Origin of the sequence: Kordiimonas aestuarii, from assembly GCF_025574465.1 — a bacterium.
Lineage (GTDB): Bacteria > Pseudomonadota > Alphaproteobacteria > Sphingomonadales > Kordiimonadaceae > Kordiimonas > Kordiimonas aestuarii.
Genome location: NZ_JAOBPP010000016.1, coordinates 115,343 through 165,871 on the forward strand (window position 1 = coordinate 115,343; position 50,529 = coordinate 165,871).

42 protein-coding genes (1 of these 42 running past the window's edge) are annotated in these 50,529 nt (G+C 57.4%); 25 read left to right on the top strand and 17 right to left on the bottom strand.

What is annotated here, in order from left to right; translation table 11 throughout:
- Together fdhF and fdhD are read left to right on the top strand one after the other, a co-directional pair.
- Positions 1-1,271 carry the 3' portion of a formate dehydrogenase subunit alpha gene (fdhF, locus tag OEU85_RS05200; RefSeq protein WP_262690390.1) on the top strand. 1,570 nt of this gene lie to the left of the window's left edge, so only the last 1,271 of its 2,841 coding nucleotides appear in the window; its start codon lies beyond the left edge, outside the window; it ends in the stop codon at positions 1,269-1,271.
- A gap of 102 nt (positions 1,272-1,373) precedes the next feature.
- Positions 1,374-2,174, top strand: coding sequence for a formate dehydrogenase accessory sulfurtransferase FdhD (gene fdhD, locus OEU85_RS05205; protein WP_262690391.1), 801 nt, complete (start codon positions 1,374-1,376; stop codon positions 2,172-2,174).
- On the opposite strand, the gene OEU85_RS05210 is transcribed toward fdhD, so the two are convergent.
- The 3 genes from OEU85_RS05210 to OEU85_RS05220 form a co-directional block, all read right to left on the bottom strand.
- The gene (locus OEU85_RS05210) at positions 2,171-2,920 is read right to left on the bottom strand and encodes a nitroreductase (protein WP_262690392.1); all 750 of its coding nucleotides are present in this window, start codon (positions 2,918-2,920) and stop codon (positions 2,171-2,173) included. The genes fdhD and OEU85_RS05210 overlap by 4 nt on opposite strands.
- Before the next feature lie 116 nt (positions 2,921-3,036).
- Positions 3,037-3,207, bottom strand: a complete 171-nt coding sequence (locus tag OEU85_RS05215) for a hypothetical protein (RefSeq protein ID WP_262690393.1) — start codon at positions 3,205-3,207, stop codon at positions 3,037-3,039.
- Positions 3,204-4,220, bottom strand: a complete 1,017-nt coding sequence (locus OEU85_RS05220) for a sulfotransferase (RefSeq protein WP_262690394.1) — start codon at positions 4,218-4,220, stop codon at positions 3,204-3,206. Before OEU85_RS05220 ends, OEU85_RS05215 begins: the two co-directional genes overlap by 4 nt.
- 362 nt (positions 4,221-4,582) lie before the next feature.
- Between OEU85_RS05220 and OEU85_RS05225 the strand changes: the two genes are divergently transcribed.
- Both OEU85_RS05225 and OEU85_RS05230 read left to right on the top strand, forming a co-directional pair.
- Positions 4,583-5,026 (top strand): nuclear transport factor 2 family protein, encoded by a 444-nt coding sequence (locus OEU85_RS05225; RefSeq protein ID WP_262690395.1) that lies wholly within the window; start codon positions 4,583-4,585, stop codon positions 5,024-5,026.
- Positions 5,010-5,432, top strand: a complete 423-nt coding sequence (locus tag OEU85_RS05230; RefSeq protein WP_262690396.1) for a MerR family transcriptional regulator — start codon at positions 5,010-5,012, stop codon at positions 5,430-5,432. Before OEU85_RS05225 ends, OEU85_RS05230 begins: the two co-directional genes overlap by 17 nt.
- Here the strand turns inward: OEU85_RS05230 and OEU85_RS05235 are convergent, their stop codons facing one another.
- Both OEU85_RS05235 and OEU85_RS05240 read right to left on the bottom strand, forming a co-directional pair.
- The gene (locus OEU85_RS05235; protein ID WP_262690397.1) at positions 5,433-5,999 is read right to left on the bottom strand and encodes a hypothetical protein; all 567 of its coding nucleotides are present in this window, start codon (positions 5,997-5,999) and stop codon (positions 5,433-5,435) included. It abuts the gene before it with no gap.
- Between the two features lie 58 nt (positions 6,000-6,057).
- Positions 6,058-7,104 carry a LysR family transcriptional regulator gene (locus OEU85_RS05240; RefSeq protein WP_262690399.1) on the bottom strand — a complete coding sequence of 349 codons (1,047 nt, stop codon included), beginning with the start codon at positions 7,102-7,104 and terminating at the stop codon, positions 6,058-6,060.
- A gap of 206 nt (positions 7,105-7,310) precedes the next feature.
- Between OEU85_RS05240 and OEU85_RS05245 the strand changes: the two genes are divergently transcribed.
- From OEU85_RS05245 to OEU85_RS05275, 7 genes are all read left to right on the top strand, one after another.
- Complete coding sequence (locus tag OEU85_RS05245; protein WP_262690400.1) at positions 7,311-9,692, top strand: efflux RND transporter permease subunit; 2,382 nt, start codon at positions 7,311-7,313, stop codon at positions 9,690-9,692.
- Positions 9,664-10,485 carry an outer membrane lipoprotein-sorting protein gene (locus OEU85_RS05250; RefSeq protein WP_262690401.1) on the top strand — a complete coding sequence of 274 codons (822 nt, stop codon included), beginning with the start codon at positions 9,664-9,666 and terminating at the stop codon, positions 10,483-10,485. Before OEU85_RS05245 ends, OEU85_RS05250 begins: the two co-directional genes overlap by 29 nt.
- A gap of 11 nt (positions 10,486-10,496) precedes the next feature.
- Positions 10,497-11,723, top strand: a complete 1,227-nt coding sequence (locus tag OEU85_RS05255; protein WP_262690402.1) for a hypothetical protein — start codon at positions 10,497-10,499, stop codon at positions 11,721-11,723.
- A 194-nt stretch (positions 11,724-11,917) separates the two neighbouring features.
- Complete coding sequence (locus tag OEU85_RS05260) at positions 11,918-12,517, top strand: RNA polymerase sigma factor (RefSeq protein WP_262690403.1); 600 nt, start codon at positions 11,918-11,920, stop codon at positions 12,515-12,517.
- A gap of 11 nt (positions 12,518-12,528) precedes the next feature.
- A complete protein-coding gene (locus OEU85_RS05265; protein WP_262690404.1) occupies positions 12,529-13,623 on the top strand; it encodes a FecR family protein in 1,095 nt (364 codons plus the stop codon).
- Between the two features lie 97 nt (positions 13,624-13,720).
- Positions 13,721-16,540, top strand: a complete 2,820-nt coding sequence (locus OEU85_RS05270; RefSeq protein ID WP_262690405.1) for a TonB-dependent receptor — start codon at positions 13,721-13,723, stop codon at positions 16,538-16,540.
- A gap of 130 nt (positions 16,541-16,670) precedes the next feature.
- Positions 16,671-17,060 (top strand): STN domain-containing protein, encoded by a 390-nt coding sequence (locus OEU85_RS05275; RefSeq protein ID WP_262690406.1) that lies wholly within the window; start codon positions 16,671-16,673, stop codon positions 17,058-17,060.
- Positions 17,061-17,429: 369 nt separating this feature from the next.
- On the opposite strand, the gene OEU85_RS05280 is transcribed toward OEU85_RS05275, so the two are convergent.
- Positions 17,430-17,822 carry a nuclear transport factor 2 family protein gene (locus OEU85_RS05280; RefSeq protein ID WP_262690407.1) on the bottom strand — a complete coding sequence of 131 codons (393 nt, stop codon included), beginning with the start codon at positions 17,820-17,822 and terminating at the stop codon, positions 17,430-17,432.
- Positions 17,823-17,895: 73 nt separating this feature from the next.
- A complete protein-coding gene (locus tag OEU85_RS05285) occupies positions 17,896-18,342 on the bottom strand; it encodes a thioesterase domain-containing protein (protein WP_262690408.1) in 447 nt (148 codons plus the stop codon).
- Between the two features lie 95 nt (positions 18,343-18,437).
- On the opposite strand from OEU85_RS05285, the gene OEU85_RS05290 reads away from it, so the two are divergent.
- The 4 genes from OEU85_RS05290 to OEU85_RS05305 are packed head-to-tail and all read left to right on the top strand — an operon-like array spanning position 18,438 to position 21,732.
- A complete protein-coding gene (locus tag OEU85_RS05290) occupies positions 18,438-18,725 on the top strand; it encodes a DUF4212 domain-containing protein (protein ID WP_262690409.1) in 288 nt (95 codons plus the stop codon).
- An 11-nt stretch (positions 18,726-18,736) separates the two neighbouring features.
- Positions 18,737-20,512 (top strand): sodium:solute symporter family protein, encoded by a 1,776-nt coding sequence (locus OEU85_RS05295; protein ID WP_262690410.1) that lies wholly within the window; start codon positions 18,737-18,739, stop codon positions 20,510-20,512.
- A gap of 16 nt (positions 20,513-20,528) precedes the next feature.
- Complete coding sequence (locus OEU85_RS05300; protein ID WP_262690411.1) at positions 20,529-20,954, top strand: DUF3224 domain-containing protein; 426 nt, start codon at positions 20,529-20,531, stop codon at positions 20,952-20,954.
- 25 nt (positions 20,955-20,979) lie between these two features.
- Entirely contained in the window at positions 20,980-21,732 is a 753-nt protein-coding gene (locus OEU85_RS05305) for a glutaredoxin (protein WP_262690412.1), read from the top strand.
- A 48-nt stretch (positions 21,733-21,780) separates the two neighbouring features.
- Here OEU85_RS05305 and OEU85_RS05310 read toward each other — a convergent pair whose 3' ends face one another.
- The 5 genes from OEU85_RS05310 to OEU85_RS05330 form a co-directional block, all read right to left on the bottom strand.
- Positions 21,781-22,968 carry an ABC transporter permease gene (locus tag OEU85_RS05310; RefSeq protein WP_262690413.1) on the bottom strand — a complete coding sequence of 396 codons (1,188 nt, stop codon included), beginning with the start codon at positions 22,966-22,968 and terminating at the stop codon, positions 21,781-21,783.
- A 2-nt stretch (positions 22,969-22,970) separates the two neighbouring features.
- Positions 22,971-24,128 carry an ABC transporter permease gene (locus OEU85_RS05315; protein WP_262690414.1) on the bottom strand — a complete coding sequence of 386 codons (1,158 nt, stop codon included), beginning with the start codon at positions 24,126-24,128 and terminating at the stop codon, positions 22,971-22,973.
- Positions 24,125-24,820, bottom strand: coding sequence for an ABC transporter ATP-binding protein (locus OEU85_RS05320; RefSeq protein ID WP_262690415.1), 696 nt, complete (start codon positions 24,818-24,820; stop codon positions 24,125-24,127). Before OEU85_RS05320 ends, OEU85_RS05315 begins: the two co-directional genes overlap by 4 nt.
- Positions 24,821-24,866: 46 nt before the next feature.
- Positions 24,867-25,901, bottom strand: coding sequence for an efflux RND transporter periplasmic adaptor subunit (locus tag OEU85_RS05325; protein WP_262690416.1), 1,035 nt, complete (start codon positions 25,899-25,901; stop codon positions 24,867-24,869).
- Between the two features lie 297 nt (positions 25,902-26,198).
- On the bottom strand, positions 26,199-28,043 hold the full coding sequence (locus OEU85_RS05330; protein WP_262690417.1) for an alkaline phosphatase D family protein: 1,845 nt from the start codon (positions 28,041-28,043) through the stop codon (positions 26,199-26,201).
- Positions 28,044-28,534: 491 nt separating this feature from the next.
- On the opposite strand from OEU85_RS05330, the gene OEU85_RS05335 reads away from it, so the two are divergent.
- Entirely contained in the window at positions 28,535-30,058 is a 1,524-nt protein-coding gene (locus OEU85_RS05335) for an EAL domain-containing protein (RefSeq protein ID WP_262690418.1), read from the top strand.
- Positions 30,059-30,060: 2 nt separating this feature from the next.
- Here the strand turns inward: OEU85_RS05335 and OEU85_RS05340 are convergent, their stop codons facing one another.
- Complete coding sequence (locus OEU85_RS05340; RefSeq protein WP_262690419.1) at positions 30,061-30,708, bottom strand: TetR/AcrR family transcriptional regulator; 648 nt, start codon at positions 30,706-30,708, stop codon at positions 30,061-30,063.
- 105 nt (positions 30,709-30,813) lie between these two features.
- Positions 30,814-32,592 carry an alkyl sulfatase dimerization domain-containing protein gene (locus tag OEU85_RS05345; protein WP_262690420.1) on the bottom strand — a complete coding sequence of 593 codons (1,779 nt, stop codon included), beginning with the start codon at positions 32,590-32,592 and terminating at the stop codon, positions 30,814-30,816.
- A gap of 137 nt (positions 32,593-32,729) precedes the next feature.
- Between OEU85_RS05345 and OEU85_RS05350 the strand changes: the two genes are divergently transcribed.
- From OEU85_RS05350 to OEU85_RS05365, 4 genes are all read left to right on the top strand, one after another.
- On the top strand, positions 32,730-33,647 hold the full coding sequence (locus OEU85_RS05350) for an alpha/beta hydrolase (protein WP_262690421.1): 918 nt from the start codon (positions 32,730-32,732) through the stop codon (positions 33,645-33,647).
- Positions 33,648-33,662: 15 nt separating this feature from the next.
- Positions 33,663-34,493, top strand: coding sequence for an SDR family NAD(P)-dependent oxidoreductase (locus tag OEU85_RS05355; protein ID WP_262690422.1), 831 nt, complete (start codon positions 33,663-33,665; stop codon positions 34,491-34,493).
- A 113-nt stretch (positions 34,494-34,606) separates the two neighbouring features.
- The gene (locus OEU85_RS05360) at positions 34,607-36,727 is read left to right on the top strand and encodes a catalase (RefSeq protein ID WP_317277414.1); all 2,121 of its coding nucleotides are present in this window, start codon (positions 34,607-34,609) and stop codon (positions 36,725-36,727) included.
- A gap of 175 nt (positions 36,728-36,902) precedes the next feature.
- Complete coding sequence (locus OEU85_RS05365; protein ID WP_262690423.1) at positions 36,903-38,342, top strand: aldehyde dehydrogenase family protein; 1,440 nt, start codon at positions 36,903-36,905, stop codon at positions 38,340-38,342.
- A 71-nt stretch (positions 38,343-38,413) separates the two neighbouring features.
- Here the strand turns inward: OEU85_RS05365 and OEU85_RS05370 are convergent, their stop codons facing one another.
- Positions 38,414-41,299 (bottom strand): TonB-dependent receptor domain-containing protein, encoded by a 2,886-nt coding sequence (locus OEU85_RS05370; RefSeq protein WP_262690424.1) that lies wholly within the window; start codon positions 41,297-41,299, stop codon positions 38,414-38,416.
- 381 nt (positions 41,300-41,680) lie between these two features.
- On the opposite strand from OEU85_RS05370, the gene OEU85_RS05375 reads away from it, so the two are divergent.
- A complete protein-coding gene (locus tag OEU85_RS05375; protein ID WP_262690425.1) occupies positions 41,681-42,406 on the top strand; it encodes a PepSY domain-containing protein in 726 nt (241 codons plus the stop codon).
- Here the strand turns inward: OEU85_RS05375 and OEU85_RS05380 are convergent.
- On the bottom strand, positions 42,403-43,011 hold the full coding sequence (locus OEU85_RS05380; protein WP_262690426.1) for a thymidine kinase: 609 nt from the start codon (positions 43,009-43,011) through the stop codon (positions 42,403-42,405). The two genes, OEU85_RS05375 and OEU85_RS05380, sit on opposite strands and share 4 nt — an antisense overlap.
- A 99-nt stretch (positions 43,012-43,110) precedes the next feature.
- Here OEU85_RS05380 and OEU85_RS05385 point away from each other — a divergent pair, with 99 nt between their 5' ends.
- The 4 genes from OEU85_RS05385 (at position 43,111) to OEU85_RS05400 (ending at position 49,809) form a co-directional block, all read left to right on the top strand.
- Entirely contained in the window at positions 43,111-44,661 is a 1,551-nt protein-coding gene (locus tag OEU85_RS05385) for an amidohydrolase family protein (RefSeq protein WP_262690427.1), read from the top strand.
- Positions 44,662-44,742: 81 nt separating this feature from the next.
- On the top strand, positions 44,743-46,362 hold the full coding sequence (locus tag OEU85_RS05390; protein WP_262690428.1) for a SulP family inorganic anion transporter: 1,620 nt from the start codon (positions 44,743-44,745) through the stop codon (positions 46,360-46,362).
- 55 nt (positions 46,363-46,417) lie between these two features.
- Positions 46,418-47,389: a deoxyribose-phosphate aldolase gene (deoC, locus tag OEU85_RS05395; protein ID WP_262690429.1), complete on the top strand. Its 972-nt coding sequence runs from the start codon at positions 46,418-46,420 to the stop codon at positions 47,387-47,389.
- A gap of 11 nt (positions 47,390-47,400) precedes the next feature.
- On the top strand, positions 47,401-49,809 hold the full coding sequence (locus OEU85_RS05400; RefSeq protein ID WP_262690430.1) for an aldehyde dehydrogenase family protein: 2,409 nt from the start codon (positions 47,401-47,403) through the stop codon (positions 49,807-49,809).
- 69 nt (positions 49,810-49,878) lie between these two features.
- Here the strand turns inward: OEU85_RS05400 and OEU85_RS05405 are convergent.
- Positions 49,879-50,529, bottom strand: a 651-nt coding sequence (locus OEU85_RS05405) for a calcium-binding protein (protein ID WP_317277415.1), incomplete at its 5' end; no start/stop codon positions are given.

A 50,529-nucleotide genomic window follows, 5' to 3' on the forward strand; every position in this document is an offset into this window, starting at 1 on the left:
ACGCGACCGGTGGCAACGGTGCCATCTACTATGGCTTGGGCGTGACCGAGCACAGTCAGGGGTCGACCATGGTCATGGGTATGGCCAACCTTGTGATGGCCACCGGCAACATCGGTCGCCGCGGTGTGGGACTTAACCCGCTCAGGGGCCAGAACAATGTTCAGGGCTCGTGCGATATGGGCTCTTTCCCGCATGAATTCTCAGGCTACCGGCCGGTTTCGGATGATGCGGTGCGCGCGGAATTTGAAGCCGCGTGGGGCATGAGCCTTGACGGTGAGCCCGGGTTCCGCATCCCGAACATGTTTGATGAAGCGGTCGCCGGCACGTTCAAGGCCATCTATGTACAGGGGGAGGATATCGCGCAAAGCGACCCCAATACCCTGCATGTGGAAGCGGCGCTCAGGTCGATGGAATGTGTGATCGTGCAGGACCTTTTCCTCAATGAAACCGCGCGTTTCGCGCACGTGTTTTTGCCCGGCACCAGCTTTCTGGAGAAAGACGGAACCTTCATTAATGCGGAGCGCCGTTTGGGGCGGGTGCGGCCGGTGATGAAGTCCAAAACCGGACTGGATGAATGGCAGGTGACAGCGAAGCTCTCGGAAGCGATGGGCACCGCGATGGTGTACCGAAACGCCAGCGACATCATGGACGAAATCGCGGCGCTGACTCCCACTTTCAAGGGTGTTTCCTTCAATCGGCTTGACCGGGAGGGCAGCGTGCAGTGGCCGTGTAATGACGCAGCGCCCGCGGGTACGCCCATCATGCATGTTGACGGCTTTGTGCGCGGTAAGGGCTTGTTTATCCTCACGGAATATGTGCCGACAACGGAGAAGACCAACCGCAAATTCCCACTGATTTTGACCACAGGCCGTATCCTCAGCCAGTATAATGTGGGCGCGCAAACCCGCCGCACGGACAACAACCGCTGGATGGAAGAAGACGTGCTGGAAATTCACGAAAGTGACGCTGAGGTGCGCGGCATTCATGACGGTGACTGGGTGGCCGTGCGCTCCCGCAAGGGGGAGACGACGTTGCGCGCCAATATCTCCGGCCGCATGGCGCCGGGCGTGGTCTATACCACCTTCCACCACCCGGAAACCGGCGCGAATGTCATCACCACCGAGAACTCTGACTGGGCGACGAATTGCCCGGAATACAAGGTGACAGCGGTGGAAGTGACGCCCGCAAACCACCGGTCAGACTGGCAGGAAAGCTATGCCCGCGAGGCCCCCAAAATGCGGCGGGTGAAAGCCCCCGCGGCGGCGGAATAGGGTGCGCGGAACTGTGCGGAATCCGTGCGAAAATTGTGCGGGGTTTGTGCGAAACCTGTGCGGGGTATGCGCGGAAAATGCGCATGATGTGAGCATGCTCGCATGAGTGCGCCGGATGGGCCAAAAAACGCCGCCCTCTGGCAGGCTGACCTCACCGTCACCGGCTATCAGGACGGGGCCACCGTTCAGTGGCACGTGCCCGAGGAAGCGCCGGTTGCGCTCATCTACAATGGCCTCACCTTCGCGGTGATGCTGGCGAGTCCCGCAGACCTGACGGATTTTATCACGGGCTTCTCGCTGACGGAAGGCATTGTTGATGCGCCGGGCGATATTTCAAAAATTGAAATTGGCGAACGGCGGCAGGGCATCGATATATATATCACCATCACCCCACGCTGTTTTGAACGGCTGAGCCTGAGGCAGAACCGGCGGTCGATGGAGGGGCGCACCAGTTGTGGCCTCTGTGGCATCGACAGTGCCGAACGCCTGTTCGAAAGCCTGCCCAGGGTGGCGGCGCACAAAAAGGCGCTTGATAGCAGGGTGGTGGCCAAGGCGGCGACCGCGCTGACGGGCATGCAACCCCTGAAGCAGATCAACAAGTCCGTGCACGGCGCGGCCTATGTGTCGGACGAGGGCGTGGTGATACTGGTGCGTGAGGATGTCGGGCGGCATAACGCGCTGGATAAACTTATCGGCGCCATGGCGCGGGAAGGCGTCAGCGTGGCGGATGGTTTTGTCCTGATGACCAGCCGCGCCTCGTTTGAGATTGTCGAGAAAGCCGCGCGGTCCGGCGCACGGGCACTGGTGGCGCTGTCGGCCCCCACGGGTTTTGCCATCAGGCGCGCGGCGGAAGCCAACATGACCCTCGCCAACTTCAGCCGGGACGGCCTGACAGTTTTCTAGGTTCTGGACGGCAGTTTCACACCTTCGGCCGTCCGGCGCGTTGGCGCATAAGCGTTCACGGGCGCATCTGAAGCATAGCCAAGCGCCATGCCACAGATAAGCTTGTAACCCGGTGGCACGTTAAAACGCGCGCGCACAGGGCTGGCCCAGGTGGCAAGGGCGGCCTGCGCACAACTGCCGAGGCCACGGGCGTGGGCGGCGAGCGCGAGCGACTGGATGAAGGCGCCAGCGTCCAGTGGGCCATAAGCGCCCAGCTCATCACTTGCAAAGATAAAGAGCGCGGTGGGCGCGCCGAAAAACGTGAAATTACGACCCATCTGGCGCACGCGCGCGGCCTTGTCTTCGCGGCCGATGCCCAGCACCCCGTAAAGCCCCTTGCCGGTCTCCCTGTAGCGTTCGTTCAGCTCATCCGGGTAGGTCATGATGGTGTTATGGTCACCGTCCGGCCCGCGAAAACCCGCGAGCCACTGCCTGAGCTTGCCAAGGGGTGAGGCCGCGCGGAAGCGCATGCCGCCCTCATAGCGGCTGAGGTAGTCAGCGGATATCGCGCGCGCCACATCGCCACTTGCCACCGCAACCCTATAGGGCTGCACATTGCCCCATGAGGGGGCATGCAGAGCATCCGTGAGGATATCATCAACAAGCGCTTCTGGCAGCGCATCCGAGCGGTAATCCCGCACGCTGCGCCGCGACGCCAGCGCCGTTCGCACGTCCATGCCTGCCTGATGGTTGATATCGTCTGCCATAAATCCCCCGTGTGATACCCGATGCAGCCTACCATAGGCCACCCCCGCCCCCGGGCAAAGCGAACACGCCATGCGTGGTTGAATAGGGCGGCGCCAGTGATGCATAGGTTATGTCATCAAACCCGCTTCACAGCCTGTTTATAGATAAAATTGCTTTCGCGTTTGCCAAGAGCGACGACAACGACCACCACTTCGCCGCCCCGCACTTGGTAGACGAGGCTGTAATCCGCGCGGCACGGTTTGATTTTGTAACAATCTGCCATGCCGCCCAGACGGTCGGCTGTCACGCTTGGCGCATGCTGTAGCTGTCGAGCACGCCGCACAGGTCACCGGTTTCGCGCGCCAGCATGGGAATGAACGTGTCGCGGATAAAGTCCTGCATGTCGTCTGGCAGCGGGCCGAAGTCGGGCGCGGGCACCAGCCGGTTGACCGAGCGGGCCAGGAGGCTGTGTTCAGCGTCCTGAAGTTCGGTGCGTGCTGCCCTCAATGCCACTGGCGCGGCTTTCCGCAGGATATCGCGGCTGGCTTGGTCCAGCGTTTCACTGGTCATGAACAAGGCCATCAATTTATTGGTTTGGCGCAGAAACTCGCCTTCGCGGGGGCTGAGCGAAACATTCAGGTGCGCCGCCATGTCGGCAGCGGCAGCCGGTGGTTTTGGCACACCGATCCGGCTGTGAAGCTCATCAAAAAAGCGGGCGGGCGCATCGCGGAACAATTCGAACGGCAGGATATGCACCCGGTGGCTGCCATAGCGGTTGCCCCATATTGCCTTCAGACGGTCCACTGACAGCATGGCCCGTAGGTCCACGCCGTGCACGAGCAGGAAGCGACGATATGTGAGGGTTCCCCCGGTCTTCACATATTGCATATACACGGATTTTATCCAGGCGTGCGGCTCACGCACCACAATCAGCACATGGGCGTTGGGGCATAGCCGGGTGAACACGTCAAGCTGCCGGTCGAAATAGCGCTTCGCGACATCGGCGGGCGGCGTTTTCAACCATTTGAACACCGAATAGGCCTCACTGGAAAAAATCCGCCACCTGTGCGGGTCATCGCCGGTGCTCGGGAACATCGGCTCATCCTTAAGCGGCGTGAGGTCAAGCGCGGTGTCACGGTTGAAGGTGCCATGCAATACATCAAGCAAACGCATTATAAAAGTTGGCGACGCCACGGTGACGTCCGCCATTTGCTGCCAGGTATGCTGCAGGCTTGTCGAGGCGGTTTTGTGCAGCCCGAGGTGGATCAGGGTAGGGGCCTCGCGGGTATCGCCCGGTTTGTTTGGTGCAGGCGGTTTCATCCCGGCATCCTCCTCTTCAACTTGTCCTACAGATATAGGGTATGGAGGCTTCTGTCAGAGTTTTTTTGCAAGAATTGCTGCCTGTCACCGGGAAATTCTTAGAAAGACGTTCCTCAAATAGCTCGCTTTGGAACGGAAACCTTTTTTATGGCCGACTATCCGGTCGCCTTTCATATGCCGCAAACGCTCCGACAAGGCTGGCTGGTTTCCCACCGTTTTGTACTGGAATTCGTGGGGGAAGGGGAACTGGGCGCTGATAAACCTTAATTTTTCATGCGGTTATGCCGGTTGAATTTTCTTCTTGATCTAGAGTTTACTCAAGGATGGATACTGGTTTTCCGAGCAATAAGGAGACCCGGATCATGACAGCGGTACACACCCCAACACACACAGCAGAGCAGAACAAGGCGCTTATCACCGGTATTATGGACGAGCTTTCGCGCGGCAACGGCAAACCCTTTGTGGATGCGATGGCCGATGAATTCGCGTGGACCCTGCCGGGCCGGAACGCATGGTCCGGCACTTATGAGGGCAAAAAGGAAGTGCGGGAGAAGCTGCTGGCGCCACTGTTTGCCCAGTTTGCCACGCAGTACTGCAACACCGCACGCCGCATTCTGGCGGACGGGGATTTTGTGGTGGTGGAATGCCAGGGCGCGGTGACGACCAAGACCGGCAAGGCCTATGATAACAGCTATTGTTATGTGATCCGGCTTGCGGAGGGTAAGATGAAACACCTCAATGAATATATGGATACAAGCCTTGTCGAAGACGCCCTTGAAGCCCCGACCCATGCGCAAAGCGCCTGAGCTTTATATTGGCGGACTGTCGGAAGCATCGGGCCACAGCGTGCATACCATTCGCTGGTATGAAACGCAGGGCCTGATGCCCGGCGTCACCCGCGACGCGGGCGGCAGACGCGTGTATGAGGCGGAGCATATCGGCTGGCTTGAGTTTATCGACCAACTGAAACGCACCGGCATGTCAGTGGCCGAGATGCAGGTGTATGCGGCCCTTGTGATGAAGGGCCGCAAAAGCCTGCCCGACCGGCTGGAGTTACTTAAAGCGCACCGCACACGGGTGAAGGCCGAGCTCGCCAAAACCCGCGCCGCGCTCAAGCTCGTGGAACAGAAGATCGACTATTACGACACATGGCTCACCACCGGCAAGCGCCCGGCAGAAGTGCCGAGTTTGGGGCGTTTGCGGAAGCGATAGCTATATATATTTTTTGCAAACCCTTTGCGTCTCTTCAAGCTGAGAAATCAAATTGGGTAGCATAGCATTGATTTCTTCTACGCCTTGGTTGAAGCGTACATAGTGCTGACTGTTGGGGGAAGGTGGGGCGTTGTCGCGAAACTCACATATCTGTCGCCACATTTCCCAAAACTGAATCGTGTTTTCCATCGCAGCTACCAAGTGTTTGTGCGCGTCTTTGAATAAGAAGACGTCAGCGCCAAGAGCGTAATAGGAACGGAAGGGGGACGAGGTAGGAGTTATCAACCCACCTTGGTCGAGGCGGTTTCTCAAATCCTTAAGTGTATAGGTTATAAGGACTATATCTAGTACCACTGCCTTCATAAGACGCTTGCGTTTGAGAAAGGACGGCATTGTCCCTAGAAGTAAAGCGGTCAGAGCAGCGAGGAATGTAGCGATAGCGCCCACTGCGTTCCAATTTATGCTTTGCCATTCAATGTGTATTGTATCGATGAATACAGCGAATAGAAGACCCGCAAAAAAGCCGGGACCGAATGGAATTAGGTAATCACTATCCAACCATTTCATGGCTTCGATCCTAATCAAGCTATTTCTATCGTTCAAATATCATCTATCGCAAGCCCCTTCACTCCGCCGGCCGCTTATTCACCGCCGCCTGCGCGGCCACTTCGCGCACGCTCATGCCGCCGCCGTTCGGTAGGCCTTCGGCCATGCACTGGCGGCCATGCAGCAGGTTGTCGGGGCGTTTTAGGCCGTGTTCGTCAAGGTCGCGGCTGGCGCGCAATATCTGGTCGCGGAACCAGCTGTGGGCCGGGTGGTTGGTCAGCCGTTTGTGCCACACAAGCACCGCGCCCACCATGCCGGGGGGCGGGCTGATGGGGCTTGGCACCACATGAAGGTCGAAAAATTCGGTGCATTTGTCGGCCATGCGCGACGGCACGGTGACGATCAGGTCGGATGAGCTGATGATCATCGGCGCGGAGCCGAAGTGGTTGACCACCATCACCAGCCTGCGGCTCATGCCCATGGCTTCAAGCTGTTCGTCAACAAAGCCGCGCGGGTCACCACGGGGGGAGACCAGCATATGGCGCGCGGCGGCATATTCCTCCAAGGGGATTTCATCATATTTCGCCAGCGGATGGTCCGTGCGCATGAGGCAGACAAAATGGTCCGTGCCCACTTCCATGCGGCCGAAGCGTTCCGGCACATCATCACCCATGGGCGCGAGGCCATAGTCGGCTTCCTGTGCATCGAGCTTCTCAAACAGCCTTCCTTGCACGGGGGTGGTGTGAATGTTCACGCCCGGTGCCTCATTCACCAGATAGCTGGAGAGGTATGGCAGCAGGGTCATGGCCATATAATCGTCAGTCGCGATGGTGAAGGTACGCTCTGCATGCTTCGGGTCGAAAGAGACGGGGTCGAGCGCTTCTTCAAGCTCCGACAGCGCACGGCGCACCGGGATTTCAAGCTCAAGCGCACGCGCGGTCGGGCGCATGCCGTCCGGCCCGCGGACAAACAGGTCATCCTTCATCAGGAACCGCAGCCGGTTGAGCGCATTGGAGACAGCCGGTTGCGACATGCCGATCTTGCGGCCCGCGCGTGTGGCGTTCCGTTCATCCATGACGGCATTAAAAACAACCAGAAGATTTAAATCTATACCCGCTAAATTCATGGCGTGAATTTCCAATGTCAGAAATATCAATTTCAAAAATTGTACCCGTCATCCCATATAGGGACAAGCGTTTGGCGATTAAAGGGGGCAGGCAAGGCATGTCTGCTGACAATTTTTGTCAGTATCTCATTGTATGATCCAGGCGTTAGCAGCCCGAGGCACGACACACCCGGCACAGAGGGTGACATAATAGCGAGGAGCAGATCATGCCCAAGACAATGACTGCGATTGATGAATTTGCCGTCAAACTGGCGAATTTTGTGATTGCAAAGCGGTGGCTTGTTATTTTCGCCACCTTATTGATTACCGTAGGCGTGGCATCAGGCGCCCGCTTCCTGACATTTTCCAACAACTACCGCGATTTTTTCTCGGAATTTAACCCTGAGTTGCAGGCGTTCGAGGAATTCCAGAATACCTACACCAAAAATGACAATTTCTTTTTCACCATTGTGCCCGCTGAAGGCGATGTCTTCAGCAACGAGACCCTGGCGCTGGTGGAGGAGCTGACGACAGAGGCGTGGCAGATCCCGTATTCCATTCGCGTCGATTCGCTGTCGAACTTCCAGCATACCTATGCCGAGGAAGACGACCTGATCGTCGAGGACCTCGTGAAGGGGGCGGAAAGCCTGACAGCGGACGAGCTTGCCGAAAAAAGCGAGATTGCGCTGACGGAACCGCTACTCAGGAACCAGCTTGTCACCGCCGATGGCCGCGGCATTGCGGTGAATGTGGTGGTGCAATACCCGGAAGCGTCACCCTTTGAGGTGCCCGAGACCGTGGCCTTCGCGCGCGACCTCAGAGACCGTATGCTGGCGAAATATCCGGGGCATGAAATCCGCATGACTGGCGTTTCCATGCTCAATAATGCCTTTCAGGAAGCTGGCTTTGCCGACACCACGCAGATGATCCCCCTGATGTATCTGCTGTTGCTGGTCCTGATGGCGGTGACGGTACGCAGTGTCTCCGGCACGGTTGTGACGCTGTTGATGATCGCCTTTGCCAGCGTGATCGGCATGGGGGCTGCGGGTTTTGCCCGCATTGGCCTGACACCCATCGCGCTTTCAGCGCCCACCATTATCCTGACGCTGGCCATCGCCGACGCGGTACATATCCTGATCACCATGCGTAATTCCATGAGGGCGGGCATGAACAAGCGCGACGCGATTGTGGAAGCCGTACGGGTGAACTTTCTCGCCGTGATGGTCACCTCGCTGACAACCGCGATTGGCTTCCTGGCGCTTAATTTCTCGGACGCGCCGCCCTTCTGGCATCTGGGCAATATCTCGGCTGTTGGTATTGTGGTGGCGTGGGCGATGTCTATCACCTTCCTGCCGGCGATGATAAGCTGGCTGCCGATGCGGGCCCCAAAACCCAAGGCGGAAACAGGCAACAGCTTCATGGGCAGCCTGGCCGGTTTTGTCGTGCGCAACAACAGGAAGCTGTTCTATGGCCTTGGCGCGGTGGGTGTGCTGCTGATCGCGGCGATGCCGCGCATTGAATTCAATGACCAGTGGACGGAGTATTTCTCCCCCTCGATCCAGTTCCGGCAGGATGCGGATTTCTCCAACGACTATTTCGGTTTTTATCCGATTGAATTTTCGGTCCAGTCCCCGGGGTCGGGCGGCGTGAGCGAGCCTGAGTTCCTTGAAAAACTGGACGAGTTCACCGCCTTCCTGCGCACGCAGCCGAATGTGACGCACGTCTATTCACTGACCGACATCATGAAGCGGCTGAACCGCAACATGCACGCCGATGAGGCAAGCTGGTACACCCTGCCGGACGACCGGGAGCTTTCGGCGCAGTATCTGCTTCTTTACGAGCTGTCGCTGCCCTATGGCCTTGACCTCAATGATCGGATCAATATCGACAAGTCCGCCACCCGGGTGACGGCGACCCTGTCGAATATCTCGACGACCGAGACCAAGGTATTCCTTGATGCCGCCCGGGCGTGGATCGCCGAGAACGCACCGGACTATATGAAGACCACGGTGCCGACCAGCGCTCAGGTAATGTTCACCTATGTGGCGGAACGCAATGTATCCAGCATGATCGCGGGTAATATCGCGGCAATTGTCGCCATTGGTGTCGTGATGATGTTTGCGCTTCGTTCCTTTACCATTGGCGCGCTGTCGATGGTGCCAAACGCGCTGCCTATCCTCTCCGCCTTCGGGGCGTGGGCGCTTCTGGTGGGCACGGTGGGCTTTTCGGTTGCCGCAGTGGCCAGTGTGTCGCTTGGTATCGTGGTGGATGACACCGTGCACTTCTTGTCGAAGTTTGTGCGCGGCGTGCGCGAGAAGGGCTACGACCGTGCGGGTGCCATTCGCTACGCGTTTGAAACCGTAGGCTATGCGCTTGTGGTCAATACCGTGGTGCTGGTGGTCGGCTTTGCCTATCTTGCCACCTCGCACTTCAAGATGAATGCCGACCTTGGGCTTCTGACCGCGCTAGCGATCAGCTTTGCCCTTATTTTTGACTTTCTTTTCCTGCCTGCTCTTCTGCTCAGAGGATCAGGCAACTGGATCACAAATACAAATAAAGACGACAGGACAGGAGACACAGATGATGCACAGACCCAAGCTGCGCAGTAAACGGTTGGCGGCCATACTTGCCGTTGTTACGCTCGGATATTCGCTTATCAACCCGATTACCTGGGCGGATGACGCGGAGGACAAGGGGTATGATATTGCCGCCCGCTCCGACCGCACCGACACCGGGTTTGGTGACAGTGAAGTCACGGCGGTGATGACGCTGACAAACGCCGCTGGCGCAACATCCACGCGCGAGATGTATTTCAAGACGCTGGAGCGCGAGAACGAACAGGTGGGCGACAAGTCGCTGACCGTGTTTGTCACCCCGCGCGACGTGCAGGGTACCGCGCTCCTGAGCCACGCCAAAATCCTGGAACCGGACGACCAGTGGCTTTTCCTGCCTGCACTCAAGCGGGTGAAACGCATCTCAAGCGCCAACAAGTCCGGCCCTTTTGTCGGGTCCGAGTTTGCGTTTGAGGATTTCACCTCCACCGAGCTGAATAAATACAAGTATAAATACATCGGTGAAGAGACGGTGGACGGCATGACCATGGATGTGGTCGAACGGTTCCCGCTTTATGAAAACTCGGGCTATACGCGTCAGGTGGCTTATGTTGACCAGGATGTCTATCAGGTACGCAAGATCGAGTTTTACGACCGCAAGGATTCGCTGCTGAAAACCCTCAGCCTTGAAGACTACCGCGAATATGACGGCATCTGGCGGACACACAAGCTGGTGATGACCAACCACCAGACAAACAAATCCACCACGCTTTCATATGGCGATTACACCTTCGGGACCGGCCTGTCGGACAATGATTTCGACAAGGGCGTTCTCAAGCGCATTCGCTAGGGGCTGGCTGTATGACGACGATGGTTCGAAGTTCACTCCCCCTTCTGGTGGCCGCCCTTGCTGCGTTCGCCAGTGGGCCACATGTGGCCCACGCGGGTGAGTGGGAGGTATCAGGCTCGGCGGGTCTGGAGATGCGCGCATTTCTCGAGAGGGGCGCATATCCCCGCCAGCTTGATACCTTTCAGCCGTCCCTCCAGATGGAGGGAGACATACGCTGGACAGATGACGAGAACCGCTGGGACGTCGTGTTTGTGCCGTTCGCGCGGCTTGATGCCAAGGACGCCGAGCGCACACACGCAGATGCGCGCGAAGCCTATGTGCGCTGGAACGGCGACAGCTGGACAGTGCGCGCAGGCCTTGCCAAGGTTTTCTGGGGGGTGGCGGAAAGCCGTCACCTTGTGGACATCATCAACCAGTTCGACACGGTTGAGGATATCGACAATGAGGACAAGCTCGGCCAGCCGATGGTCGAGATATCCACGCTTCAGGACTGGGGCCAACTGACGGCCTATGTGCTGCCCGCCTTCCGCAAGCGCACCTTTGCAGGGGAAGAGGGCCGCTTCCGTGCGCCCTATCTGGTTGACAATGACCTCGCCCGGTTCGACCAGGGCGGGGACGATGACGCGGATGTGGATTTCGCCCTGCGCTACAGCCATTATTTTGGTGACTGGGATGTGGGCCTCTCGTTCTTCCGCGGGGCAGACCGTGACCCACGGCTGATTCTGGATGCGGAACGTGGTGTGTTCGCACCCTATTATGATGACATCACCCAGTTCGGGGCGGACATTCAGTACACGCACGACGCATGGCTATGGAAGTTTGAAGGCATCGTGCGCGACACACCGTTTGAGACCTTCGCCGCTGCCGTGGGCGGGGTGGAATATACATTCTACGGCGTGTCTGAAGCAGGGGCGGACCTTGGTGTGCTGGTGGAATACCAGTATGACGGCCGGTCTGAAAACCCGGCGTTCGCGCCTGTCACCCCGTCAGACAATGACCTTTTCACCGGACTTCGGTACGCCATGAACGATATGGCGGATACCAGCATCCTTGGCGGTGTGATTGTCGACATGGAGGACGGCTCCATGTCCGGCCTTGTCGAAGCGTCCCGGCGCTTTGGCGACTATTGGGTGATGGAGCTTGAGAGCCGCTTTTTTGCGAACGTGGACACGTCCAATATTCTTTATGGCTTCCGTAAGGATAGTCAGGTGACGCTCAGGCTGACGCGCTATTTTTAAAGCGTGAAACTCGTAAGGGTTTGAAATTTTTTGGGTATTTCTCGCGTTACCCAAAACTGGGGGCGGACCGGCCGTGAGCCTTCCGCCCCATTTTTTTCGGGATGGCGTGCGAGAAACGGTTTCTTGTGAAATTTTTTCACAATTTTATTCCCAAGCCCGGTATGTTGTTCGTCCTTGAAAGCAAGGAGAGGGCTATGGAGCGCGCGCGAGAGCCGCAAGTGCAAGGGGATGATGCACTGGCACCGGAAGGTGGTGCTGGCGACCGTCCGTTGTCGAAAGACGACATCAAAGCGCTGTTCCAGAACCACAATGACGAGTTGGTCCGGTATCTCACGAGCCGGCTCAAATCGCATGAGGAAGCCGTCGAGGTGGCGCAGGAGGCTTATGTCCGCCTGCTCAGGCTTGACGACAGCAGCACCATCGGGTTCCTGCGGGCTTTCCTTTTCCGGACGGCGACCAACATCGCCATCGACCGGGTGCGGCGTCGTGGTTTGGCGCAGGCTTATGTGGATGAAGCCGCGCCGGAGCAGCAAGTGAACGAGATGTTCGGCTTTACCCCCGAACGCTCGCTGGCTGCAAAACAGTCGCTTGAGAAGGTGCTCGATTGCATCGGGGCGTTGCCGCCCAAATGCCGTCACGCCTTCATAGAGTATAAGTTCAGGCATCGAAGCTATGAGGACATAGCGGAAGACATGGGGCTGACGTCTTCTATGGTGCGGAAATACGTTCTGCGTGCGCTGGTTCATTGTTCGGATAAACTGAGCAACGAGCTTGACACGTGGGGCATTCAGTAGGGGCTGGGCACATGCCAGTGAGTGATAAGGACATTAGTGAAGCAGTGCTGGAGCAGGCGGCGGATTATTATCTCGGCCTGCAGGATGGCACTATCTCAGGGTCGGAGCTTCACGCGTGGCAGGAATGGTTGTTGGCGGATGAAGGTCATCGTCGCGCATTCAGTCGGCTTGAGGCGCTTTGGGGCGTGCTTGAGACTGCGACCGAAGAAGATATCGCCGCACTTCCGGCAGCCGAACAGGCGATAAGCCAGACGCCTGGCGGTTCCGTGCTCTCGATGGTTGCCCCGAAGGCTGGCAGCAAACGCACCGAGCCGCGTTTTAACGTTGGCTGGATGGGCGCGATGGCGGCCAGCGTAGCGGCGGCGCTTGTGGCGGTTTATGTGGTGCTTTCCGGCGGGGAGATGCCGGCCGCGCCAGCAATACAAACCTATCAGACGGTAAACGGCGAGCAGCGCGTGGTGAACCTCGCGGATGGTTCCATTATCGAGATGAATGTGGGCAGTGCCATTGCCGTCAGCTATACGGAGACAGAGCGCCGCATCACGCTGGAGCGTGGGCAGGCGATTTTCACCGTGGCCAAAAACCCGAAACGCCCGTTTGTGGTGCGGGCTGGCCTTGGCAGTGTAACAGCAATAGGGACAGTCTTTAATGTGCGCAATACGGGCGGCGACGTAGAAGTGCAGGTGCTTGAGGGTACTGTTGCTGTCCGCCCCGTTGCCGATACGGACCCGGAACGGGATGCGGACGCGGCTTCCTCCGTCGCGCTTGTTACCGCCGGACGTCAGACCAGCTATTCCATGCAGGGCGCGATTGCCCCCGTGGTAGCCCATGACGTGACGGACCTTGGCTGGCGCGTTGGTGTGTTGACCATGGTCGATTTGCCAATCGCCGATGTGATCGCAGAGCTGAATCGCTATCTTGCCAGTGAAATCACCATCGGGGACGAAGCTGTTGGGCAGCTTCGTTTCACCGGGACGGTGTACCCTGATCAGGTTCAGGCCTGGCTTGAAGGCCTGGAGCAGGGCTATCCCATTGAAGTTGTGCATCTTGGAAACAGCACAATTTTGATGATGGCGGATCAAAGTTCCGATACTGTGATCAGATAAGTCGCTCACGAGAAGCGACGGTTGGTTACAATTAAGTGCCCTTTATGGGGGTGCTTTTGCAACACCTGCGGGTGTTGTCCCGGGAGGAAAACACACGATGGAGCTGTCCGCACGGGCCTGGAAAAGAAGGCTTGCCGGCGCGGTTGCCACCACAATTGTGGTGACGGCTCATCTTTGTGCGGCTGCCATTCAGGTAGATGACCGCGCGGTCCAGTTTAATATCAAACCGCAATCCCTCAGGCAGGCGCTGCTGGCGTTTTCGGAACAGGCGGGCGTGCAGCTTATCCTGACGGACGGCGCCAAAGACCTGTCGCTCAGGAAGGCGCTGACGGGCCGCAAGACAGTGACCGAAGCGCTTGAAAGCCTGATCATGGGGACACGGCTTGAATATCGGTTCACCGGTCCCAACACGGTTATCGTGCGGGCACGGACCGACTATGTCGAAGTGGCGCCCGAAATGCGCGACATCACGCCGGAGAAAAAGGCGCGCGACGACCGTAAACACCGCCCGGCGTATGAAGCCAATGAAGTGTTCCTTGAGGAGCTTATCACGGTTGGTACCCGCAACCGCAGCCGCACAGTGGGCGAAACCGATGTGCCGATCGATCTGATTGATACCGGCACGCTCCGCCACAGTGGCCATGTGGAAACCGGCCGTCTGCTCCAAACCCTGGCGCCCAGCTTCAATTATACCGAAACCACCATCTCCGACGGCACGGACATTGTGCGCCCGGCGACCCTGCGGGGCCTCGGGCCTGATCAGGTGCTCATTCTGGTCAACGGCAAACGCCGCCACAGTCAGGCGTGGGTGAATGTGCAAAATACCGTGGGCAAGGGCTCGGTAGGCACCGATATGAACACCATTCCGGTGGCCGCGATCAAGCGGGTGGAAATCCTGCGGGACGGCGCGTCGGCTCAATATGGCTCCGATGCAATTGCCGGTGTCATTAATGTCGTCCTGAATGACCAGTCCGAAGGCGGCATGATCACCGCAAGCTGGGGCCAGACCTATGAGGGCGACGGCGACACCTATTATGTGGCGGCCAACGCAGGCCTGCCGCTTGCAGAAAGCGGCTTCATCAACCTGACGGCGGAATACCGTGACAAGGCGGCAACCAACCGGGCCGGGCCAAGCTCGATCACCGGTGAGGTGATCATGCGCATTGGTGACACCGACGTCAAAGCGACATCGATGATGTGGAACGCCGAGTTGCCGGGCAATGGCCCCGGCAAGGTCTATCTGTTTGGTGGTTTCAGTGACCGCGAAGGCCTCTCCGGCGGTTTTTTCCGTCACCCGTTTGTGGCCAGTCGCACGGTACCGCAATTGTATGCTGATGGCTTCCTGCCGCTTCAAAGCACGGATGTGACCGACTTCAGCCAGGCGGCTGGCTTTCGCTACAGCGCCGATGACGGCTGGAATTATGACCTGAGCGCGACCTATGGCGCAACCCGGTTTGCCTTTGGTGCGTCCAACACCGTGAATGTCTCTCTGGCGTCCGCTGCCTACTACAATGGTGGTGATCCGGCGGCAGCCAGCCCGACAAGTGGCTTTTCAGGTGCACTCAAATTTGAGCAACTGACGGTCAATTTTGATGCATCCGGCGGCAATTTCAGCACGGGCCTCTTGTCCCATCTCGCCTATGGGTTCGAATTCAGGGACGAGCAGTATGGCATCGAGGCCGGGGATCTGGCCTCCTATACCTGCGGCATGGTTGACGGCGAGTTTGCCCCTTCGATCATGGACCCGGAACAGGTGGCCTTTTGCGGCTTTCAGGGTTTTCCCGGTTATAGCCGGGAAGTAGCTGGCGGCAAGGGGCGCGACAGCTTTGCGCTCTATGTCGAAGGCGAGCTTGAGCCGTCTGATGACCTGTGGATGACCGTGGCTGCGCGCTATGAACGTTTTGACGGCACCGGGGACAAGCTGACCGGCAAGCTGTCGGCCCGCACGCAGTTGACCCGCGCGGTGGCGCTCAGGGCGGCGGCATCAACGGGTTTTCGCGCACCGGCGCTGGCGCAGCGCGCGTTCTCAAGTGTGATCACCAACACCAATTCGCAAGGCCTGCTGCAGACGCTTATTGCGCCCGAAGGGCATCCGCTCGCCGCGGCGTACGGTGTTGAAAAACTCAGGCATGAAACCAGCACAAACCTGTCGCTCGGCGCGGTGTGGGAGGCAGACGAAGGCGTGCTTGTGACCCTTGACGCCTACCGCATCAAGATATCAGACCGCATTGTACTTGGGCCGACGCTTGACCTGCCGCCGGGCGTCAGCCTTGGGGCAATTGAGGCCGGGTCCTTCTTCTCAAATGCAGTGGACACCGAAACCTACGGCGTGGACCTTGTTGCCTGCTTCAAGACCACTTTTGCCGGAGGGACGCTGGACCTGACCACCAGCCTGAGCTGGAACCAGACCAAGATCAGGAATATTAACGCGCCTGCCGGTATCCCCGCGCCGGTCTTTTTTCCGCTGGCGGAGCGCGTGAACGTGGAGAAGGGCCAGCCACGTTTCCGCGCCAATGCGACCGCCGATTATAAAAAAGGCAGGTTTGGTGCGGTTGTCCGGGCAAACTTTTATGGCAATACCGAATCCGCCTATTATACCGCTGCCGGTAATGGCATCCCGCCTGAACTGGCTTATGATGTCTACGGTCTAGACCGGTCACCGACCACCAGCGCGGGGGAGGCCGTGATCGTGGACATGGAAATTTCATACGACATCAGTGAAAACACCATGTTTGCCCTTGGCGCCAACAATGTCTTCAACACCTATCCCGACAAGCTACCCAACAATGCGCTTGCGCGCTGGATATCGGAAGGGCGTCAGCAGGGAGCTTTTGGCAACTTTGTTTACCCGTGGGTTGCCATGCCATGGGGTATCAACGGCGGCTATTATTATGCACGCATGACCGTGCGGTTTTAAAGCGGCCGTTGCGGTCGGGCGGGTGGCCATAGAGAGTGCCATATCTTTGAAATTATTCTCAGATAATGTGTCCGTAACGTCTTAAGAGTGAGGGAAGGGGCGTGCGGTGTGTGCCGCCATTAGGAAGGTTATGATGCAAGGTCCTGTGATCCTGCGCGCCGTGAAGGCGTTGCTGTTTTTGCTTCTTCTCACCAGCGGACTGGCACGCGGCGCCGTGGCGTCTGACGAACGCCAGTTCAGCTTCGACATTCCGGCGCAGCCGTTAACGGCTGCGTTGCTTAAATACTCGGAACAGGCAGGCGTGCAGCTTATTCTGGCCGTCGATACCCGCGAGTTGCCGCCCTGCGCTGCGATCCGGGGCAGGATGAGCGCCCAGGCCGCGATTGCCCGCATCCTCAATGAAACCGGGCTGGAGTTCTATTTCTCAAGCCCCAATACCGTCACGGTGCGACGGCTGCAGAATATCCCGGCCAAATCCCGCGAAGCTGACAAGCTAAAGCCGCCGCCCAAGCCCGCCTGACCGTCAGTTCCAGCCGTTCAAGCCGGGGTTTCCGCCTCTTGCACACGGGTAGGCAAACGGGTGGGGGAAGATGTGGTTTTTTTGCATTTTCAAACTTGACCAAATAGTCAGGAATGGGTAGCTTGCGATCGTTGCGTGGATGCCTGCCCATTATTGGTGGTGGTTGCAGGTATCATGAACATGGAAGCGAAGATCCGATTTGCCTTGCCTCTCAGTGGTGGGCGCCTCCTTGAGGCGAGGCAGGGAGACACGCTTTCGGGCGTGTTGCCGTCCGGGAATACCGGTGGCCTTTCAACCCATCTTTCATGTTCGCTTGGGCGGTGATTGCTTGCAGTCACCGCCCCAGATTTTTCTGGTCATGGCCAGGCTTTATTCCACAAGCCCCGTAAGCTTGTCATTCAGCGCGGCTGCCAGTGCCATCAGGCCGTTCATCGGGCGGATCATCACTTCAATTTCCTTGAGTTTGCCATCCGCGTTCAACGTAATGCGGTCGATTCCCTTCAATTGTTTGCCGCCCACGCTGGTGCTGAATTCAAGGATCAATTCGTCACCGTCCACCCATTCCTTGGTGTAGGTGAGATTCTCGAAGGTCTCGGACACGGCCTTGAGTACGGTGACCACCTTGTCCCGGCCTTCGCGTGGTTTCCAGAACGCGGGCGACAGCAAGGCGGCGTCTTCGGCTACGATGCTATTAAGCAGCGCCATGTCCGATGTCTGCACCGCCTTGTGCCATGTCTTGAGGAATGTATCTGTTTTGCTCATCGCTGCCTCCTGTGCTGTCGCCTGTTTCAATGTATTGAAACTAGGCCGCTTTCCGCGGCAATCCAGCGCCGGTTCAGCTTTTCAGAGCGGCGAAGGAGCCGGTGTAATCAATCGCCAGCTCGTCATCCTCGACAATGCTGGCGGTCAGCTGGATGCGCGCCTTACCGTGGCGCTCAAATGTTTTGAGGAACAGCGGCCAGCGGTTACCTTCAGGCAGCGTGGCCTCGGCTTCAAAATCCTGGGTCACGGGGCGGATATAATTAATATTGCTGCTGGAGATCACGATCTCCCCCGCGCGGGCCTCATGGCGCAGGTTGATATGCAGAAGCGTCCAGCAGCTGAGGGTCGCCAGCGCCTGAAGGCTGCCGCCAAAAGCGGTGCTTTTATGGTTGATATTGGCCTCAAGCGGCGCGCGCAGCACCACCCGCGCAGGGGTTGCAACAATGGCCGTCACGCCCATGGGGGCGGAGATGGGGATGTGTTTGTGCAGGTATGCTTCAACCTCGGTCGTGCTTGTCACGGACACCTCTCTACAACAATGAATTGACGCAATGCGCGCTTTCTTCCAGTCTGGCAGGCGGGAAGTTCGGGAAGACTAGGGGAGGATCAGGTCTTATGCAATCCGGAGTAGGGCGCACAGAAGCGTCGGAAGATGTCGCACGCCGCCGGTCGTACTGGCGCGCCAATCTGAAACTGTTGGCAAAACTGCTGGTCATCTGGTTCGTGGTGTCATTTGGCGCAGGCATCCTGCTTGAAGACTGGCTGAACCAGTTCACCGTTCTGGGCTTCAAGCTGGGCTTCTGGTTCGCGCAACAGGGGTCCATCTTCACCTTTGTGGTGCTGATTTTTGTCTATGCAAGGCGGATGAAACAGCTGGACCGCGCCTTCGGCGTTGAAGATTGAGGGGGCTGATCATGGACGCACAAAATCTTACCTATCTATTCGTCGGCCTTTCCTTCGCGCTTTATATTGGCATCGCCATCTGGTCGCGGGTTGGCAGCACACGGGAATTTTATGTGGCGGGTACGGGCGTGCACCCGGTGCTGAACGGCATGGCAACCGCCGCCGACTGGATGAGCGCGGCATCGTTCATTTCAATGGCCGGGCTGATCGCCTTCCTGGGCTACGACGGTTCCGTCTATCTGATGGGCTGGACCGGGGGCTATGTGTTGCTTGCTCTTTTGCTGGCGCCATACCTCAGGAAATACGGCAAGTTCACGGTGCCTGAGTTCATCGGCGACCGCTACTATTCAGACGCTGCGCGGCTTGTCGCGGTGCTGTGCCTCATCTTTATCAGCTTCACCTATGTGGCGGGGCAGATGCGCGGTGTGGGTATCGTTTTCTCCCGCTTTCTTGAGGTGGACATTAATCTGGGTGTGCTGATCGGCATGGCAATCGTGTTTATCTATGCCGTGCTGGGTGGCATGAAGGGCATTACCTACACGCAGGTGGCGCAATACTGTGTGATGATCTTCGCCTACACCGTGCCGGCGATCTTCATCTCCTTGCTGATCACCGGCAACCCCATCCCGCAGCTTGGCCTTGGCGCGGAGGTGTTGGATGGGTCCGGCCTTACGGTGCTCGAGAAGCTGGATAGTGCGCTCATAGACCTTGGTTTTACCGCCTATACCGATGGCAGCAAATCCACCATTGATGTTTTTGCAATCACCGCCGCGCTGATGGTGGGGACGGCAGGGCTTCCGCACGTGATTGTGCGCTTCTTCACCGTGCCAAAGGCGTCTGACGCGCGGGTTTCCGCCGGGTGGGCACTGGTGTTTATCGCGCTGCTTTATACTACGGCACCGGCTGTGGGTGCATTTGCACGGCTTAACTTCATTACCGAAGTCAATGAGACCGCCTACACCGAAACACCCGAGTGGTTCAAAAACTGGGAAGCACTGGGCCTGATCGCGTGGCGCGACAAAAATGGCGACGGGGTCATCCAGTACCGCGCCGGGGCACCGTTTGACGGCAAGCCGGAATTTGAAGGCGAAGCACGCGGCGATCATGGCGAACGGATCATTACCAACGGTGTGACCGCAAGCGGGAATGAGGTGTATGTCGACCGTGACATCATGGTGCTGGCCAACCCTGAGATCGCCAAGCTGCCCGGCTGGGTGATCGCGCTGGTGGCAGCAGGCGGCCTTGCCGCAGCGCTTTCAACCGCTGCCGGGTTGCTGCTGGTGATTTCAACCGCGGTGAGCCATGACCTTCTCAAGCGCACATGGATGAAAGATATATCGGACGCGCAGGAACTGAGGGCCGCGCGGCTGGCCGCCGCGGTGGCCATTGCGGTGGCCGGGTATCTGGGTATCAACCCACCGGCCTTTGTGGCACAGGTGGTGGCGTTTGCCTTTGGTCTGGCGGCAGCCAGCCTGTTCCCGGCGATATTGATGGGCATCTTTTCCACGCGCATGAACAAGGAGGGGGCGATTGCGGGCATGCTGTCCGGCCTCTTTTTCACTGCCGGGTACATCATCTATTTCAAGTTCATGGTGCCCGAGGCCAATGTGGCCGAGAACTGGCTTTTTGGTATTTCACCGGAAGGCATTGGCATGGTGGGCATGATTGTCAACTTTGCCGTTGCTTTTGTGGTGGACCGTTTTACCCCGGCACCGCCTGAAAGTGTGCAGATTCTTGTGGAAGATATCCGTGTGCCTATGGGCGCAGGTGGCGCGCATGACCATTAAAAAAGGACAATGAGGAATGAATACAGTCAGCGGAACGTTTGAGGTCAAACTTGAGCCCAAAGCGGATGTTTTCCCTGAAGGTATGGCCCTGAACGCCCTGTCGATAGACAAGCAGTTTTCAGGCCCGCTAAGTGGCAGTAGCAAGGGCATGATGATATCCGCCATGGGCGGTGTGCAGGGGTCGGCCGGTTATGTGGCGCTGGAGGTGGTGACCGGAAACCTGAATGGTAAAGCCGGAACGTTCGCGCTGCAGCATTTTGGGGTGATGGACCGTGGCAGCCCGAGCCTGACGGTAAAGGTGGTGCCCGACAGTGGCACAGGGGAGCTAAAGGCACGCTGGATATCAAGGTTGCAGACGGTGTGCACCGCTATGAGCTGGCTTATGAGTTTTCCGAGGGCTAACACAGGGTTTCCAACAGAATTTTTATGGCTCGGCATATAGGGTTGGCTTTGAAAGGAGCCGACCAATGCCTGACAGGAAAGCTGTTCTCTACCGCATGGTCATGCCGGACCATCTCTGCCCTTATGGCCTGAAGTCCAGGGACCTTCTGGAGAGACAGGGCTATGACGTGGAAGACCATCACCTGAAAACGCGGGAAGAAACCGACGCCTTTATGGACAAACATGGTGTCGAAACCACCCCGCAGACCTTCATTGATGGTAAGCGTATCGGCGGCTATGATGACTTGCGTGTTTTCTTTGAGCTGGACCCTCCGCCCGAGGAACAGGGCGACACGAGCTACCAGCCTGTCCTTGCCATTTTTGCGGTGGCGGCGTTGCTGGCGTTCGGGCTTTCATGGCACCAATATGGTGACATGCTTACCCTCAGGGCGCTTGAATGGTTTATCTCGCTCTCCATGGCTATCCTTGCCATCCAGAAGCTTCAGAACGTGGAAAGCTTTTCCACCATGTTCCTGAACTATGATTTGCTGGCGCGCCGCTGGGTGCCCTACGGGCGGGTTTATCCCTTCCTTGAGGCGCTGGCCGGTGTGCTGATGACGGCAGGTGTCTTTGTCTGGCTGTCGGCACCGGTCGCCTTTATCATTGGCTTTGTTGGCGCTGTCAGTATTTTCAAGGCGGTGTGGGTTGAGAAGCGCGAACTCAAGTGCGCCTGTGTGGGCGGCAGTTCAAACGTACCGCTTGGCTTTGTGTCCTTCACCGAAAGCATGATGATGTTGCTGATGGGGATATGGATGCCGTTGAAGGTGTGCCTGATGTAATAAAAAAGGCGGGGAAACCCGCCCTTTTCATATCTCTGCTCTTGTGCCCTATGCCGCGTTTCTGAACGCCACGATCACTGGCAGGCGTGCGGCACGGAAGGCCGGGAAAAACCCGCTGAGGAAACCGATCATCAGCGCGATAATGCCGCCCTGGATAAATAGGTCGCCGGTCATCTCGAACGAGAAGACCACCTGCGTGAAACTGCCGCCAAGCGTGGAAGCATTCAGCCCATCAAACAGCAGGAAGGCCACGATCGAGCCAAAGGCCCCGCCTATGGCCGCCAGCACCAGCGCTTCCACAATCGTCCCCACAAACGCCGAAAGGCTTGAGAAGCCGATGGCGCGTAGGGTGGCGATCTCCCTCGCGCGTTCCGCAACCGAGGTGTACATGGTGTTCAGGGCCCCGGCGAGCGCCCCCAGCGCCATGATCGAGCTGATGATCCAGCCGAAATAGGCCATGTAGCTGAGCTGCTTGCCCTGGGCCTTGAAGTAGGCCTCTTCGGTTTCCACATCGAGGTTCAGGCGCGGGTCGTCCGCTACGAACTTGCGGACGGCTTCAAGGTCGTTGGGGCTGCTCATCTGCACGCGGGCGGTTTGATAGCTGCTGCCTCGGTTATAGAGGCTTTGCAACACCTTGACATCCGCCCACAGCTCACTTTCAAACACATTGCCGCCGGTGCTGAAGACGCCAACCACTTTCCATATAACCTTGCCGAAGCGTACTTCCTCCCCCAGCGCGAAGCCGTCAAACTCCCGCAGGATGCCAGCGCCCACAATCATCTCGTTGGTGCCGGGGGTAAACATGCGGCCATCGGTGATCTGCACGTTCTTGCGCATGGCGAAACCACGCTCGTCGATGCCGCGCAGCGGGATGTTGGCTTCTGTCTGGCTTGATTTTTTGATGCCGTCGACGATGACATAAAGCTCGGGCGAGATAACCGGGCCGTTTTCATCCTTCACCACGCCGGGCGCGGTTTCGATGATGTTGACCTGGTCCCGGCTGATGACGCTGTTGAGTTCCGCCGCCGAGCCTTCGCGGGTAAAAATGGCCACATTTTCAGAGCCCGCACTATCAAGCGTGGCCGAAAAGCCCTTGGCCATCGCGAGGAAGGCAAGAAGGATGGCAACAACAACCGCACTGGCGATGACCATGGCCAGCGACATCCAGAAACGTTGTGGCAGGCTGCGAATATTCATCGCAACAACAGCCGATATTTGAGAAAAGATCGATCCCATGATTACCTCCGGCTGAATGCGGTTACGATGTTCAGTTTATAGGCGTTGATCGCGGGGACGAGGCCGGTGACAAGGCCGAGAAGCGCCATGAAACCCACAGCCTGCAGGGCCACCGTGTCTGACAGCACCAATCCCGGCAGGAACTGCGCCAGGAAGGCTTTGGCGCCTTCGACAATCATGTAAGCAAGGCCAAGGCCTGCAAGGCCACCGATGAACGCCAGCAGCATGGATTCCGCGAGGATCATGGTGAAGATGCGTTTGGCGGTAAAGCCAAGGGTCTTGAGTGTGGCGATTTCGCCCGTGCGTTCCCTGACAGCGAGGATCATGGTGTTGCCCACCACCAGAAGGATGGTGAAGAAGGCGGTGAAGACGATGCCGAAGATCATCAGGCCGATGTTGCCGATCTGCTCAATGAATGCCTTGTTGAAGGCTTTTTCGGTGCTGGTATCTGTCTGGGCTTCAGAGTTGGCGAATTCTTCGTCAATGGTTTTGGCAACCTGCTCGTTCAACGCGGGGTCATCGGTCGTCAGTGTCAGCCAGCCGACCCAGTCTCCGCCGAAGGTCTGTGTTTCCATGAAGTATTTATAATGGAACACGGCGAAGTTGGTGCCGAACTGCTCGTCACGTCCGTCGAAAATACCGGAGACTTCCATCTCCCACGTATGGCCGCCTTCACGGTTGGAGAAGATGTTGGATGACATCGGGATTATGTCGCCGACCTTCCAGCCGTAAGCATCGGCAATAGCCCGGCCAATAAGCATGCCGCGCTGGTTGCGGAACCAGCTGTCACGCTCGGCGTCGCTCAACACAACTTCCTCATAAACCTTGAGGTAATTTTCTGGATCTACCGCCATGGTGACCAGTTGGTTTGCCGGTTCCTGATAGTAACCACCAAACCAGTTCATGTGCACGACGTCTTTCACACCCTCAATGGCCTTGACCTTGTTTACATAGGCATAGGGCAGGGGCTGGGTGAAGTTGATGCTGTTGACGACGACAAGGCGATTGTCCGCCGACAGTTCAATGCCTGAATTCAGCGCGTCCTTGAGCGTGGTAACCACGCCGAAGATGAGAAAGGCTACCATGATGGCGAAGCAGGTCAGGAACAGCCTGAGCGGCTTGCGCGTCAGATTTTTGAAAATCAGATATATGTCACTCATGCCGCGAGGTCCTTCTCAACGAATTCCCCCTTGTCGAGGTGCAGGGTGCGCTTGGCATATTTGGCCGCCGATGGGTCGTGCGTAACCATGACGATGGTTTTGCCGAACTTCTCGTTCAGCAGTTGCAGCATCTCAAGGATCTCATCCGCTGTATGGCGGTCAAGGTCACCTGTCGGTTCGTCACACAGAAGAAGTTTCGGATCCGAAACAATGGCGCGGGCGATGGCGACACGCTGTTGCTGGCCGCCGGACATTTCTTTTGGCAGGTGCGAGGCCCGGTCCGCCAGTTCCACCAGCTTGAGCGCGGTTTCAACACTGTTTTTGCGATCCTTCTTGCTGAGATTGGTCAGCAGAAGCGGCAACTCGACATTGCGTGCCGCTGAGAGCATCGGCATCAGGTTATAAAACTGGAAGATAAAGCCGATGTTGTTGGCGCGCCACTTGGACAGTTGCCCCTCGGAGAGCGTGTCCACGCGGCTGCCGTCAAACAGCACCTCGCCTGATGTGGGCTGGTCCACGCCGCCCAGCATGTTGAGAAGCGTGGTCTTGCCGGAGCCCGATGGCCCCATGATGGCAAGGAAGTCGCCTTTCTTGATCTGCATATCAAGCCCGTCGAAAATCTTGATCGTTTCCTTGCCGCGGGTGAAACTTTTATGGACCCCTTTAAGGTCGAATAGGATGTTGTCTGTCACTGTCTGTCCCCCTGTCTTAAGAGAAGATGAGCTTTCCGGTTGTTTGTTATGCCTTCATGAATGCTACTTTGACCCCCATGTCAGGCAAAATACGTGGGTCTGAAATCTTGATGCCGACACGCACACGCACCGTGGCCTTGGCGCGATCGGCGGTCGGGATAATGGCGATCACGGATGCCGGGATATCCCAGTTTGGATAGGCGTCGAGGTTGGCATTGACTGCCTGCCCCTCAAATACGCGGCCGATGAAGCTTTCGTTCACGTCCACCTCGATCTCAAGCGAGGTCATGTCCACGATTGTGCAGATACCCGTGCGGGTGAACCCACCACCTGCGGAGCTGGGGGAGACAATTTCGCCTGGCTGCGCGGCCTTGACCGTTACCACGCCGTCAAAGGGTGCGCGGATGGTGTGGTCGTCCAGCCGTTCCCGCTGGCGCTTGACGCTCAGCTTCGCGACATCAATGTCTGCGCGGGCACTGGCAAGCGACGCCGTCAGGCTTTCCACATCGGCCTGTGCGCGAGACACCGTAGCCTCGGTGGAGAAGTCATTGCTCTTGAGCTCGGTTGCGCGCTTGAGCACCCGCTTTGCTTCCGTAAGGTTCGCCTGTGTGCTTTGCAGCCGTGCATCCAGCACCTTTACCTGTGCTTCGGCGAGGTCGAGGTCAACCTGCGGCAGGGTGGGATCAAGCCGGGCGAGTACCTGGCCTGCCTTGACCGACATGCCCTCTTCAACCGTCACATCGGTGATCAGGCCGATGACCTCGGCAGAGACAGTTGCCATGCGCCGCGCCGTGATATAGCCCGAGGCATTCAGCACTGAATTGGATACAGGTACCTGCTGGGAGGCGGCTGGTGCCGATGGCGTGCTGGCGCCTTGCTGTGCCGGCGCTGCCGGTGTCGGCTTCGACGGTGCCGAGGGCGTGTCAGCCCCCATCCCCAGCATGAAGTAGGCACCGCCCAGAAGCAGGGCGACAACCACACCACCACCAAGCATGTAGGTTATCGGAGATGTACCTTTGGTTTCTTGTTGTTGGCTGCGGTCGATCTTGAGCTGACCCAGCAGTTCACTTTTATCATTCATCAATATTTCCCCCGCTCTGACGCGACAAACCATACCGCACAAGCCTTCATTTCCATATGGTTAACAAATGCTTTCTTACAATGAGGTGTGTCCATTACCAGAATATTTTTGTTAAAGTACTTTGAAATACAAAGTAAGAGCTTTTCCCTGAAGTTCAAGGGCTTTCTGTTGGCGGCGCATTGGCCACCCGCATTATGCCGCCCGACCGCAGGCAGCGGGCGGTTCACGCCGGTGCGATATTTCAGCGGTATGCCGGGCCGGTAACAGGGCCCGGCGCGTACCGGCGCACCGTTGCTGTCAGTTCAGCCGGTGGCTCCCTGCGCGTGTTTCCACTGTCTGCCCCTCAGTAACAGTATATTCCTGTTCCAGCACGGTTGAGACAAAATACCAGGTGCTCGTCGCCCGTTCAGGTGTAAGGTCAAGCTCCAGCCAGCCACGGTGTTCGCTGTCGATATACTGTAGTTCTGGGCTGGTTTTTTTCAGGGCGGTTTTGACGGTTGCCGGTTGCGCGGGGATGTAGGTCTCAAGGCCCGGCGAACTGATGCTGGGAGTACCAAATTCGACGGCAACGGCATTGCCGTCTTCATCGGCAAGGTTGAAAGCCCAGGCGTTGTGGGTGTCGCCCGCGAGGAAAACGGCGTTGTTCGCGTGTACCTTGATGCTTTCGAAGATACGGGTGCGGCAGGCGGGGTAGCCGTCCCAGAAGTCGAGATTGAAGGGCAATTGCAACTGCGCGATCATCTGCGCGGCCTTGAACCGTTCCTTGCTGATATAAGCTGGATCGCTGAAGTCGAGGTCTTCATCCCGCAGGTAGGGCATGGGAACCTTGCCAATCAGCAGTTGTTGGCCAAACACCTGCCACGGAACACCGGCGTCTTTTGACACCTGAAGTTCAGCAGTGATCCAGTCCTCCTGTTCCTTGCCCAAGATGGTACGCGTTTTGTCGCCCAGAATGTCGCTGCGAAATTTTTCACCATCGGGCAGGTAACTGAAACCGGACGGCAGCTTTTTGGGGTCGAGCTTTTTAATCTCCGCGAGGTCTGTCATCGGCTGTGGTTTTTCGCCGCGCAAGTCGAAGGGCACGGGAATATCCCTGATGGCGTCGGGGGGGACATCCTGCATTGCTTCAGCGCTCAGCAGTGCCTTGGGCTTGCTTGCATCCCGCATGTCAAAGGGCAAGGTGCGATAGGGCAGGTCGGTTTCATAGGACAGTTGCGCGTCGCGACCCTCAATCCGGGTGTCGAGCATGATGAGCGAGGCGAGGCCGCCATAATTGAAACTGCGGCGGATAATGGTTTGCCCGGTGGTTGTTTCCCGGACCGGCAACCACTCATGATACGCGCGGATGGCGGCTTTTTTGCGCTCCGCGTACGACCCTTCGCCCGCGTTATGGTTTTCGGCACCATCCTTCCAACTGTTGTTGGCGATCTCGTGATCGTCCCATACACAAATGAAAGGGTGCGCCGCGTGTGCAGCCTGAAGGTCAGGGTCGCTGCGATAGAGGCCATACCGTTCGCGGTAGTCCTCCAGCGCTAAGCATTCATTTTTTGGTGTAACCGCCCGGCCCTTGGCAACAGCGGCATCGTTTGAGTAAATACCCGTCGCATATTCGTAAATATAGTCTCCCAGATGCAGCACAACTTCGACATCACGGTTGGCCAGTTCGCGGTACACGTTGAAATACCCCTGCGGATAGTTCGAGCAGGAGATGACGGCCATACGTGCGTGTTTGGTGCCGTCGGCGGGCAGGGACCGGGTGCGCCCTGCCGGGCTTGTCACCCCATCACAGATGAAGCGGTAATAATATATAGTCCCGGGCTTCAAGCCATCAGCATCAACCTTGACAATATGGTCGCGGCTCACCGCAGCTGTCGCGCTACCCTCCGACACAATGGCGGAGAAATTATCGTCGGATGCGACCTGCCATGCGACTTTCAGGTTTTTTGCTTCGCCTGAACCGGGAATGACGCGGGACCAGAGAATAACCCTGTCCTGCAGCGGGTCGCCGCTGGCGACGCCATGGGTAAAATGCACAGTGTCGCTGGCTTTGACCGTGTGACCCCTGAGGGCGGCAGCGCCAAGGCTGGCACCCATTATGCCTAAGAAACTACGACGACTTGTCGGTATGGTTGTATTGAGCATCTCTAAAGCCTCCCCGCAGATATCATATTGATAATATAATCAATAACGTAACGGGAGCCTGCCACCTGAAAACTGAATTTGCAAGGAAGTTGCTGCCGTTTCCTTATGGATAGCGCCTGACTTTGACACATTGGTGACTGGTTAAATTTCGTATTATACACACGAACTGTGTGTATGGGTGAAACCCATGGTTATAATTTGACCGTGATTTTACGTGCATCGAGGTGAGCGCAATTCACTATGGCGAGAGGGATACATGAAATTCCCCTTTCTATTTAGTGGTTTACGAATGTTTTTCGCTGTGCTTAACTTTGCCGAATTGGCGAAATAATGGATGTCATTTTACGGTTTGATAACTTTATGTATGCCAAATAGCAGGATTGGGGTCAGATGCCACACACGGCGTGTCATCAAAGGGGCGGCTATTTAGGTTTGCGATGAGCAAGGTACCTGACAGATTTTTGGGATATGCGTTCTGTGTTGGGGACGTGTTGCTTGAGCTTGCTCATGACTTCACCATCATCAGCGCTGACGGTGCCATCAAAAACAGCATTGGTGTTATCGCGGCCGACACCTGCTTTCTCGATCTCCTGACATCGCGTGGTCGCAGCATGATCGAAAGCTCCGCCAAGATGCTGACCGGCGCAAACCGGCTGGGCCCCTTCACGGTTTCTGTGGGCGCTGAAGGCAAGGCGCGTCAGGAGTTTGCGGTTTTTCTGGCCAAGCTGCCGACGGCAACCGACAAGATTTACATGGTTTTGTCACGGCCGTACCGGCTTGGTAAAAGCGATACCAAACGGGCGCCGGATAAAAAGACCGAAGACAAAAAGGCAGAGTTCTTTGATCGTCTCGAAGGGCTTTTCGAAGGCAATGCCGAGGCCGCGCAGAATATGCTCGTTACCATCCTTGAGGCCAATGGCGGACAGGACATCGACGAAGATACGCAGCGCGATATCGAGCAGTATCTGCAATCCTTCTCGGTCGGCGGCGCCCATGCAACCATGCTGGGGGATGATAAATTTGCCGTCGTCCATGAGAAGACGGACCCCAATGCGCAGAAGATTGACTTTGCGCAGGAATTGAAGCGTACAACAGGTGTGTCGCTGACCAGTGCGACCATCGATGCTTCCGAAGCGAAACTGAGCGAGTCCGACAACCTCCGGGCGTTGATTTTCAGCCTGCAAAACTTTGCCTCTGAAAATGACGGGTTTGCGATTGATGATATTCGCAAAAACTGTGCAACCCTGATTGGGCAAACCAAGGAGCGAGTGCGCGCCTTTCGCGAGGTGCTGGATGAGGGGCGGTTCTCGCTGGTGTTCCAGCCAATCGTGAACCTTGAGAAGGGAACAACGCATCATTTTGAGGCGCTGACACGTTTTGAGTTGCCGCCGGCGATCAAAAGCCAGTGGGAGATGATCCGGTTTGCTGAAGACATCGGCCTGATCGACGAGTTTGACTATGCAGTGGTGACTCTTGCCATCTACAAGATCCGGGAAATGCTCAAAAAGGGTGGGTCGCCTGGCATCGCGGTGAACCTGTCTGGACGGTCGCTTTCCAATGTCGGTTTTCTTTCCGAGTTGATGTCGCTTTTGCGGGGTAACAAGGACCTCACCAATTACCTGTCGCTTGAAATTACAGAGTCAGCCAAAATTCATGACCTCGATATGCTGAGCGAGGTGCTTGTAGAAATGCGGGCGATCGGCTTCAGGGTCTATCTTGACGACTTTGGCGCCGGTGCGGCAGGCTTCCAGTACCTCAAGAAACTGAAGGTTGACGCGCTCAAGATAGACGGGGCCTATATCCGCGATGCCCTTGCCAGCAAGGAAGACCGGGCGTTTCTGCGTTCCATGGTCACCTTATGTCAGGATCTGGGTATCGTCACGGTGGGGGAGTGGGTGGAAACACAAGAACATGCAACCTTGTTGCGCCAGATGGGGGTGGATTATGGGCAAGGCTATTTCTTCGGCAAGCCCAGCCCCAATTTCCTTGTGGCACCCACACAGGCGACCGGTTAACCTCAGTTGAAGTCGGTTTCCATTTCAAGGATGGCGACACAGGCCTTCACCACGGTATCGACCACTTCGGCCGCGCTTTGCTCACAACCACGCAGGCACCAGCGCTTGAGCGTCAGGATTGCCACATCGTAGGAGATTTCCTGCCGCATGATGCGCTGGACATCACTTAGGTGCGACAGTAATTCATCATAATGTTTGTAGGCGCGCTCAAGGCCGGTGATTTCAAAGTCCTTGATCGCCCGGCGCAGATCCCAGTCCGGCTGCGTGATGGCCTGGCCGAGAAAGATCAGATAATAGCGGCCCCGTTCATCGTCTTCCGCCCGCTCGGCCAAGGGCAGCACCAAGACTTCGATAACCTGGCCAAGGGTGGGCGCATCCGTCCAGTCTTCCATCAGCTCTAGACGACGGTCATCAATTTCATGCGTGCGCTCGCTGATGGTGGCGCGCACCAGCCCGTTTTTTGAGCCAAAGTGATACTGCAGGGCTGACTGGTTGCGCTGGCCTGCTTCCTGTAGTATTTCCCGGGTTGAAACATGGGCGATGCCCTTCTGGGCAATCAGCCGTTCAGCCGCTTCAATGAGGGACGCACGTGTTGCATCCGCACGTCTGGCCTTGCCATCGCTCGGGGCTGGTGTGGGGGTTTTGGCCACCCTGTACTCCTGAAGATATATATTGACCTTGCTGCAATCATTAATGTTTTCCATTAATGATTGCAATAGTTATGTTTCACGGGCTTTCCGGCATGTTTCACGTGCCTAGCGCACCACCAGCGGAATGGCGCTGGTTTCCAGGTCGAACGAACTGAAAAAACTGAGTACGTCAAGCTTGCTCCCTTCCAGTTTAATGTCCCCCGCAAGCAGCGCCTTGGCAAAGCCGGTTTCCCCGCGGATCATCGCGTCATAGGTGGTGCGATCAAGTGTCAGGGTCGCATCCGTGCCTGCCATCTGTCCCTCATGGACCACAAGGATCTGGTTCCTGAGTTCCAGTGCAAAGCTTTCGCCCCTGTCCGGGAAATTAAATCCGACGGTGAGGTGTTTATCTTCTGCGTCTTCGGGCACAAGTTTGTAGCGCATCAATGAAAGCAGGCGGTCGCTTGGGATGGCTTTGGCGTCAAAGCGGCGTCTTAGCCGGTTCTGGATCGCCACACTGTCCACATCGCCTTCAAGTTCCATCGCGCCGGTGAGGTAAAAACCGCGCCAGTTGGTGTTAAGCGTCTTGTAGCCGATTTGCCGCAAGGCCCGGGCTTTGAGCTGCCGCGCCGCGTCATCGCCGTGATCCACGCGGATCAGATATGTCAGCAACTCGGATGCCCATTGGGGGTCGCCGTCGTCCACTGCTTTCTGGGCCTCCGACAATACACGATCACGTCCGCCCATCAGGGCAATGGTGCGCCCGGCGCGTTCCACCCGCGGTGTGGGGTTCAGGGTCGCCGGGTCACCGTCCCACCAACTGATGTAGCCGGTGAAATAGTTACGTACGCTGTGTTTAACCGTGCCATACACCTCGCGTGTCCAGGGTGTCACGCTCAGGTGTTCAGGTAGTTCTGGCAGGGCTTCAGCCAGTTCCTCCTGGGTGTAGCCTTTGTTGATCAGCCGCACCGCCTGATCGTGGGTCCACTGGATCGCATCACGATATACCTTGAAGATGCGCTCCACCTCATCCTTGCCTTCCACGATGGGGCCATGACTTGGTACCATGGCGCGGGGGCGGTAGGTCCGCATGGCATCAATGGCGTCGATCCACTTGTTGGCATCGCGGGGTTTGGTGCCGCGCAAGCTGTGCAGGTTCGGGAAGGTGGGGCCCTGTATCTCATCGCCGGACAGCATGACGTCATAGTCGGGCAGGTACAGGGCGATATGAGACGCGGCCTCGCCCCCGGTCTGGAACAGTTCCATACGTATGCCGTCAATGGTCATCTCACGTTTGCCGTTAATGAAAGTGTTGGGTTCCACATAGCCCATGGTACCTGGCATGATGCGGCCGCCAAGGCCGACATGATAATCCTGCCCGTCGCCTTTTTCCCCCAGAAGGGTGCCATACATATAAAGCGCGCGCATGCCCATGACCTGGATGGTAACGGCGTTTTCATCCTGCATTTCCTGGACAAAATTGGCAGCAGCGATAACCGGCACGTCGCCAGCATACGCAGCCTCGGGGGCAACAAAGGCCGCTGCACCGCCGACATGGTCGTTGTGGTGGTGGGTGTAAACCACTGCCTTCACCGGCTTGTCCGTGCGGGTGCGGATCATTGCCATGGTTTTCTGGCCATCTTCAAGCTTGAGCGTGGTGTCGACGATGATCAGGCCGGTGTCACCTTCGATCACCACGGTGTTGGGAATGCCGCCGCCAATGTTGGTGTATAGCCAGACAGGGGCGTCCGAGACCTTTTGCACGCCTTCACTGAACATCTTGCCAAATTCGATGAGATACTCGGGCGCGCTGAATTCATCCGTGTAAGCGTTTTCTCTGCTGCCTTCCCCACATGCAGTCAGCATGACCGCCGCGCCCAAAAGTGCAGCCAAAGCTTTTGTCATATCCCGATCCTTCCCCAAGGCGTATTATTGTGTATCGAATTGTCGTGCGGCATTGACTACATAATGATGATCATTAACATGCTACACGGAACGAATGTCAAGGCAACGGGAGCTGCCGACACCGTGGGGGAAAATCAATGTCTATTCGCGCGTGGCTTGCACGCCGCAAAATCCGCTCTGTTTTCAGGCCAAAGATGCCGCCGGGAACGCCCGATGATGTGCGCCTGAAAAACTTCAGTAAGGCGCTGAAGGCGATGGAAGAGCGCCTGCCGGGGCCGCCGAGAGGCCAGTGCAAAATTGACAAAGTTGACAGAAGTGACGGCATCAAGGGTGAATGGATCACGGCCAAAGGCGCGCGCGAGGACCGTATTGTGCTGTTTGCACATGGCGGCGGTTATACATGGGGGGCACCGCGCCCCTACCGTGAACTGGGCTGGCGCCTGTCACGCGCCTGCAATGCCAGAGTTTTCCTGCTGGATTACCGCCTGGCACCCGAGCATACATGCCCGGCGCCGATTGAGGACGCACTCAGGGCGTATGACTGGATTATCAAAAAGAACCCCGGCTTGCCCGTTGTCCTGTCGGGTGATAGTGCGGGCGGTGGCCTGACGCTCGCAACAGCCCACGTTATCCGCGATACGGGCCGCCCCATGCCAAAGGCGCTTTCGCTTATTTCACCCTGGCTGGACCTGACGGGCAGTGGCGAAAGTATCGGGGTCAATGCAGACAAGGATGTCATGCTGGACCCTGACGGCATTCATTACGCGGCTGATGCCTACCGGGGTGACCTGTCGGCCTACGATCCGCGATGTTCACCGTTGTTTGGTGAACAGGCCGGTCTGCCGCCGGTGTTTCTCCAGGTGGGGGACGACGAAATCCTGCTGGATGATAGTGTGCGCTTTGAGGCGCGGGCCCGGTCGGAAGGAGTGGCGGTTAAACTGGATATCTGGCCGAAAATGCACCATGTTTGGCATTTCTCCGCGATGATGATCCCCGAAGGGCGCAAGGCAATTGCGGATATGGCTATTTTTTTTGAAAGCCACTTTGGCAATTAGGTCTTGGGGGACGGTATGAGCAAACTGGAAACCGCATTCGTCACCGGTGCCGGCTCAGGCATTGGCCGCGCGCTGGCGCTCGCCATGGCAAGGGAGGGCACAGCCTTATACCTGACAGACATTGACGCCGATGGCCTCGCGCGCACATGTGCCGAGGTCAAGAAACACCAGGCCAATGTGCATATGCACACGCTTGATGTTGCCGACCGTGGCGCGATGGAAGCAGCGGCGGCGGACGCAGCCATCAAGCTTGGGGCGATTGATGCGGTGTTCAATAATGCCGGCGTCTCGCTTTCGGATACGGTCGCGCAAATGAGCTATACTGACCTGCAATGGCTGATGGATATTAATTTCTACGGCGTGGTGCATGGCACCAAGGCTTTCCTGCCCGACATGCTCAAGCGCGGGCAGGGGCATATTATCAATGTTTCCAGTCTTTTTGGCCTCATCGGTGTCGGTAGCCAATCGGCTTATTGCGCGGCCAAACATGCGGTGAAAGGCTTTAACGAGTCGCTTTATTACGAGTTGGAGGGCACCGGGGTGCAGGTGCACAGTGTGCATCCGGGCGGGGTGGATACCAATATCGTGCTCAACGGCAAGCACCTGCACAATGTTGAGGGTGACACCAGCGCCGCCCGCGCGCAGGAGGGGTTCAGGGATATGATTGAAACCTCCGCCGGGGATGCGGCGAACATCATTCTTGAGGGCGTCAGGCGGGGACAATATCGCATCCTTGTAGGGCGCGACGCCAAACGGGTTGACCGGCTGCAGCGCTGGCTGCCGAACCGCTGGCGGTTGATGTTCTCGAAGGCGATGGCGAAGCGGCGCAGCAAAAACCCGTTTTGAGCAAGTGGCCTATACTATTTTCACGCGAAAATTATATTGTTCAAAGATTCCCTTATCGAATATTTATGGTTGAGAGAGGACCCTTTCGAGGCACATCTTGAGAGGAGTGATCCATGGCATCTGCAACCACAAAAACCGCAAAGAAACCCAAGCCCGCCAAAGCAACTTTTCATGACGAAACTGTCGAGCAGCCGTCAGGGGGCGAAACACACCAGAAGGCGTCGGACGACACTATTATGACCACCCAACAGGGTGTTCCGGTCAGCGACGACCAAAACTCCCTCAAGGCCGGTTCCCGAGGGCCGACCCTGATGGAAGATATCGTCATGCGGGAAAAGATTTTCCACTTCGACCACGAGCGCATCCCGGAGCGGGTGGTACATGCTCGCGGCTACGGCGCGCACGGTTATTTCGAAACCTACGAAAATCTGTCCGATATTACCTCTGCTGATATTTTCCAGCGCGCGGGCGAAAAGACACCGGCCTTTGTCCGGTTTTCAACGGTCGCGGGCAGCAAGGGCTCGGTTGATCTTGCGCGCGATGTACGTGGCTTCGCCGTCAAGCTGTATACCAAAGAAGGAAACTGGGACATTGTCGGTAATAATATTCCGGTTTTTTTCATTCAGGATGCGATGAAATTCCCCGACCTTATCCATTCGGTCAAACCCGAGCCCGACAGGGGGTTCCCGCAGGCCCAGTCGGCCCACGATAATTTCTGGGATTTCATTTCGCTGATGCCTGAAGCCATGCATATGCTCATGTGGGTGATGTCTGACCGAGCTATACCGCGTTCGTTCCGTTTTATGGAAGGCTTCGGTGTGCATACATTCCGCCTTGTGAATGCGAAGGGCAAGTCAACTTTTGTGAAGTTCCACTGGAAACCGAAATTGGGTATGCAGTCGGTGGTCTGGAACGAAGCCGTTAAAATCAACGGCGCCGACCCGGACTTCCACCGGAAGGATCTTTGGAATGCTATCGAGGCCGGTGAGTATCCGGAGTGGGAACTTGGGCTTCAGCTGTTTGACGAAGATTTTGCCGAGAAGTTTGATTTTGACGTGCTCGATGCGACCAAACTTGTCCCCGAAGAGCTGGTGCCGGTGCGTCCGGTGGGGCGCCTGGTACTTGACCGCGTGGTTGATAATTTCTTTGCTGAGACCGAACAGGTCGCGTTCTGCACGCAGAACATCGTGCCGGGCGTGGACTTCACGGACGACCCGCTGTTGCAAGGCCGGAACTTTTCTTACCTTGATACGCAGATCAAGCGGCTTGGCGGCCCGAACTTCACCCATATCCCGATCAACGCCCCCAAGTGCCCCTTTGCGCATTTCCAGCAGGATGGTCATATGGCGATGCACAACCCCAAAGGGCGTGTCAATTATGAGCCAAATTCATGGGGAGAGGACGGTGGCCCGCGCGAAAGCGATAAAGGCTTCAAAAGCTACCCGGAAGAGCTGGATGCCCCCAAGCAGCGCGTTCGGTCCGAAACCTTTGCCGACCACTATTCCCAGGCGCGGCAGTTCTATATCAGCCAGACCGAGACAGAGCAGGGGCATATCGCAGATGCCATTACGTTTGAGCTAAGCATGCTTGAGCGCGAGGAAATCCGTGTGCGAATTGTCTCTCATCTCCTGAACATCGACGAAGGGCTGGCGGAAACGGTGGCCGATGGCCTTGGTGTCCGGAAGATGCCGAAGCCCGCGGATGCCGCCAGGCCAACCCGGCAGGACCTGAAGCCGTCTCCGGCTCTCAGCATCCTCAAAAACAGTCCCGAGACGTTTGAGGGCCGCAAACTGGGTGTGCTGATCGCTGAAGATAGCCCTTCCATCCTGCTGAATACATTGAAGTCAGAGATTGAAGCAGCGGGCGCTGAAATTATACTTGTCAGCAAACGGGTAGGCGAGATCGAACTTGATAACGGCACGACCGTCACAGCGGATTTCAAAGTGGATGGTGGCCCGTCGGTGCTGTTTGACGCCGTGGCTATCCTGCTGTCGGAAGCGGGCGGCAAGGCGATGGCGCAAATTCCTGCAGCACGTGATTTTGCCGGCGATGCATTCGCCCACAGTAAATTCATCGCGTATACCGAGGGCAGCACTGTCTTGCTGCGGAAAATTGGGCTCAGTGAGGAGCTTGATGAAGGTTGCGTGAAGCTGGGCGATGCAAGCAACGCAAAAGACTTCGTGAGAATATGCGCCAGGTTGCGCCATTGGGCACGAGAGAAAAAGCTGCCCTGATTAACCAGCCAGACTATAAGGAAGATGCGGGCACAGCGTCAGGTGGTGCTGTGCCCGCAACGCCTGCGGCATATTTCGCGCCTTGTATCCATCGCGCGCTGCCCCATCTTTGCAGCATGTAGATTTGAAATACGCGCCCATAGGGCGTTCGAGCATAAGGGACCGGGAGACGACAATGCGTACACTTCACAAACATTATATCGGCGGTGAATGGGTAGAGGCCGATGCCTCGAAAGTACATGACGTTATCAACCCGGCCACGGGCCAGAAATCGGGCGAAATGGTGCTCGGCAGCACGGCCGATGTGGACCGCGCGGTGGCTGCCGCTCGCAAGGCGTTTGAGACATTTCAGTTTTCCACCCGCGAAGACCGGCTTGAGGTCCTTGAGAATATTCTCGCGGAATACAAAAGGCGCACGGCCGACCTCGCGGAGGTCATCACGCTTGAAATGGGGGCGCCAAAATCGCTCGCGCAAAAAGCCCACGTGCCTGCAGGCATCGGTCACTTGTCGGAGGCGATCAAAGCGCTTAAAGCCTATGAGTTTTTTGAAGACCGGGGCCCCACGCGTATCGTGAAGGAACCCATTGGTGTTGTGGGCATGATAACGCCGTGGAACTGGCCGATCAACCAGATCAGCTGCAAGGTGGCACCTGCTATCGCAACGGGCTGCACCATGGTGCTCAAACCCAGCGAAGTGGCACCCTATAGCGCACAGATATTCACCGAGATCATGGACGCCGCCGGCGTGCCTGCGGGTGTTTATAACCTTGTGTACGGCGAGGGACAGGTCGTGGGCGAGGCGCTTTCGGGCCATGCCGGTGTAGATATGATGTCTGTCACGGGCTCCACGCGCATGGGGTCTGCCGTGCAGGCCAATGCGGCAAAAACCATCAAACGTGTGGCGCAGGAGCTGGGCGGCAAGTCGGCCAACATCGTGCTGGATGACGCGGACCTTGAGCAGGTTGTCTCGCGCGACACTGTGGCGGTGATGCGCAACACGGGCCAGACCTGTACCGCGCTGACCCGCATGCTGGTGCCGCACAGCCGCATGGACGAAGCCGCTGCGATCGCGGCACAGGCAGCGTCTACCGTTGTGCCGGGTGACCCGAACAAAGACGAAACCACCATGGGGCCCATCGCGCACGGCGACCAGTTCAGGAAGGTGGGCGAGATGATGCAGGCTGGCATCGACGAAGGCGCGCGCCTTGTGGCTGGCGGCCCCGGCTTTCCCGAAGGTTGCCCTGAAGGTGGCTTCTATGTGAAGCCGACGGTGTTCGCCAATGTGAAGCCTGAGATGACCATCGCCCGCGAAGAAGTGTTTGGGCCCGTACTGTCGATCATCGGTTATGGGGATGAGGACGAGGCCGTGCGTATCGCCAACGATAGCGACTATGGCCTGTCGGGCGCTGTGCAATCGAAAGACCACGCGCGGGCGCAGAAGGTTGCGGCCAAAATGCGCACGGGCATGGTTTATATCAATGGCGCGGCGGGTGATCTTTCCGCACCTTTTGGCGGTTACAAGCAGTCTGGCAATGGACGTGAATGGGGTGACCACGCTTTCGCCGACTTCCTCGAAGTGAAGTCCGTTCTTGGTCATAACCAAGGCATTGGCTGATGGGCTGAGCCTCTTCTCAATGAAAAAGGCGCCCCGCGAGGCGCCTTTCTTTTTTCAGGTTCAGGCCAAGATTACATCTTGAACTGAACCTGGCCATAGAAGAAGCGGCCTGGCGTTGCGTGGATTGTGCCGTCAAAGTTGTTGAGGTCACAAGTTGTGCAAAGCGGCGGGTCCTGGTCCAGAAGGTTCTGCACACCAAGCGTGAAGGCCACCTTATCGTCCCAGGCAGCCGGGCGGTAGGTGAACTGCAAGTCGGTGTAGAAGGTGCTGCCGAGCGTGTTGCCGTCAGCGCCGTTGGTGCAATACTGCGTGAAGCCAAAGTCACCGATCACTCCGCCGCAGCCTTCTTCAACACTGCCGAGGTAGCGCAGGGTCGCGCCAACAGTCCAGGCTTCAAGTGTCCAGTCGATGAACAGCGAGGATTTGAACTTGATGTAGGCACGTTCTGGCGAGCCAAGCTCGGTGCCCGCGCGGTCAACCACAACATCGCCGCCCGTCGCGCTTGGCGTGGTTTCTTCAAACTTGAACAGATGGCTGTTCACCCATTTGAAGCGCAACTGACCCCAGTCTGCCGGTACCGTTTCAAGCGAGATGGTCCAGTCAAGGCCATCGGTTTTGATGCCCGCGATGTTGGTGAGGATACCGTCAATGCGGGTGACCTGACCGTTGGCAGTGCGGGTAACCGCGTTACAGAAGACATCAGACAGCGTTTCCACGCAGCCTTGCAGGACTTCCGATGCATTCGGTGCCTGAATCACGTTTTCCATGGCGATATTATAGTAGTTCGCCTCAAACGTGATGCCTTGCAGGCCCATGCTGTCTGCCATGCCTTGCGGGCTGAAGGTGAAACCGGCTGTCCAGGTTTCCGCGGTTTCCGGCGTCAGGCCCGGGTTGCCGCCCGTGGTGACGCTGATCTGCGGGTTAATCTGCACAAGATCAGCCGGCACGCCAAGCGTTGCACAGTTGGCATGTGGTGTGTTCCCACCGCCTGAATTACAAGGGTCGCTGATCGTGCTGTCGAAGCGGGAACCGGTGTTGTAAAGCTCGCCGATGTTTGGTGCACGGAAGCCTTCCGACCAGTTGCCACGGAACGTCAGGTCATCGTTGACCTGCCACGCGGCACCCACCTTATAGACCGTGTTGCTGCCGGACGTGCTGTAATCAGACGTGCGGAACGCGGCGCTAAGGTCAAGGTTCTTGGCAAAGGATGCGTCGGAGAGGACCGGCACATTGATCTCACCATAAAACTCTTTCACGTGGATTTCACCGGCGGTCGGGCTGGCTGGTACGCCAGCGGTTTCACCCGAGGACACCACATTGTCAGGAATGAAACGGCCTTTTTCCTCGCGGTATTCCCAACCAACAGCAACGCCCAGTGGGCCCGCGGGAAGGTCAAACAACTCGCCAGCTACGTTGGCGGACACATCAAACAGTTTCGTCCGGCTTTCATCCTTCTGGGTGAAGGTGATGTAATCCAGCATGGCCTTTGTGATGGTGCCATTGCCGTCAGGCCCTTGGCCGCCAAAGATATTCAGCGGTACGCAACCCGGGAGGGCGGCGCAGGCGTCCGGGTCACCCAGTGCTTCGCTGATCTTGCGGGCGTTGAACGCACCGTCCTTGACCTGGTTGGCCTGGCTTTGCGACCAGGTACCGTTGACGTCCCAGAACCAGCGGCGGCCGGCAAACTCAACTTCGCCTTCAACCGTGTTGGACACATACCAGGTATCTACATTCTGTGTGAAGACCCGCGGGCCTGCTTCGATAGGCCGGCGGCCACCAAAGGCGAAGGTGTCTGAGTTCAGCTCAATACCAAACGGGTTGAATGGATGGTCTTCCGGTACAACGATGTTGTCCATCCAGAAACCCGCACCGGCGTCGACGCCGAAGAACAGTGGCTCAGGCGCGGCCTGGCTCACCGAACGGCGGTTGTTGTAGGCCGCTGTAGTTTTCATCTTGATGGTGTCGGTCACGTCAACTTCACCCTTGGCGAAGATGTTGATGCGCTCGGATGGTGTCATCACCTTGTTATAAGGCGAATAGTTGAACCGGTCCTGAAGGGTGAACGCGTGATAGTCCGAGTTTGGCCCCGTTGGGTCGGTCGGATCAAAGTTCGGCACGGCGCCCGCACCGTCGTTTGGCGTGATGGAACCAAAGTCGTTGTTGAAGACAAAACGGCCCTGCGGTGTGCCCGAGGACGCGCCGAGGTTCTCGAACGGAATGGCATATGCCGTCAATTCGCGGTCGGCAGCTTCAACCGCTCCCTGTTTGGTGTAGCTGACATCCAGCAGCACGCGAGTACGTTCGCTCGATGCACCCCAGGAAACATCATATTCCTGTGTCTTGCCATCGCCTTCGTCAAACATGCCGTAGTAGGCGCTGGCGTTGAAGCCGTCATAGTCCGTGCGGGTGATGATGTTTACCACGCCCGCGATGGCGTCGGAACCATAAATGGTGGACGCACCGTCCTGCAGCACTTCAATCGACTTGATGATACCGGTCGGGATGGTGTTGAGGTCAACCGCACCCGATACACCCGATGCGCTTGAACCACGGACCCAGCGCTTGCCGTCAACGAGGACAAGCACACGCTTCGACGTCAGGTAGCGCAGGTCAATCTGGCTGGCACCAGCGCCAATGCCGGAACCGTCTGGCGGGAAGCCGAGGTTGCCCGAAGAATTGTTCGTGCGGTTGATGGCAGAGCCCGCGATCGGCAGGCGCTGCAGGAAGTCCGCAATAGACACCTGACCAGATTGGTCAATGTCGGCAGCTGACAGGATCTGCACCGGGTTCTGCGCTTCAAGCGGGTTCTGCCTGATGCGGGAACCGGTAACAACAACCTCCTCGAATTCATCGACAGAAGCTTCTTGCGCTAAAGTCGGGGTTGTAGTTGAAAAAGCAATTGCTGACGCGCTGGCGAGCAGCAGCCCTTTTTTTGTTCGGCTATAATGAGTTTTCATTGCCGTTTTCTCCCTAGTGGTTTTCACATGCGGAATGACATTTCTGCTGTTCTTTTGAATGCACATTCCCCTTTTGGGAGCCTGGTCAAAGACGCAGGTCTCTATGTGCTAGACGCGTGGGTTAACCATATTGGGAGTAGCTTTGGTCGCATGTTGGGAATGCTTTTTTACAAATGCGAAAAGGTGTGACTTATATGTCGCATATTTTTGTTTAACATACAGATATAAATAAGTTTTAAACGATCGATGAAAAATGAATGAGGTAGCGATACTACCTGTACGGGATGGCGAACTTGGTCGGTTTTAGTCGTTTTTGATTTGCGGGCACGCACACGTGTGCTAGCGAGCATTTCACGAATTGCGGTACTACAAGGGGCAGGCATGCGCGCGCATAAACTCGTCAGTAAAATCCACAAGTGGGTCGGGCTTCTGATTGGCATCCAATTTGTATGCTGGACACTTGGTGGTGTGGTGATGACATGGATACCGATCCAGCAGGTGCGCGGTGAACACAACCAATCGGTGCAGGCGCCGGTGCTGGTGGAAGCGGCCAAGCTTCAAAACCTTCTTGCTGGCCTTGATAACCCGCAAGCGACCTCGCTGGTTGCACGCGCGGTGGGTGGTATCCCTGCGGTCGAGATCAAGGGTGCGGCTGGCGCGGTTGCTGTATATGCGCTTGAAACCGGCGAGCCCCTGACGCCCGTGAACGAGGAGACGGCGCTCAAGATTGCGGGGGCTGATTTTTCCGGCATACCCGGTATGCCGGTGGCGACGCTGATTGAGGGTAATCCACCAAACGACTATCGCGGTGCACTGCCGGTGTGGCAGGTGGCGATGAACGACGCAGAAGGCACACTTATCTATGTGTCACCGACGCAGGCGCGGGTGGTGGCGCGGCGCAATGATGTCTGGCGCTTTTATGATTTTTTCTGGATGCTACACATCATGGATTATGACACGCGCGACAATTTCAACAACCCGCTCGTCATGGTTGCCGCGGGCACGGGGCTGTTGTTTGTGTTGTCTGGTTTTGGTCTGTTGTATTTCCGCTTTCGCCGCCGCGACTTCGGCCTCAAGCCAAAACTGCGCAGGAAAGCCTCGGTTTAACTTGTTTCCGGCATCGGCAGGCGCTCGGGCCCGTTCAGTTTTTCCATGAAGTGTTTGCGGCACAGTGCGATATAGCGGTCGTTGCCGCCAATTTCGATGGAGGCGCCTTCCTTCACTGCGCGGCCTTCGCTGTCGATGCGCAGGTTCATCGTCGCTTTTGACCCACATTTGCAGATGGTCTTCAACTCATGCAGTTCGTCGGCGATGGCCAGAAGCCATTTGCTGCCTTCAAACAGGGTGGCCTGAAAATCGGTCCTCAGGCCGTAGCACAATACGGGAATCTTGAGCGAATCGGCAACCGATGCCAACTGAAAGACATGGTCCCTGGTCAGGAACTGCGCCTCATCCACAAGGATGCAATGAATGGGGCGTGACTTCAGGGCATCTGCAATCTTGACAAAAAGGTCAATATTCGCGTCGAATAGGTAGGCGCCAGCCTTGAGGCCGATGCGCGAGGCGATCATGGCCTCGCCAAACCGGTCATCGATTGAGGCGGTGAACAACATTGTGTTCATGCCACGCTCTTGGTAGTTGAAACTGGATTGCAGAAGCGTTGTTGTTTTGCCCGCATTCATGGCGGAATAATAAAAATACAGTTTGGCCATTGGGTATCTGTCTTATGTTAATTGCCCGAACGATGGGATAAGCTTTGCGCGAGCCTAGGCAGTATCGCTGTCGTGGGCAAGCATTTGAGGGAGGAAAAAATGCGGGGCCTCACTTTCGCACTTTCATGCTTGTTGTCGCTGGGGGTGACACTTGGTGCCGTTGCTGACAGCCAGCGGGCGCTCAAGGCGCGCACTGCCGGTGACGCGCTGGCGTGGTCTGCCCAAAATGGCCGCCTTCGCCCGGTGATGGAAAGCTTCCCGAAGGGCGGGGACATCCACAACCACCTCTCTGGCGCCATCTATGCCGAAACATGGCTTGACTGGGCCGCGGAAGATGGCCTGTGCGCGGACATGGCCGTGCCAGCCATCCGCATGATCAAAGGCGACAGTTGCGCGGCCGACGGCTGGATCACAGCCATGGAAGCCCGCGCCAACAAGGATCACCGCCGCGAGATTATCAATTCGCTCTCGAACCGGTCGTATGTGCCTACCCTCAACTGGTCAGGCCATGACGATTTTTTTGTTACCTTTGACCGCAAAGCGGCAAGCCCCAAGCGATTTGGTGATGAACTGGCGATGGTTGCGCGCCGTGCAGGACAGCAGAACATCCTTTATCTTGAACTGATGGAAACGACCATTTTAGGAGAGCTGTTTCCGCTTGTGGGCGACGTGAAGCTTTCGGGTGACCTGGACGCCGACTATAAAACCCTGATGGGGGGCGCATTTGGCGCGGCGATGCCTGATCTTGTGGCGTCCGCACGCAAGCAGATAAAAGCGGCGTATGAGAAAAAAGACAAAATCCTGAAATGCGGCACACCCCAGGCCGATGCTGGCTGTGATGTGGAGATCCGCCTTTTGCATCAGGTGGTGCGGGAGCTTGAACCGGCGCTGGTCTATGCACAGTTCATCCTTGGTTGGCAGATGATGGCAGACGAGCGGATGGTCGTTGGCGCCAATCTTGTCGCGCCCGAGGACGGGTATATCGCGCTCAGGGACTATAGCTTGCACATGCGCATGATTGATCATCTGTACCAGAATCTTGGTGCACGCAATATCGCGTTGCATGCGGGGGAGCTGACGATAGGCCTTGTGCGCCCGCGCCAGTTGGAATTCCATATCCGCGAAGCGATCGAGATTGGACACGCAAAGCGTATCGGCCACGGTGTCGATATCGTCTATGAGGATAATATGGAGGGGCTTCTTGACCGCATGGTGAAAGGCGACATCATGGTTGAGATCAACCTCACCAGCAATGAAACCATTCTTGGGGTATATGGGCGAGACCACCCTATTGTACTGTACCGCGATATGCAGGTGCCCTATGCGCTATCGACCGACGACGAAGGTGTTTCGCGCATCGACCTGACCCACGAATACATGCGCTTTTATCAGGATTATGACGTGCCATACTTTGAACTGAGGCATGCGTCGCGCAACTCGCTGAGCTATAGTTTCCTGCCCGGAGCCAGTCTGTGGGACAACGCTGTTTGTTCGCAGGATGCGGAACAGGGAAGCACCGCTGGCGCCGCGTGTCAGGATTTCCTGAAGGGCAGCGAGAAGGCACGCATGCAATGGAAGCTCGAAGAACGTTTCCGCGCGTTTGAAGACAACCTCAAGATACCGGTGCGCAAACGCACGTCGTTCAAATAAGCTTGTGGGTGCAAGCGCAACCACGCCACAATAAGTCAATAGCGCCAAGGAAGGCGAGAGTAAGGGAAGTTAGGGGACCATATGGCCGAAAATAAGAACACTGGCGCGCTTGGCGGCGTTGCCGCGCCGTCTTCGCAGTTTGCGGCAGACCTCAATGCCGGGGTAGCGTTTTTTCTTGATGTAACCGTGAATATGTTTGTGCTGGCCAGCGTGCTGATGGGCGCGTTCAATTTCCCTGCCGACCATATTTTTGGTCGCATCATCCCCGGCACAATCGTAGGCATCATCTTCGGTAACCTGGTCTTCGCATGGCTGACCAAAAAGACGGTGAGGGAAACAGGGAACGAGAAACTGACCAGCATCCCGCTGGGCATGGACCTGCCGACCCTTTTTGGTATGTGTTTTTTCATTATCGGCCCAACCTATGCCGCCAATGTGGGCGCGCTGGGGGTTGAGGCCGCGGCAGACAAGGCCTGGATACTTGGCATGGCCAGCACCATCTGGATGGCGGCGATCAAGTTTGCACTTTCGTACTTTGGCCGCGCGATGCAACACCAGTTGCCGCAAATGGCGCTGGTGGGGGCCATGGCGGGTATTGCCACCGTATGGCTCGGCGCCGAGGCGATCTACGGCATCTTTGCGCTACCCGAAGTGGGTATCGTCTCCCTCGTGATCATGGCCTTTGCGTTGATAGCCGGGCACCGGTTGCCGTTCAATATGCCAGGCTCGATCCTTGCGATCGTGGCGGGCACCATCCTTTATTACATACTGGCGTTCGCGGGCGCCGGTGACGGCTATGTCATCAATGTGGCGGTGGACTTCAAGCCGGTGCTGCCCGTGCCCACGCTTGAAGGCTATATGGCTGTCTTTGGGGACGTGACCAACAACCTTGGTATCATTGTGCCTTTTGCGCTCCTGATTGCGGCAAGTGCGGTCAACGTGGTGGCAGGTGCGCGCATCGCGGGCGACAATTTTGACGCTGGTAAAGTGGTGCGCCTTGACGCGGCAGCGACCGCCGTCAGCGCGCTTTTTGGTGGTGTTGTACAAACCACGCCGTATTTTGGTCACGCGACCTACAAACGCATGGGTGCGCGCTCGGGCTATTCCATTGGCGCGGCCGCTGTCGTTACCGTGATTGGTTTTCTGGGTGTTATTGAGCTTGCATCACAGCTTATCCCCGAGGCGGTGCTGAAGCCCATCCTCGTTGTGGTGGCCAGCGATATACTGCGCCTTGCGTTCACGGGTGGTGACGCGCGTCATGCACCGGCGCTTTTGTTTGCCACGGTGCCTGCCATCCTCAATTATGCCCACACAAAAGTGTCAGATTTGTACGGTAGGGTTGCGCACTTGACGGACGGCGTTCTGGGTGCAGACTGGATGGCGGGTTATATGCTTCTGGGTGCCATGGCGCGGGGGTATATCCTCACCAGCCTTATTTGGGGCGCCATGGTAGTGTGGATCATTGACCGCAAGATGACGCGGGCGGCGCTGGCTGCCTTTGCGGCGTTCCTGTTTACCGAGTTTGGCATTATCCATTCGGTGATGCCAACGTCGGAAATGTATCTGCCCTGGGCGATCCCGAGCCTTGGTGGGGCCGAAATGCTGGCGCACCGTCTGGCTGCGGGCTATCTGATCGCCGGGCTGCTTTTGTATGCGGCTGGTTTCATCAAAAATAAGGAACCGGCGGCAACCAGTTCTTGACCTTTTGGTCAGGAACTGTCTTTTAGTCACGAGTTTATCAATACCGGGACGGAACATGACTTCTGTGAACAAGCCCGATACGGGTGTTAACAAAGGCGCGGGCTTCCATGCCGACTGGCTGGACGGTATCCGTGTGAACAAAAGCGCGGTTGAGCGCCGTACAGCCACTTTGGGTGGCCGCCGCGCTGTCAAGAAAGACGCGCAGATCGCTTTCATGCTGAAAGCCATCAGTTGTATCGACCTTACCACGCTTGCGGGTGATGACACCCCGGGCCGGGTGCGGCGCTTGTGCCAGAAAGCCATGAGCCCTGTGCGCCGCGATATTCTTGATGCGTTTGACATGGGTGACATGGGCCTGACAACGGGTGCTGTGTGCGTGTATCATGCCATGGTTGAGGGTGCAGCGAAGGTGCTGGGCAATTCCAGCGTGCCAATAGCGGCCGTGTCCACCGGCTTTCCGGCGGGCCTCGCCCCCATGGAAACCAAGCTTGAGGAAATCCGCCGCTCGGTTGAGGCTGGTGCGCGTGAGATCGATATCGTCGTTACGCGTGCAAATGTACTGACCGGCAACTGGGAGGCGCTATACGCGGAAGTGAAGGCCTTCAAGGAAGCCTGTGGTCCGGCGCTGATGAAAACCATTTTGGCCACCGGCGAACACGGCAACCTGACGCAGGTTGCCAAGGCATCCATGGTGGCGATGATGGCGGGCTCCGACTTCATCAAAACCTCGACCGGCATGGAAGGCGTGAATGCCACATTGCCGGTCAGCCTCGTGATGTTGCGCCAGATACGCGACTATCAGGACCGCACCGGCTTCAAGGTTGGCTACAAACCCGCAGGTGGCATTAAGACCGCGAAGGATGCGGTGGCATATCTTGCGCTGGTAAAAGAAGAGGTGGGCCGTGACTGGCTTGACCCGAAGCTCTTTCGGTTCGGTGCGTCAAGTCTGCTCGGAGACCTTGAGCGCCAGCTTGAATATCATGCCTTTGGTGGCTACTCGGCGGGTTACCGCCATCCAATGGGTTAAGGGAGGCTCCAGTGAGTGTGAAAGAAAGTTTTGAAAGCATGGATTACGCCCCAGCCGCTGAAAGCCGCAAGAATGTGGATGAATGGCTGAAAGCCAACAGCGCCAGCTTTGGCCTGTTCATTGACGGTGAGTGGGTGAAGCCCAAGGGCGCAAAGACATTTGCGACCTATAGCCCCGCGACAGGCGAAAAGCTGGCAACGCTGACCGCCGCCGGGCAGGACGAGGTGGATACCGCCGTTGCTGCCGCACGCAACGCGCAGGGGCGCTGGGCGCTTCTGGGTGGGCATGGCCGCGCGCGCTACCTTTATGCACTGGCGCGGCTGGTGCAAAAACACAGCCGTATTCTCGCGGTTCTTGAAAGCCTTGATAACGGTAAGCCGATCCGCGAAAGCCGGGATATCGACATCCCGCTTGTGGCGCGACACTTCTATCACCACGCCGGTTGGGCGCAATTGATGGATGAGGAATTCCCCCATCATGAAGCCCTTGGTGTTGCGGGGCAGGTGATCCCGTGGAACTTCCCGCTTCTGATGCTGGCATGGAAAGTGGCGCCTGCACTGGCCGCAGGCAACACGGTGGTGATGAAACCAGCGGAGTTTACCTCGCTCACTGCGCTCAAGTTCGCGGAACTGTGCGTGGAGGCGGGCCTGCCCAAAGGCGTGGTTAATATTGTCACGGGTGAGGGCGATACCGGCGCCATGGTCGTCAAGGCGGACGTCGACAAGGTGGCCTTCACCGGCTCGACCGAGGTTGGCAAGATTATCCGCCGCGCAACCGCAGGTTCAGGCAAAAAACTCACGCTCGAGCTCGGCGGCAAGTCGCCCTATATTGTGTTCGAGGATGCGGATATCGACGGGGCGATTGAGGGCCTTGTGGACGCCATCTGGTTCAACCAGGGGCAGGTGTGTTGCGCAGGGTCGCGTCTTTTGGTGCAGGAAGGCATTGCCGACCGCTTTCTAGAAAAGCTCAAGCGCCGCATGTCCATGCTACGGGTGGGTCACAGTCTTGATAAATGCATCGACATCGGCGCCGTCGTGGACAAAGAACAAAAGGACCGTATCGAGGGCCTGATCAAACAGGGCGAGAGCGAAGGCGCTGTTATCTGGCAGGCAGACTGCAAGTTGCCGACTGAGGGGGTTTTCTATCCGCCAACACTGGTGACCGGTGTGGGCACGGACAATATCCTCTTCAAGGAAGAAGTGTTTGGTCCGGTACTGACCGCGATCACCTTCCGCACGCAAGCTGAGGCCGTGGGCCTTGCCAACAACACGCGCTACGGCCTTGCCGCGACCATCTGGTCAGAAAGCATTTCGCGCGCGCTTGAAGTGGCACCTGCCATCAAGGCCGGTGTGGTGTGGATCAATGGCACCAATATGTTTGACGCGGCCGTTGGCTTTGGCGGATACCGTGAAAGCGGCTTTGGCCGCGAGGGCGGCCGCGAAGGCATGCTGGCCTATATGCGCCCGAAATATGAGGCCGCGCTCAAGGACTGGGCACCACTCGCAAAGGCTGAAAATGTCGCCATGCCAAAGGCGGGCAGCGGCATGCCGGGACTGGACCGGACAGCCAAAATGTATATTGGCGGCAAGCAGGCGCGGCCCGACGGCGGCGACAGCACCCCGGTCGCGGACAAGAAAGGCAACCTGAAGGGCCTTGTCGGCGCTGGCAACTACAAGGATATTCGCAACGCGGTTGAGGCGGCAAACAAGGCTGCCGGCTGGGCAGGCACCGCTACCCACCTGCGCGCGCAAATCCTTTATTATATTGCTGAAAACCTCAGCTACCGTGCGGATGAATTTACTGAACGGCTGATGGACCTGACCGGGGCAACAGAGAAAGCCGCGATGGTAGAGGTGGACCTGTCGGTCAAGCGGCTGTTCTCTGCCGCCGCGATGGCGGACAAGCACGACGGTGCGGTGCACAGCCCGCCACTGCGCGGTGTTGCACTTGCGATGAACGAAGCCGTTGGCACGCTGGGTATTGTTTGCCCGGACGAGGCGCCATTACTGGCGTTCGTGACGCTCATGGCTTACGCAGTTGCGGGTGGCAACACGTCGGTGATTATTCCGTCCGAGCGCTATCCGCTTCTGGCGACGGACTTTTACCAGATTCTGGAAACATCCGACCTGCCGGGCGGTGTGGTGAATATCGTCACTGGGGGCAGGGACGAGATGGCAATGCCGATGGCCAGACACTACGGCGTTGACGGCCTGTGGTATTTCGGCTCCCGCGAGGGGGCGAAAGCCATTGAGGAAGCAGCAGCCGACAATATGAAACGTGTGTGGGTCAACTATGGCAAGGCCTATGACTTCACAAGCCCCGTGCAGATGTCAGCCCGCAGCCTGATTGAGCGAGCGTCCGAAGTGAAAAATATCTGGGTGCCGTACGGCGACGCCAACGAGGGCGGCAAGTCTTACTGAACTGGCGGCCAGAAAAAGCAAAAGCCCGGCCACTACGCCGGGCTTTTCTTCCTTAGTGATAACGTGGTGTTAATTCACCACCGCCGCACCTTCAATCTCGCTGATGCTGACACCCGCGACAAAGATGAAGTCACTGCCTGAGGTATGCAACAGCACGCCGGACTGGCCGCTCATGGTGGCGTCCTCGGCCGAGAGGTCGGCAAAGCTGTCGATGCCAGTGAGGGCCGTCAGGTCGAGCGTGTCTTCATCGGCGTTGAAATCGGTGATGAAATCACCGCCGTGGCCGTCCGCATAGAGCAGGGTATCAGCCCCCGCGCCGGTCTCGATAATATCGTCGCCCGTGCCGCCGGTCAGACGATCAGCCCCCTGGCCACCAATGAGCACATCGCTGTCCTTGCCGCCGGTGAGGGTGTCGTCGCCGTCTTCGCCGTAGAGCACATCGGGGCCGTCAAGGCCGGAGAGGCTGTCATTGCCGCCCGCGCCAAAGAGCTTGTTGCGGCCAGCGCTGCCGGTGAGCGTGTCAGCGAAGGCTGAGCCTGCGACCTCCTCAACCCGGGTGACGGTGTCTCCTTCTGCGTCGCCGCCACTGCCGCTTTCGCTGTCGAGGTTGACATTCACCCCAGCCGATGAGGCGCCATAGTCAACCCGGTCAAAGCCGGTGCCGCCATTGAACAGATCAGCGCCTGCGCTGCCGCCGAAAAGGTCGTGGCCGTCGCCGCC

Bases quoted from the DNA above. Each gene is read 5' to 3' on its own strand.
- OEU85_RS05360 (WP_317277414.1), top strand. From the start codon at position 34,607: ATGGCATCTGCAACCACAAAAACCGCAAAGAAACCCAAGCCCGCCAAA.
- deoC (WP_262690429.1), top strand. From the start codon at position 46,418: ATGACTTCTGTGAACAAGCCCGATACGGGTGTTAACAAAGGCGCGGGC.
- OEU85_RS05305 (WP_262690412.1), top strand. From the start codon at position 20,980: ATGCCTGACAGGAAAGCTGTTCTCTACCGCATGGTCATGCCGGACCAT.
- OEU85_RS05355 (WP_262690422.1), top strand. From the start codon at position 33,663: ATGAGCAAACTGGAAACCGCATTCGTCACCGGTGCCGGCTCAGGCATT.
- OEU85_RS05240 (WP_262690399.1), bottom strand. From the start codon at position 7,104: ATGAATTTAGCGGGTATAGATTTAAATCTTCTGGTTGTTTTTAATGCC.
- OEU85_RS05220 (WP_262690394.1), bottom strand. From the start codon at position 4,220: ATGAAACCGCCTGCACCAAACAAACCGGGCGATACCCGCGAGGCCCCT.
- OEU85_RS05245 (WP_262690400.1), top strand. From the start codon at position 7,311: ATGCCCAAGACAATGACTGCGATTGATGAATTTGCCGTCAAACTGGCG.
- OEU85_RS05325 (WP_262690416.1), bottom strand. From the start codon at position 25,901: ATGAATGATAAAAGTGAACTGCTGGGTCAGCTCAAGATCGACCGCAGC.
- OEU85_RS05265 (WP_262690404.1), top strand. From the start codon at position 12,529: ATGCCAGTGAGTGATAAGGACATTAGTGAAGCAGTGCTGGAGCAGGCG.
- OEU85_RS05275 (WP_262690406.1), top strand. From the start codon at position 16,671: ATGATGCAAGGTCCTGTGATCCTGCGCGCCGTGAAGGCGTTGCTGTTT.
- OEU85_RS05210 (WP_262690392.1), bottom strand. From the start codon at position 2,920: ATGGCAGACGATATCAACCATCAGGCAGGCATGGACGTGCGAACGGCG.
- OEU85_RS05350 (WP_262690421.1), top strand. From the start codon at position 32,730: ATGTCTATTCGCGCGTGGCTTGCACGCCGCAAAATCCGCTCTGTTTTC.
- OEU85_RS05225 (WP_262690395.1), top strand. From the start codon at position 4,583: ATGACAGCGGTACACACCCCAACACACACAGCAGAGCAGAACAAGGCG.
- OEU85_RS05295 (WP_262690410.1), top strand. From the start codon at position 18,737: ATGGACGCACAAAATCTTACCTATCTATTCGTCGGCCTTTCCTTCGCG.
- OEU85_RS05235 (WP_262690397.1), bottom strand. From the start codon at position 5,999: ATGAAATGGTTGGATAGTGATTACCTAATTCCATTCGGTCCCGGCTTT.
- OEU85_RS05370 (WP_262690424.1), bottom strand. From the start codon at position 41,299: ATGAAAACTCATTATAGCCGAACAAAAAAAGGGCTGCTGCTCGCCAGC.
- OEU85_RS05390 (WP_262690428.1), top strand. From the start codon at position 44,743: ATGGCCGAAAATAAGAACACTGGCGCGCTTGGCGGCGTTGCCGCGCCG.
- OEU85_RS05315 (WP_262690414.1), bottom strand. From the start codon at position 24,128: ATGAGTGACATATATCTGATTTTCAAAAATCTGACGCGCAAGCCGCTC.
- OEU85_RS05345 (WP_262690420.1), bottom strand. From the start codon at position 32,592: ATGACAAAAGCTTTGGCTGCACTTTTGGGCGCGGCGGTCATGCTGACT.
- OEU85_RS05380 (WP_262690426.1), bottom strand. From the start codon at position 43,011: ATGGCCAAACTGTATTTTTATTATTCCGCCATGAATGCGGGCAAAACA.
- OEU85_RS05290 (WP_262690409.1), top strand. From the start codon at position 18,438: ATGCAATCCGGAGTAGGGCGCACAGAAGCGTCGGAAGATGTCGCACGC.
- OEU85_RS05280 (WP_262690407.1), bottom strand. From the start codon at position 17,822: ATGAGCAAAACAGATACATTCCTCAAGACATGGCACAAGGCGGTGCAG.
- OEU85_RS05365 (WP_262690423.1), top strand. From the start codon at position 36,903: ATGCGTACACTTCACAAACATTATATCGGCGGTGAATGGGTAGAGGCC.
- OEU85_RS05385 (WP_262690427.1), top strand. From the start codon at position 43,111: ATGCGGGGCCTCACTTTCGCACTTTCATGCTTGTTGTCGCTGGGGGTG.
- OEU85_RS05255 (WP_262690402.1), top strand. From the start codon at position 10,497: ATGACGACGATGGTTCGAAGTTCACTCCCCCTTCTGGTGGCCGCCCTT.
- OEU85_RS05250 (WP_262690401.1), top strand. From the start codon at position 9,664: ATGATGCACAGACCCAAGCTGCGCAGTAAACGGTTGGCGGCCATACTT.
- fdhD (WP_262690391.1), top strand. From the start codon at position 1,374: ATGAGTGCGCCGGATGGGCCAAAAAACGCCGCCCTCTGGCAGGCTGAC.
- OEU85_RS05230 (WP_262690396.1), top strand. From the start codon at position 5,010: ATGCGCAAAGCGCCTGAGCTTTATATTGGCGGACTGTCGGAAGCATCG.
- OEU85_RS05260 (WP_262690403.1), top strand. From the start codon at position 11,918: ATGGAGCGCGCGCGAGAGCCGCAAGTGCAAGGGGATGATGCACTGGCA.
- OEU85_RS05270 (WP_262690405.1), top strand. From the start codon at position 13,721: ATGGAGCTGTCCGCACGGGCCTGGAAAAGAAGGCTTGCCGGCGCGGTT.
- OEU85_RS05310 (WP_262690413.1), bottom strand. From the start codon at position 22,968: ATGGGATCGATCTTTTCTCAAATATCGGCTGTTGTTGCGATGAATATT.
- OEU85_RS05300 (WP_262690411.1), top strand. From the start codon at position 20,529: ATGAATACAGTCAGCGGAACGTTTGAGGTCAAACTTGAGCCCAAAGCG.
- OEU85_RS05375 (WP_262690425.1), top strand. From the start codon at position 41,681: ATGCGCGCGCATAAACTCGTCAGTAAAATCCACAAGTGGGTCGGGCTT.
- OEU85_RS05330 (WP_262690417.1), bottom strand. From the start codon at position 28,043: ATGCTCAATACAACCATACCGACAAGTCGTCGTAGTTTCTTAGGCATA.